51 protein-coding genes and 1 tRNA gene (2 of these 52 only partly in view) are annotated in these 57671 nt (G+C 68.5%); 22 read left to right on the forward strand and 30 right to left on the reverse strand.

The features are described from left to right. From trxB to E5A74_RS07455, 6 genes are all read right to left on the reverse strand, one after another. Positions 1–72, reverse strand: the start of a protein-coding gene (gene trxB / locus E5A74_RS07430; RefSeq protein WP_135983608.1) for a thioredoxin-disulfide reductase. 900 nt of this gene lie to the left of the window's left edge; the window shows 72 of its 972 coding nt (coding positions 1–72); the start codon lies at positions 70–72; its stop codon lies beyond the left edge, outside the window. Positions 73–189: 117 nt separating this feature from the next. Next, positions 190–822 (reverse strand): hypothetical protein, encoded by a 633-nt coding sequence (locus E5A74_RS07435; protein ID WP_135983609.1) that lies wholly within the window; start codon positions 820–822, stop codon positions 190–192. A 92-nt stretch (positions 823–914) separates the two neighbouring features. Beyond that, positions 915–991, reverse strand: a tRNA-Met gene (locus E5A74_RS07440). Positions 992–1095: 104 nt separating this feature from the next. Next, positions 1096–1605, reverse strand: coding sequence for a 2'-5' RNA ligase family protein (locus E5A74_RS07445; RefSeq protein ID WP_135983763.1), 510 nt, complete (start codon positions 1603–1605; stop codon positions 1096–1098). Continuing rightward, positions 1602–3533, reverse strand: coding sequence for a potassium transporter Kup (locus tag E5A74_RS07450; protein WP_420822490.1), 1932 nt, complete (start codon positions 3531–3533; stop codon positions 1602–1604). Before E5A74_RS07450 ends, E5A74_RS07445 begins: the two co-directional genes overlap by 4 nt. 167 nt (positions 3534–3700) lie before the next feature. Further along, positions 3701–4171, reverse strand: a complete 471-nt coding sequence (locus tag E5A74_RS07455) for an Lrp/AsnC family transcriptional regulator (RefSeq protein ID WP_135983611.1) — start codon at positions 4169–4171, stop codon at positions 3701–3703. Positions 4172–4308: 137 nt separating this feature from the next. On the opposite strand from E5A74_RS07455, the gene ald reads away from it, so the two are divergent. Next, positions 4309–5415, forward strand: coding sequence for an alanine dehydrogenase (gene ald / locus E5A74_RS07460; protein ID WP_135983612.1), 1107 nt, complete (start codon positions 4309–4311; stop codon positions 5413–5415). 154 nt (positions 5416–5569) lie between these two features. Here the strand turns inward: ald and E5A74_RS07465 are convergent, their stop codons facing one another. The 7 genes from E5A74_RS07465 to ccmC all read right to left on the reverse strand — a co-directional run bounded on the left by E5A74_RS07465 (position 5570) and on the right by ccmC (position 10491). After that, positions 5570–6226 carry a tetratricopeptide repeat protein gene (locus E5A74_RS07465; RefSeq protein WP_240699714.1) on the reverse strand — a complete coding sequence of 219 codons (657 nt, stop codon included), beginning with the start codon at positions 6224–6226 and terminating at the stop codon, positions 5570–5572. After that, positions 6223–6618 (reverse strand): cytochrome c-type biogenesis protein, encoded by a 396-nt coding sequence (locus tag E5A74_RS07470; RefSeq protein WP_135983765.1) that lies wholly within the window; start codon positions 6616–6618, stop codon positions 6223–6225. Before E5A74_RS07470 ends, E5A74_RS07465 begins: the two co-directional genes overlap by 4 nt. A 128-nt stretch (positions 6619–6746) precedes the next feature. Then, a complete protein-coding gene (locus E5A74_RS07475; RefSeq protein ID WP_135983613.1) occupies positions 6747–7271 on the reverse strand; it encodes a redoxin family protein in 525 nt (174 codons plus the stop codon). Next, positions 7268–9202, reverse strand: a complete 1935-nt coding sequence (locus tag E5A74_RS07480) for a heme lyase CcmF/NrfE family subunit (protein WP_135983614.1) — start codon at positions 9200–9202, stop codon at positions 7268–7270. Before E5A74_RS07480 ends, E5A74_RS07475 begins: the two co-directional genes overlap by 4 nt. 10 nt (positions 9203–9212) lie before the next feature. After that, complete coding sequence (ccmE, locus tag E5A74_RS07485; RefSeq protein WP_135983615.1) at positions 9213–9647, reverse strand: cytochrome c maturation protein CcmE; 435 nt, start codon at positions 9645–9647, stop codon at positions 9213–9215. Beyond that, complete coding sequence (gene ccmD, locus E5A74_RS07490; RefSeq protein ID WP_135983616.1) at positions 9644–9775, reverse strand: heme exporter protein CcmD; 132 nt, start codon at positions 9773–9775, stop codon at positions 9644–9646. The genes ccmE and ccmD overlap by 4 nt, the downstream gene beginning before the upstream one ends. Beyond that, positions 9772–10491 (reverse strand): heme ABC transporter permease CcmC, encoded by a 720-nt coding sequence (ccmC, locus tag E5A74_RS07495; RefSeq protein ID WP_206365793.1) that lies wholly within the window; start codon positions 10489–10491, stop codon positions 9772–9774. The genes ccmD and ccmC overlap by 4 nt, the downstream gene beginning before the upstream one ends. A 225-nt stretch (positions 10492–10716) precedes the next feature. Between ccmC and E5A74_RS07500 the strand changes: the two genes are divergently transcribed. Beyond that, positions 10717–11547, forward strand: coding sequence for an alpha/beta fold hydrolase (locus E5A74_RS07500; RefSeq protein ID WP_135983617.1), 831 nt, complete (start codon positions 10717–10719; stop codon positions 11545–11547). A 162-nt stretch (positions 11548–11709) separates the two neighbouring features. Here E5A74_RS07500 and E5A74_RS07505 read toward each other — a convergent pair whose 3' ends face one another. Next, positions 11710–13638, reverse strand: coding sequence for a TonB-dependent siderophore receptor (locus E5A74_RS07505; RefSeq protein ID WP_135983618.1), 1929 nt, complete (start codon positions 13636–13638; stop codon positions 11710–11712). 140 nt (positions 13639–13778) lie between these two features. On the opposite strand from E5A74_RS07505, the gene E5A74_RS07510 reads away from it, so the two are divergent. Next, positions 13779–14606 (forward strand): LytTR family DNA-binding domain-containing protein, encoded by an 828-nt coding sequence (locus tag E5A74_RS07510; RefSeq protein ID WP_135983619.1) that lies wholly within the window; start codon positions 13779–13781, stop codon positions 14604–14606. A 10-nt stretch (positions 14607–14616) separates the two neighbouring features. Here the strand turns inward: E5A74_RS07510 and E5A74_RS07515 are convergent, their stop codons facing one another. The 10 genes from E5A74_RS07515 to E5A74_RS07560 form a co-directional block, all read right to left on the reverse strand. Further along, entirely contained in the window at positions 14617–15141 is a 525-nt protein-coding gene (locus E5A74_RS07515; protein ID WP_206365794.1) for a molybdenum cofactor guanylyltransferase, read from the reverse strand. Next, positions 15141–15920, reverse strand: a complete 780-nt coding sequence (gene cobA, locus E5A74_RS07520) for a uroporphyrinogen-III C-methyltransferase (RefSeq protein ID WP_135983621.1) — start codon at positions 15918–15920, stop codon at positions 15141–15143. The genes E5A74_RS07515 and cobA overlap by 1 nt, the downstream gene beginning before the upstream one ends. Next, positions 15913–18501, reverse strand: a complete 2589-nt coding sequence (locus tag E5A74_RS07525) for a nitrate reductase (RefSeq protein ID WP_135983622.1) — start codon at positions 18499–18501, stop codon at positions 15913–15915. Before E5A74_RS07525 ends, cobA begins: the two co-directional genes overlap by 8 nt. A 122-nt stretch (positions 18502–18623) precedes the next feature. Then, the gene (gene nirD, locus E5A74_RS07530; RefSeq protein ID WP_206365795.1) at positions 18624–18962 is read right to left on the reverse strand and encodes a nitrite reductase small subunit NirD; all 339 of its coding nucleotides are present in this window, start codon (positions 18960–18962) and stop codon (positions 18624–18626) included. Next, positions 18959–21484, reverse strand: a complete 2526-nt coding sequence (nirB, locus tag E5A74_RS07535) for a nitrite reductase large subunit NirB (protein ID WP_135983623.1) — start codon at positions 21482–21484, stop codon at positions 18959–18961. The genes nirD and nirB overlap by 4 nt, the downstream gene beginning before the upstream one ends. A 353-nt stretch (positions 21485–21837) precedes the next feature. Continuing rightward, positions 21838–23037, reverse strand: a complete 1200-nt coding sequence (locus tag E5A74_RS07540) for an alginate export family protein (RefSeq protein WP_135983624.1) — start codon at positions 23035–23037, stop codon at positions 21838–21840. Positions 23038–23085: 48 nt separating this feature from the next. After that, positions 23086–24339, reverse strand: coding sequence for a nitrate/nitrite transporter (locus tag E5A74_RS07545; RefSeq protein ID WP_135983768.1), 1254 nt, complete (start codon positions 24337–24339; stop codon positions 23086–23088). 226 nt (positions 24340–24565) lie between these two features. Further along, entirely contained in the window at positions 24566–25771 is a 1206-nt protein-coding gene (locus E5A74_RS07550; RefSeq protein ID WP_135983625.1) for a CmpA/NrtA family ABC transporter substrate-binding protein, read from the reverse strand. Continuing rightward, positions 25771–26349, reverse strand: coding sequence for an ANTAR domain-containing response regulator (locus E5A74_RS07555; protein WP_135983626.1), 579 nt, complete (start codon positions 26347–26349; stop codon positions 25771–25773). The genes E5A74_RS07550 and E5A74_RS07555 overlap by 1 nt, the downstream gene beginning before the upstream one ends. A 56-nt stretch (positions 26350–26405) precedes the next feature. Continuing rightward, entirely contained in the window at positions 26406–28079 is a 1674-nt protein-coding gene (locus tag E5A74_RS07560; protein WP_135983627.1) for an MFS transporter, read from the reverse strand. A gap of 105 nt (positions 28080–28184) precedes the next feature. Here E5A74_RS07560 and E5A74_RS07565 point away from each other — a divergent pair, with 105 nt between their 5' ends. From E5A74_RS07565 to E5A74_RS07590, 6 genes are all read left to right on the forward strand, one after another. After that, entirely contained in the window at positions 28185–28451 is a 267-nt protein-coding gene (locus E5A74_RS07565; RefSeq protein WP_135983628.1) for a DUF6356 family protein, read from the forward strand. 162 nt (positions 28452–28613) lie between these two features. Then, the gene (locus E5A74_RS07570; RefSeq protein WP_135983629.1) at positions 28614–29960 is read left to right on the forward strand and encodes an FAD/NAD(P)-binding protein; all 1347 of its coding nucleotides are present in this window, start codon (positions 28614–28616) and stop codon (positions 29958–29960) included. Positions 29961–30023: 63 nt separating this feature from the next. Next, the gene (hppD, locus tag E5A74_RS07575) at positions 30024–31076 is read left to right on the forward strand and encodes a 4-hydroxyphenylpyruvate dioxygenase (RefSeq protein WP_135983630.1); all 1053 of its coding nucleotides are present in this window, start codon (positions 30024–30026) and stop codon (positions 31074–31076) included. Positions 31077–31288: 212 nt separating this feature from the next. Then, positions 31289–32581 carry a homogentisate 1,2-dioxygenase gene (gene hmgA / locus E5A74_RS07580; RefSeq protein ID WP_135983631.1) on the forward strand — a complete coding sequence of 431 codons (1293 nt, stop codon included), beginning with the start codon at positions 31289–31291 and terminating at the stop codon, positions 32579–32581. A gap of 88 nt (positions 32582–32669) precedes the next feature. Next, positions 32670–33035 carry a Rieske (2Fe-2S) protein gene (locus E5A74_RS07585; protein WP_135983632.1) on the forward strand — a complete coding sequence of 122 codons (366 nt, stop codon included), beginning with the start codon at positions 32670–32672 and terminating at the stop codon, positions 33033–33035. 82 nt (positions 33036–33117) lie between these two features. Next, positions 33118–34266: an isovaleryl-CoA dehydrogenase gene (locus E5A74_RS07590; RefSeq protein ID WP_135983633.1), complete on the forward strand. Its 1149-nt coding sequence runs from the start codon at positions 33118–33120 to the stop codon at positions 34264–34266. 128 nt (positions 34267–34394) lie between these two features. On the opposite strand, the gene E5A74_RS07595 is transcribed toward E5A74_RS07590, so the two are convergent. Beyond that, positions 34395–35570 carry an SGNH/GDSL hydrolase family protein gene (locus E5A74_RS07595; RefSeq protein ID WP_135983634.1) on the reverse strand — a complete coding sequence of 392 codons (1176 nt, stop codon included), beginning with the start codon at positions 35568–35570 and terminating at the stop codon, positions 34395–34397. Positions 35571–35599: 29 nt separating this feature from the next. Beyond that, the gene (locus E5A74_RS07600) at positions 35600–37675 is read right to left on the reverse strand and encodes a M13 family metallopeptidase (protein ID WP_135983635.1); all 2076 of its coding nucleotides are present in this window, start codon (positions 37673–37675) and stop codon (positions 35600–35602) included. A 125-nt stretch (positions 37676–37800) separates the two neighbouring features. Here E5A74_RS07600 and E5A74_RS07605 point away from each other — a divergent pair, with 125 nt between their 5' ends. Both E5A74_RS07605 and E5A74_RS07610 read left to right on the forward strand, forming a co-directional pair. Next, positions 37801–39402, forward strand: coding sequence for a carboxyl transferase domain-containing protein (locus tag E5A74_RS07605; protein WP_135983636.1), 1602 nt, complete (start codon positions 37801–37803; stop codon positions 39400–39402). Positions 39403–39405: 3 nt separating this feature from the next. Continuing rightward, the gene (locus tag E5A74_RS07610) at positions 39406–39759 is read left to right on the forward strand and encodes a hypothetical protein (protein WP_135983637.1); all 354 of its coding nucleotides are present in this window, start codon (positions 39406–39408) and stop codon (positions 39757–39759) included. Positions 39760–39772: 13 nt separating this feature from the next. Here E5A74_RS07610 and E5A74_RS07615 read toward each other — a convergent pair whose 3' ends face one another. Then, positions 39773–40204 carry an endonuclease domain-containing protein gene (locus E5A74_RS07615; protein ID WP_135983638.1) on the reverse strand — a complete coding sequence of 144 codons (432 nt, stop codon included), beginning with the start codon at positions 40202–40204 and terminating at the stop codon, positions 39773–39775. A 76-nt stretch (positions 40205–40280) separates the two neighbouring features. Between E5A74_RS07615 and E5A74_RS07620 the strand changes: the two genes are divergently transcribed. Genes E5A74_RS07620 through E5A74_RS07645 form a run of 6 tightly spaced genes read left to right on the forward strand, consistent with a single transcriptional unit; the run spans position 40281 to position 45158 of the window. Then, positions 40281–40787: a nuclear transport factor 2 family protein gene (locus E5A74_RS07620; protein ID WP_135983639.1), complete on the forward strand. Its 507-nt coding sequence runs from the start codon at positions 40281–40283 to the stop codon at positions 40785–40787. After that, the gene (locus E5A74_RS07625) at positions 40784–41107 is read left to right on the forward strand and encodes a DUF3088 family protein (protein WP_135983640.1); all 324 of its coding nucleotides are present in this window, start codon (positions 40784–40786) and stop codon (positions 41105–41107) included. Before E5A74_RS07620 ends, E5A74_RS07625 begins: the two co-directional genes overlap by 4 nt. Next, positions 41104–43011 carry an acetyl/propionyl/methylcrotonyl-CoA carboxylase subunit alpha gene (locus tag E5A74_RS07630; RefSeq protein WP_135983641.1) on the forward strand — a complete coding sequence of 636 codons (1908 nt, stop codon included), beginning with the start codon at positions 41104–41106 and terminating at the stop codon, positions 43009–43011. The genes E5A74_RS07625 and E5A74_RS07630 overlap by 4 nt, the downstream gene beginning before the upstream one ends. After that, positions 43008–43469: a GNAT family N-acetyltransferase gene (locus E5A74_RS07635; protein WP_135983642.1), complete on the forward strand. Its 462-nt coding sequence runs from the start codon at positions 43008–43010 to the stop codon at positions 43467–43469. The genes E5A74_RS07630 and E5A74_RS07635 overlap by 4 nt, the downstream gene beginning before the upstream one ends. Positions 43470–43474: 5 nt before the next feature. Continuing rightward, a complete protein-coding gene (locus tag E5A74_RS07640) occupies positions 43475–43927 on the forward strand; it encodes a MaoC family dehydratase (protein ID WP_135983643.1) in 453 nt (150 codons plus the stop codon). A gap of 16 nt (positions 43928–43943) precedes the next feature. Then, on the forward strand, positions 43944–45158 hold the full coding sequence (locus tag E5A74_RS07645; protein WP_135983644.1) for a flavin monoamine oxidase family protein: 1215 nt from the start codon (positions 43944–43946) through the stop codon (positions 45156–45158). Here E5A74_RS07645 and E5A74_RS07650 read toward each other — a convergent pair. From E5A74_RS07650 to E5A74_RS07660, 3 genes are all read right to left on the reverse strand, one after another. After that, complete coding sequence (locus E5A74_RS07650; protein WP_135983645.1) at positions 45155–46618, reverse strand: flavin-containing monooxygenase; 1464 nt, start codon at positions 46616–46618, stop codon at positions 45155–45157. The genes E5A74_RS07645 and E5A74_RS07650 overlap by 4 nt on opposite strands. 78 nt (positions 46619–46696) lie before the next feature. After that, positions 46697–50938, reverse strand: a complete 4242-nt coding sequence (locus tag E5A74_RS07655; protein ID WP_135983646.1) for a translocation/assembly module TamB domain-containing protein — start codon at positions 50936–50938, stop codon at positions 46697–46699. Next, positions 50938–53106 (reverse strand): autotransporter assembly complex protein TamA, encoded by a 2169-nt coding sequence (locus E5A74_RS07660; RefSeq protein WP_240699716.1) that lies wholly within the window; start codon positions 53104–53106, stop codon positions 50938–50940. Before E5A74_RS07660 ends, E5A74_RS07655 begins: the two co-directional genes overlap by 1 nt. Before the next feature lie 230 nt (positions 53107–53336). On the opposite strand from E5A74_RS07660, the gene E5A74_RS07665 reads away from it, so the two are divergent. From E5A74_RS07665 to E5A74_RS07685, 5 genes are all read left to right on the forward strand, one after another. Further along, positions 53337–55118: a DEAD/DEAH box helicase gene (locus E5A74_RS07665; RefSeq protein ID WP_135983648.1), complete on the forward strand. Its 1782-nt coding sequence runs from the start codon at positions 53337–53339 to the stop codon at positions 55116–55118. Further along, a complete protein-coding gene (locus E5A74_RS07670; RefSeq protein WP_240699717.1) occupies positions 55115–55582 on the forward strand; it encodes a YaiI/YqxD family protein in 468 nt (155 codons plus the stop codon). Before E5A74_RS07665 ends, E5A74_RS07670 begins: the two co-directional genes overlap by 4 nt. A 153-nt stretch (positions 55583–55735) precedes the next feature. Further along, the gene (locus tag E5A74_RS07675; protein ID WP_166745684.1) at positions 55736–56272 is read left to right on the forward strand and encodes a hypothetical protein; all 537 of its coding nucleotides are present in this window, start codon (positions 55736–55738) and stop codon (positions 56270–56272) included. A 49-nt stretch (positions 56273–56321) separates the two neighbouring features. After that, positions 56322–56504, forward strand: a complete 183-nt coding sequence (locus E5A74_RS07680) for a tautomerase family protein (RefSeq protein WP_206365798.1) — start codon at positions 56322–56324, stop codon at positions 56502–56504. Positions 56505–56743: 239 nt separating this feature from the next. Beyond that, positions 56744–57671, forward strand: the 5' portion of a protein-coding gene (locus E5A74_RS07685; protein WP_135983651.1) for a M28 family metallopeptidase. The gene runs 431 nt beyond the window's last position; only the first 928 of its 1359 coding nucleotides appear in the window; it begins with the start codon at positions 56744–56746; its stop codon lies beyond the right edge, outside the window.

Below are 57671 nucleotides of genomic sequence, written 5' to 3' on the forward strand. Positions count from 1 at the left end.
ATAGATGGCGGCGGAGAGGCCGGCCGGGCCCGAGCCGAGGATGAGCATGCGAGTCGAATGGGTGGCGGTCATGGGTCGTCCGATATCTCTGGGATACCGCATCTAGGGGTTCGGCATCGCCGAGCGCAACATGGGTTGCCGCTCCGGCGACGCCGACAAAGCAAATTTATGTGGGCAGATAGGCGCGGATCAGCGCGCCGCCGGCAAATACGCCTTGGGGATCGGATATTTCTCCGATTCCTGCATCCAGAAGACGTTGACGATCCACCAGCGCTTGCCGTCGTTGAACAGCTGGATGCTGTTGATCCCGCGGATCGGCGGCGCCTCGCCGCTCTGCGAGTGGCCGTCATAGGTCGAGAAGACGTGCGCGACATAGCCATAGTGATCGGTCTTGCGGGCGATCTCGACCTCGTGGAAGCCGATCCGCTCGACGAACGGGCCGCTATGGCTGACATAATCCTCGGGCGTCAGCACCCGCGCCCGCGCCACCGGGCTGTCCTTGGGCATGCCGGTGGGGATGAGTTTCGCGCCGGGATAGAAGAGCGAGCGGAAGCGATCCCAGTCGCGCTTCTGCCCGACATCGCCCGAGATCGTCCCGTAAAGCGCGGCGAGGATCGCATCGATCGATGCGACGTCCTCCGCCTTGGCCGCCGGAATGCCGGCAAAGGGGTCGCCGGGTGCCGCAGGCGCCTGGGGCTGCGGCTGCGGCTGCGGCTGCGGCTGCTGTTGTTGTTGTTGTTGCTGCTGCGCGGCTGCGGGAAGCGCCGAAAGCGCCAGAAACGCCGCGCCGGCGAGCGCGCGAAGGACGAGGGTATCGGGCATGCAGGACCTTCCTGTTCGTGCGTGATGCCCGAAGCTTAGAAAGTCGACCGGCGCAGGGATAGCGCCGCGCTTGCGCGAAATGAGGGGGAAGGTGGTAGCGGAGGAGGGACTTGAACCCCCGACACGCGGATTATGATTCCGCTGCTCTAACCAACTGAGCTACTCCGCCCCAATCAGGCGCACGCAGCTTTGCGAAGCACCCATCAAAGGCTCGCCCCTTCCGGGCGAGGGCGCGACATAGGTCCCGCTTTTCGCCCGGTCAAGCCGGCATCTTCACGCGAACATGTGCCGCGAATGCGGTTCCCACGGCCCGCCGCGATACCACCAGCTCGCCAACCCCGCGATCTCGACCTCGCGCGGCACGAAATCGCGCGAGAGGGCCGCCAGCACAACCTTGGCGAGCGACGGCCGCACCTTGTTCTGCACCGTGACATGGGGGCGCCAGCGCCCGGCATCCTGCGGCATCAGCAGCCCCGCGAACGCAGCGCTCAACCTCTCGCGAATCGCCATCAGTTCGGGCGCCTCGATCCGGTACGCCACCCCGCCGCCGAGCGACATCAGCCCGGTCACCTTCGCCCGCGGCGCGCGGACGCCGCGCGTCTCGGCCGACAGCCGCTGCTTCAGCTCCTCGCTCACGCCGGGCGGCAGATGGTGGAACAGGGTCAGATGCGCGGGCAGCACGTTGCGCTCGGGCGGATAATGGTCGCGGCGCAGCGTATCGAACCACGCCTGGTCCTGCCGCCCGAACAGGACGGTGACGATCAGGGGCGCGCTGGCGCTCAGATCTCGACCTGGCTCCCCAGCTCGACCACCCGGTTGGTCGGCAGGCGGAAGAACTCCATCGCGCTTTCGGCGTTGCGCAGCATCCACGCGAACAGCTTCTCGCGCCAGATCATCATCCCCGGCCGCGACGAGGGGAGCAGCGTCTGCCGCGCGAGGAAGAAGCTCGTGTCCATCATCTTGAACTCGGCGCCGCACGCGCTGACCTGTTTGAGCGCCGCGGGCACATCGGCCTCCTGCATGAAGCCGTAGAACAGGATCATGCGGTGGAAGCCCTTGCCGAGATCGTCGACCTTCATCCGTTTCTCGTCGGGCACATAGGGCACGTCGGCGATCTTCACGGTGAGCAGGATCACGCGTTCGTGGAGCACCTTGTTGTGCTTCAGATTGTGGAGCAGCGCGTGCGGCACGCCGTCGGGAGTCGAGGTCATGAACACCGCGGTGCCCGGCACCCGCGCAGCGGCGATCGCGGCCGATTCGATGAAAATCTTGATCGGCATCGCGCTCTCGCGCAGCCGCTCGATCATCAGCTTGCGCCCCTTGGCCCAGGTCGTGAGCAAGGTGAAGACGATGAAGCCCACCAGCAGCGGGAACCAGCCGCCGTCGGGCACCTTGGTCAGGTTCGCGGCGAAATAGGCGAGATCGACCGCGAAGAACAGCGCGAGCAGCGGGATCGCGTAGCGCTTCTTCCACTGCCACAGCGCGAACAGCACCACCGCGAGCAGGCAATTGTCGATCAGCATCGCGCCGGTGACCGCGATGCCATAGGCCGCGGTGAGGTTCGACGAGGTGCGGAACGACAGCACCAGCAGGATCACCATCGTCATCAGCGCCCAGTTGATCACCGGGATGTAGATCTGCCCCGCGGTCGAGGCGCTGGTATGCTCGATCTTGAGCCGCGGCACGAAGCCGAGCTGGATCGCCTGCTGGGTGACCGAGAAGGCGCCCGAGATCACTGCCTGCGAGGCGATGATCGCCGCCATCGTCGCGAGGATCACCAGCGGCAGCTGCAGCCCTTCGGGCGCGAGCATGTAGAAGGGGCTGGTCAATGCGCTGGCGCCGTCGCGCATCAGCAACGCGCCCTGCCCCATATAGTTGAGGATCAACGCCGGCAGCACGAACCACAGCCACGAGACGCGGATCGGCTTGCGCCCGAAATGCCCCATATCGGCGTAGAGCGCCTCGGCACCGGTTACCGCCAGGACCACCGAGCCGAGCGCGAGGAAGGCCCTGACCGGATCGAGCAGGAAGAAATCCACCGCGTGAGTCGGCGACAACGCCCAGAGGATCTCCGGCGTCCGGATGAAGCTCAGCACCCCCAGCGTCGCGATGACGAGGAAATAGAGCATCATGATCGGGCCGAACAGCGCGCCGACGCGCGCGGTGCCGGTCCGCTGGATCGAGAACAGCATCACGAGGATCACGACCGCGATCGGGATCACCAGATTGGCGAAGCTCGGCGCCGCGATCGCCACGCCCTCGACTGCCGACAGCACCGACACCGCCGGGGTGATCATCGAATCGCCGTAGAACAGCGCGGTGGCGAACACGCCGAGGAGCACGATCCCCTGCGTCCAGCGCTTCTGGTTGGCGCTGCGCGAGATCAATGCGAGCAGCGCGAGGCTGCCGCCCTCGCCCTTGTTGTCGGCGCGCATGATGATCGTGACGTATTTGAGCGTCACCACGACCATCATCGACCAGAACATCAGGCTGATCACGCCCATGATGTGGACGGTGTCGAGGTCGAGCTTGTGGTGTCCGGCAAAGGTCTCGCGAAAGGCGTAGAGCGGGCTGGTGCCGATGTCGCCGAAGACGATGCCGATCGCGCCGAGCGCGAGCTTCCACGTCGCGTCTGCGGCGTGGCCGTGCGCTCCATGCGACTCGTCGGGCGTCGGGCGCGTCTCCGCTTGCCCGCTTGCGTTGATGTTCACTGTCGCGGCTGTCGCGCGAGGGAGGGAACCGGCCTGGTCATACGACCTGTGTTCTCGTCTGCGATAAAGTGCGCGGGCCGTTAGCACGTGCAACATGCGCTAGCAACGGGGCCCGATCGACGCAGATGGTCATCCCAGCGGAGACGCGCAAGGGCCCGTCTTGTTCCTCAACGATCGGGCGCGAACAGCGCATCGGCCTCGCCGCGGGTGGGCACCGCGCGCAGCACGAAGCTCGAGTTGATCGTCACCACACCGGGCAGACGCCCGAGATGCTCGCGGTGAAGTCGTTCATAATCATCGAGATCCTGCGCGAGCACCTTGAGCCGATAATCCTGCCCGCCGGAGACCAGCGCGCACTCGACCACACCGTCGATCTCTGCCACGGCGCGCTCGAACCGTGCGAGATCCTCCTCGACCTGCGTGCCGAGCGTGATGTCGACCAGCGCGGTGATCCGGAAACCCAGCAATCTATGTCCCAGTCTGGCACCATAGCCGGTGATATGGCCCGAAGCCTCGAGCGCCTGGATCCGCCGCGTGCACGCCGATTGCGAAAGCCCCACCGCCGACGCGACATGGCTCACCGGCGCGCGCGCATCGGCCGCCAGCAGCTTCAGGATTGCCGTGTCGATCCGATCCACCGCGCAAATATCTCCGATTTTGGCCGTCATTACCGCAAATTCATGCGCGAAAGCCAGCGCGAATTGATGAACTTTGCAGAGATTCGCGGCGGTATCTTGCGATACTATTCGCGCCACACGGACTCTGGAGAGATGCCATGCGCGTTGGTGTGCCCAAGGAAATCAAAAATCACGAATATCGCGTCGGCCTGACCCCGGCCTCGGTCGCCGAGCTGATCCACGCCGGCCATGAGGTGCTGGTCGAGACCCGCGCCGGCATGGGGATCGACTTCGCCGACGAAGCCTATACCAGGGTCGGCGCGAAGATCGCCCCCGATGCCGCAGCGGTGTTCGCCGGGTCGGACATGATCGTGAAGGTCAAGGAGCCGCAGCCGCAGGAAATCGCGCTGCTCGAGCCGCGCCACACGCTGTTCACCTATCTCCATCTCGCCGCCGACAAGCCGCAGGCCGAGGGGCTGATGCGGTCCGGCGCGACCTGCATCGCCTATGAGACGGTCACTTCGAACTCGGGCGCCCTGCCCTTGCTCAAGCCGATGAGCGAAGTCGCCGGCCGCATGTCGGTCCAGGTCGCCTCGCACTATCTCGAGAAGGAGCAGGGCGGCCGCGGCGAGCTGCTCGGCGGCGTTCCGGGCGTCGCGCCGTGCAAGGTCGCGATCCTCGGCGGCGGTGTCTCGGGGATCAACGCCGCGCAGATGGCCACCGGCCAGCGCGCCGACGTGACGATCTACGACATCAACAACGAGCGTCTCGCCGAGCTCGACATGCATTTCGGCAGCCAGATCAAGACTGCCTATGCCTCCAAGGCCGCGATCGCCGAGGCCGTGAAGACGTCGCAGGTGGTGATCGGCGCGGTGCTGGTGCCCGGCGCAGCGGCACCCAAGCTGGTCACCCGCGACATGCTCAAGACGATGATGCGCGGCTCGGTGCTGGTCGACATCGCGATCGATCAGGGCGGCTGCTTCGAGACCTCGAAACCGACCACGCACGACGATCCCGTCTACGAGATCGACGGCGTGATCCATTATTGCGTCGCCAACATGCCCGGCGCGGTCGCGCGCACCTCGGCCTTCGCGCTCAACAACGCGACGCTGCCCTTCGTGCTGCGCCTCGCCAATCTCGGTGCCGAGGCCGCGATGAAGGCCGACAAGCACCTCGCCAACGGCCTCAACGTCTACAAGGGCAAGATCGCCTTCAAGGCCGTCGCCGACGATCTCGACCTGCCCTACGAGGCGTGGGCGGGCTGACCCCTCATCCCCCTCCCTCTTAGGGAGGGGTCAGGGGTGGGTAGAAAAGGTCGGGGCTCGACGCCCCGGCCTTTTCTATTTGTTGAGACGCCAGGATATGGCTCGCTACGCTCGCACCCACCCCCTGCCCCTCCGTTGCAGGGAGGGGAGCGAGTCAGGGCCTCGGCGTCGCCGCCTTCTCCTCCGCCGCCTTCGCCGCGAGAAACTGGTCGAGCAGGAACAGCCGCACCACCAGCTGCGGCCGATAGCTCGCCTTCTCCGGCGTCAGCGCGACTGCCTTCGCCCAGAGCGGCCGCGCTTCGGCGAACCTGCCCTCGCGGATCAGCGCCAGCCCGTAGAAGAAGGGCGGCCCGGGGTGCTGCGGCCCCAGCTGGAGCGCGCGCTCGAACGCGAACTTCGCTGCCGGCGAGACCTGATTGCCGTCATTCTCGGCGAGCTTGACGCCGAGCCACATCCACGCGCCCGGATCGCCGCCGGCTTGCCGCGTCGTCAGGATCATCGCGCGCACCGCGGTGTCCGGCGCGCCCGCCCGCGTCATCGCGTCGGCGCGCATGAAGGAACCCCAGGTGAAGTTGAACCGCCCGAACATCGCGTCGCGGATCGCGATCACTTCGGGATCGATCTCGCTCGTCTTCTTGACCGACGTCACCGGATGCCCTGCGAGCCCCGGGCTGCCTTGCCACGCATAGCCCGCCGCGCCGAGCGTCAGCGCGGTGGCCGCAACGGTCCACAGCTTGCGCGGGAAACCGGTCAGCCACAGCAGCAGCCCGGCACCGAGCGCGATCGCCAGCAGCATCGCCCAGCCCATCATGCCCGCCGCCTCCGGAACACCCGGCGCGCGAGCAGCAGCCCGATGGCGAGCAACACCAGCGGCGCGAGCCAGAGCGGCGCGGTGACCCAGCTCAACGGCGGATCATAAGTGACGTAGTCGCCATAGCGCTCGACCAGCCATTTGCGCACCTGCCCCGGCGATTCCCCCGCGGCGATCTTCTGGCGCACCAGCGCGCGCATGTCGCCCGCCATCTCGGCATCGCTGTCGGCGATCGACTGGCCCTGGCAGACGAGGCAGCGCAGCGTGTCCATCAGCGCCTTGGCCTTCGCCTCCTGCGCGGGGTCGGCCAGCTGGGTATAGGCGAGCGCGGCGGGAGGAAGATTGGAATCGGCCAGCACAGGCGTGCCAAGCGACAACGCCAGCCCCAACATCACCGTCACCCCGGCCTTGTGCCGGGGTCCACTACGCGGCCTGGTGGGGGCGAGGAGCCGGGAAGCCATCGCGCGCCGCACGGTGGATCCCGGAACCAGTCCGGGATGACGGAAGGAGAAAGACTCCCTCACTTCGCCTTCTCCAGCTCGCCGAGCAGCTTCAGCACGTCCTCCTCGCGGATCTCGCCGATATGCTGGTACGCGATCCGCCCCGCGGCATCGATCACGAAGGTCTCGGGCACGCCCGCCGAACCCAGCGCCAGCTGCGCGCGGCTCGCTTTGTCGTCGCCGATCCGCGCATAGGGATCCCCGTGGCGCGCAAGGAAGGCCTGTACCGCCTCGGGCGTGTCGCGCACCGCGATCGCGTCGATCTCGACGCCCGCCTGTTTGAGCTTCGTCAGCTGCGGCGCCTCGGCGATGCAGGGGATGCACCAGCTCGCGAAGACGTTGAGCAGCCGCGGCTTGCCCTTCAGCTCGCCCGTCGCGATTCCCGGCCTGTCCGGCAGCAAAGGCGGCAGCGCGAGCTCGGGGAGCGACTTGCCGACCATCGCCGAATGCACCGTCCGGTCGCCCGGCTTGAGCAGCCCGCTCGCGACCAGCGCGAACACCAGGGCGAACAGCACCAGCGGCGCCCAGATCAGCAGGCGCCTCATGCCCAGGCCTCCGCCTCGTCGGCGCGGCGCTCGCGGCGGACTCGCCCGATCAACGCCAGCGCGCCACCCAACGCGATCAGCCCGCCGCCGAGCCAGATTAGCGTCACGAACGGCTTCCACCACAGCCGGATCTGCCAGCGCCCCTGTTCGTCGCCCTGCCCGAGCACCGTGTAGAGCTGGCCGTCGAGCATCGTCGAGATTGCCGCCTCGTTGGTGTTGGTCGGCGGGGTGCTGAAGAAGCGCTGTTGCGGGAACAGCTCGAACATCTTGCCTTCGCCGCGCCGCACTTGCAGCCGTGCCTCGAGCGCCGACCAGTTCGGGCCGATCGCCGGATGCACATCGGCCAAAGTCACGCGGAACGGCCCGACGGTGACGTTCTGCCCGACCGCGATCGCCGCGAGCCGCTCGGTCTTGAACGCGCTGTCCGCCGCCATCCCGGCGATGCTCACCGCCACGCCGAGATGCGCGATCACCATCCCCCAGACATGCAGCGGCGTCCTGCGCAGGTTGCGCCGCGCCACCGGCACCACGCTCGCCACGGCGAGCCCGACCGCAAGCGCGATGCCCAGCACCGGCACGAAATGCGCGCCGCCCGAAAGCGCGAAGACCAGCGCGAAGGCCGCGCCCGCCGCCGCGGTCGGCACCAGCGCGCGCTTCGCCAGCGCGTTCCAGTTGTCGCGCCGCCAGCGCAGCAGCGGGCCCGCCGCCGTCGCGACCATCAGCACCAGCGCCACCGGCACCAGCGCCTTGTTGAAGAAAGGCGCGCCGATCGACAGCTGCACCCCCGCCGCCTGCGCCGCGAGCGGATAGAGCGTGCCGATGAAGACGACGCCGAGGATCACCGAGAGCAGCAGATTGTTGAGCACCAGCGCGCCCTCGCGGCTGACGAGCTGGAAGGTCGCCCCCTGGGTGACGGTGCCCACCCGCGCGCCGAACAGCGCCAGCGCTCCGCCGATATAGATGCCGAGGAGCGCGAGGATGAAGGTGCCGCGCGTCGGATCGACCGCGAAGGCATGGACGCTGACGAGGATCCCCGAACGCACGAGGAAGGTGCCGATCATCGACATCGCGAAGGCGACGAGCGCGAGCATCAGCGTCCATGCGCGCAGTCCGTCGCGGGTCGCGAGCACGGTCACCGAATGGAGCAGCGCGGTCGCTGCCAGCCACGGCATCAGCGATGCGTTCTCAACAGGATCCCAGAACCACCAGCCGCCCCAGCCGAGCTCGTAATAGGCCCAGTAGCTGCCTGCGGTGATCCCGATCGTCAGGAAGATCCACGCCGCCAGAACCCAGGGCCGCATCGCCCTGGCAAAGGCTGGACCGACGTCACGCATCAGCAGCGCGCCCACCGCGAAGCTGAACGCCACCGAAAGCCCGACATAGCCGAGATAGAGCGTCGGCGGATGGAAGGCGAGGCCGGGGTCCTGCAGCAGCGGATTGAGCCCCTGCCCGTCCGGCGCCGGCGGATTGAGCCGCACGAAAGGGTTCGAGGCGAAGGCGAGGAACGCGTAGAAGCCCAACCCGATCGCCGCCTGCGCGCCCAAAGTCGCCGCGAGCGTGCCCCCGGCCAGCCGCCGCTCGAACATCGCGACTCCCGCGCCCGCGGTCGCCAGCACGGTGACCCAGAGCAGCATCGAGCCCTCATGGTTCCCCCACGCGCCCGCGACCTTGTAGAGCATCGGCTTCAGCGAATGGCTGTTCTCGGCGACCAGCAGCACCGACATGTCGCTGCGCACGAACAGCGCGATCAGCAGGCCGAACGCGAGCAGCGCCAGCAGCCCCTGCACCAGCGCCGTCCGCCTGAGCGCGGTCATCAGCGGTGCCACGTTCGGGTTCTCGCGATGCCGCGCCGCGCCCCATGCCAGCAATAGCTGGACCAGCGCGAACGCCGCCGCCAGCCACAAGGCGGCAAGCCCTGCCTCGGCGATCATTTGGCGCCCATCATTTGTCGAGCGTCTCGCTCTTGTGCATGTTCCCCGCGACCTGCGGCGGCATGTAGCGCTCGTCATGCTTGGCGAGCAGATTGTCGGCGGTGAAGCTGCCGTCGGGGTTGAACTTGCCTTCGGCGACCACGCCCGAACCTTCCTTGAACAGATCGGGCGCGACGCCGCGGAACGCCACCGGCACCCGCGCCTTGCCGTCGGTCACCACAAAGGCGATCGAGAGCCCGTCGGGCTGGCGCGCGATCGAGCCCTGCTCGACCATCCCGCCCAGCCGCACCGCCTTGCCGAGCGGCAGCGGCTTCCCGGCGACGTCGCCCGGCGCGTAGAAGAACGCCGCTTCGTCCCGCAGCGCCGACAGCGCGAGGCCCGATGCACCGAGCACGGCGCCGAGCGCGAGCAATCCCAATACCAGCCGCTGATGCTTGGGCTTCATGCGTCGCGCCTCAGCGAGTCCGCCGCCACCTCGGCCCGGCGCATCGAGCGCCACGCCCACAGCGCCAGCCCGCCGGTGCCCGCCAGCGTCACGGCATAGGCCGCCCCCACGAACGCCCAATGGTTCATCGCGCCGCCATCCGCCGCAACCGCGCCTCGACCTTCTGCGTCGCGAGCATCGCCCGCATCCGCATCAGCACCACCCCGGCGAACAGCAAGGTGAACCCGCCGATCGTGAAGAAGAGCGGCCACAGCATCGAACCATCGATGCTCGAGCTGGTCAGCCCGATGCTCTGCCCCTGGTGGAGCGTGTTCCACCACACCACCGAATAGCGCACGATCGGCAGCAGCACCGATCCCGCCACGCCGAACAGCGCCGGCACGCGCCCGTCGCCGCCGCGATCGCTATCGGCGCGGGCGAGCGCGATGTACGCGATGTATACGAAGAACAGCAGCAGCATGCTGGTCAGCCGCCCGTCCCATTCCCACCAGGTCCCCCAGGTCGGGCGCCCCCAGATCGAGCCGGTAATCAGGCAGAGCGCGGCAAATACCGCCCCCGCCGGCGCGATCGATCGCGCGGCGATGTGCGCGAGCGGATGCCGCCAGATCAGATAGCCGAGGCTCGCCCCCGCCACGCCGGTCCATCCCCCCATCCCCAGCCATGCCGCAGGGACATGGATGTAAAGAATGCGCACGCTCTCCTTCTGGAGATAGTCGGCCGGCGTCTGGGTCAGCCCCGCCCAGGCGCCGAACAGCGCCAGCGCCACCCCGGCCCAGAACAGGACCGGCGTCAGCGGGCGCGCGAGCTTCAGGAAGCGCGTGGGGTTGGCGAGTGCGTGGATCACGATGCTTGTTCGAGCCAATAGCGGGGTTCGGGCGCGGAATCTACGCCGGGTTGAGCCTTGGCAACGCTCGGTTGCCGGTTTTGCGCTTGTGCGCCGTCATCGCTGTCATCATGGTTTCGTCACGGGACCGTAAGGACATGGCGCGACCGCATTCCCGGGAGAGAATGCGTACGCGGACAGACGCCGGCCTTCCCCCGGTGCATCACTTTCACAAGGACCAGGGCCATGCCTTTCATCACCACCAGCGACGGCACCGAGATCTTCTACAAGGATTGGGGTCCCAAGACCGCCCAAGCGATCGTCTTCCATCATGGCTGGCCGCTCTCGGCGGACGATTGGGACACGCAGATGTTCTTCTTCCTCGAGCATGGCTACCGCGTCATCGCGCACGACCGTCGCGGGCATGGCCGCTCGACCCAGACCGACACCGGCAACGAGATGGACACCTATGCCGCCGATGTGATCGCGCTCGCCGCGGCGCTCGACCTCAAGGACGCGATCCATGTCGGCCATTCGACCGGCGGTGGCGAGGTCGCCCATTATGTCGCCCGCGCCGAGGCTGGCCGCGTTTCCAAGGCCGTACTGATCGGCGCGGTCCCGCCGGTCATGCTCAAGTCCGAAGCGAATCCCGGCGGCCTGCCGATCGAGGTGTTCGACGGCATCCGCGCCGGCGTCGCCAACAATCGTTCGCAATTCTACATCGATCTGCCGACCGGCCCCTTCTACGGCTACAACCGCGAGGGCGCCGAGGTGAAGCAGGGCATCATCGACAATTGGTGGCGCCAGGGCATGATGGGCGGGATCAAGGCGCATTATGATTGCGTCAAAGCCTTTTCGGAGACCGACTTCACCGAAGATCTCAAGAAGATCGACGTGCCCGTGCTGCTCCTCCACGGCGAGGACGACCAGATCGTTCCGATCGCGGACGCGGCGCTGATCGGGATCAAGCTGCTCAAGCACGGCTCGATCAAGACCTATCCGGGCCTGCCCCACGGCATGGCGACCACCCATGCCGATATCATCAACGCCGATCTGCTCGCGTTCATCCGCAGCTGAGCGCTTTCCTGAAATCCTCCCTCGCGCAAGCGGGGGAGGTGGCGCCGAAGGCGACGGAGGGGGCATCTCCACAGGCGAGACGGCCCGCGGAGATGCCCCCTCCACCAGCCTGCGGCCGATCCCCCTCCCCCGCTACGCGAGGGAGGAATTGCAGCGCTTCCCCTAAATCTCCCCCGTCACCGTCAGCGTGACCACGCGCTTGCCATTGGGCGTGAACAGCCCGGCATTGCTGGCATTCCACACGAACTTGTCGAGCAGATTGGTCACGCGCGCGCGCACGGTCAGCGGCTGGCCCTCGACTTCGAAGCGCTGGCGCAGCCCGGCGTGGAAGATCGCGTAGCTGGGCAGCGTCGCGCTATTCTCGCGATTGGCATAGCGTTGCCCACGGAAATTGACGCCGCCGTCGATCGCCAGTCCCTCGACGCCGGGAACGCGCCAGGTGAGATTGGCGAGCGCGATCGCTTCGGGCCGGCCGATCGGATGCGATCCGATCACGCCGGCATCGACCAGTTCGCCGCCGATCTGCGCATCGAGCAACGTCGCCCCCAGCACCGCGCTCAGCCGCCCGGTGATCGGCCCCGCCAGCGACAGCTCGACGCCGCGATGCCGCACCTCGCCGACGAACCCGTAAACCCCATTGGCGTCGAGCCCCGGCAGCGGCTTGGACAGATCGAACAGCCCCGCGATCAAGGTCGGCCCGCCCGGGATGCGGTATTTGAGTCCCAGCTCGGCCTGGCGCGACAGCGCCGCGGGCAGCACCGCGCCACGATTGGCCGCATTGCCGGGCGCCACACCCGCCTCCTCGAGCCCGCGCGCATAGCTGGCGAACACGGTGAGATCGGGCGTGATCGCGCCGGTGATCGCCGCGCTGTAGAGCCAGGGCCGCGTCGTCTCGCGAGTCTCGCTGCCGTCGAGCGCACGCACCGTCTTGGTATAGTGTGCGCGCTGGACATCGGCGCGCAGCTCGGCCGCGCTGCCGATCGACAGCCGATAGCCGACTCCGCCCGCCCATTGCCCGACCGTGTCGCGCTTGCGGCGCGGATCGATCTCGAATCCGGGCTTGGGGATCGCCACCGGCGCGTCGACATCGGCGAACCGCACCAGCGGCAACGCGGTCCCCGGCCCCATCGACGCGAGGCTGTCGCGCCGCCGCACCATCGCGATCACGCCGGTGGCGAAGCTCTTCGCCGCGGTCACTTCGCCCGAAAGCGAGCGGAACCGCTCGTTGCCGAATGCCTGCGCGCTTTCCTCGACCGGGCCGCCGCCCGCGGGAAAGCGGATCAGGTTGAAATAGGTCCGTTGGTCATGGACGCGTGACAGGAACGCCGAGGCGCCGAACGCCCATCCGCGCCCCGCGTCGACATCGGCGATCAGCCCGGCCTGCGTCGTCTCGGTGCGCTGCTCCATCCATGGCTGCGAGCGCTCGGGTCCACGCACCACCTCGGGCGGCGGCGTTCCGTCGGTCGTGGCGAACACGGTGTCGCCGCCGCGCTCGAACCAGGTCCGCCCGTACATGCCGGTGAGCTTGACGCCGGGCAGCGGCGACCAGCGCGGCACGATGCCGGCCGCGAAGAAATCGCCCCCGGTGCCGTCGGTATAGTCCTGCAGCGGGTTGGCCTGAATGCTGCCCACCAGCCCGAGATCGCCATCCGCCGAAGCGGTGGTGACGCGCGCGGAAAGCACCGGGCCGCTGCCGCCCCACCACCCCGTCTCGACGCGCGCGCGGGTTCCCGGTGCGACATCGGGCAGATCATATTGCACCACGCCGGAGGGTGCGGCGAAATCGGTGCGCAAGCCATTGGCCCCGACGCGGATCGCGGTGCCATCGATCAAGGTCAGCGGCAAGCCGATGGCGCGGACGAAATAATGGTCCTCGATCCGGTAATTGCCCGCGCTCTGCAGGTCGAAACCGCGCACCTCGCTCTCGCTGTAGAGCCCGACATCTTCGATCCCCACGCGCCGGCCGAACGCATCGTCGGCGGCGCGGACGACGTCGCGGCCCTGCGGCACGGGCGCCGGGACGGGTTGCGCCTGCTGGGCCCAGGCCTCGGGAGTGGCGAGCAGCGACAGACAACATAGGGAAATACGCATCGACTATGGTCCTTTCGTTCGCCCCTCGGGTTGCTCGAATCCCGCAGCCGCGCATGCTTCGGGAGCGGATTGGGACGAACGTCACGTCCGCGTGACGAACGGCCGTTCGCGCGCGCGTACGGGTGCGCTATCCTGCGGGCATGGCGACGAGGCCCCGCGAGTCGATTTCGGACCTGAGCATCTCCGGCAGCGGTGCCGCGGTGCTGGCCGCGCTCGCCTTTCTGCTCGGCTATGGCCTGCGCGGCGGCGACACCGTTCCCGCGCCCCGACCGGCCGCGGCGAACCCCGAGAATGATTTCACCGTCGCGCTGGTCTGGGGCGCGCTGATCACGCTCGGCTGGGTGTTCCGCGATCGGCTGCGCGAAGCGATGCTGGCGCCGCAGCGCTCGCGGTTGCTTCTCGTCGCGCTCGCCTTCGTGCCGGTGGCGATCGCCGACGCGCTGTCGACCCAGATCCTCGCCGCGCCGATCGACCCGGGCTGCGCGCTGCCGCCGGTGTCGCCCTTTGCCGGTTTCCTGCCGCGAGTCGCGATCCTCGGCACCACGATGTTGCTGGTCCTGCTCGCCTGGGAGCAGCATCTCGCGACGAAACCGCGGCCCGCGCTGCACTTCGACGTGCCGGCGCCGCTGCCAACGCCCGCGGCGCCCGGCGATTGGCTCGATTTCCCCGAAGCGCCCCTGCTCCGTGTCCGCGCCGACGATGTCGTGCTGATCCGCTCGGCGGGCAATTACAGCGAGATCGTCGCGCATGGTCGCGCGCATCTGGTCCGTGCCACGCTCAGCGAGCTTGCCGATCGCCTCGCCCCGATGGGGTTCGTCCGCGTCCACCGCCAGACCGTGATCAACGCGCGGGGCGTCCGTCAGGTCTGCCGCGACGGCGCCGGCCGGGCGCTGATCCACCTCGCCTGCGGCGCCGCCATCCCGGTCGGCCGCCGCTACCTCACCGCGATCGACACGCTGACGCGATAGCGCCGCCGGATCAGGCCGCCAGCGCGCCCAAATCGGCGCGCGTGTTGATGTTGACGAGCCCGAGATGTGCATCCGCCATGCGAACCGCTCCCGCGCGCGCGATCCAGCTTCCGATCGCGCGATGCCCCGCAGCCAGCTGCGCCTCGAGCGCCGGGGCGAGCAAGGTCGGCCAGAAACCGATCGCATGCTGCGAGGCCAGCACCCGCGGCCCCGCGCCTTCAAGCATCGCGCGCAAATCGCCGGGCAGCGGATGCACGTCGAGCGGAATGCACAGCACCGCGTCGAACCCCGCCGCGGCGCCATGGTGGAGCGCCGCGTTGAGACCACCGAGCGGCCCCGCATCGGCCACCGGCCGGTCGGGCAGCGCCGCCAGGCCGCGCCATTCACGCCCGCAGATCACCAGCCCCTCGGTCTGCGCGCGCAAGGCGTCGACGGCGCGATCGATCAGGCAGCGCGGTCCATAATGCGCCAGCGCCTTGTCGCTGCCGAAGCGCCGCGACTTGCCGCCCGCGAGCACCGCACCGAGCACGCGCATCACCGGTCCGCCTTCGCCGCCGCGCGTGCGACGAGCGCCATCTCCTCCTGCCGCACGGCCTCGCCGATGAGGATCAGCGTCGGCTTGCCCTCGGTCACCGCCTGCACCGCGAGCGGCAGCAGGTCGAGCCGCGTGCGCAGGCAGCGCTCGCTCGCAAGGCTCACGTCGCAGGCGACCAGCACCGGCGTCTTCGGATCGAGACCGTGCGCGATCAGGTTGCGGCTGATGTCGGCGGCCGCCGATCGGCCCATATAGAAAGCGGTGGTGCACGCCGGATCGGCCAGCGCCGCCCAGTCGAGGTCGAGCGCCTCGCCGGCGCGCGCGTGCGCGGTGACGAACTGCACCCGCCGCGCCAGCCCGCGCAGCGAGAGCGAGATCCCGGCCGAGGCCGCCGCCGCGCTCGCGGCGGTGACCCCCGGGCAGATCCGCGCGCGCACGCCGATCTCGGCCAGTGCCGTGACTTCCTCCATCGAACGCCCGAACATCGACGGATCGCCGCCCTTAAGCCGCACCACGCGCTCGCCGGCCAGCGCCGCCTCGACGAGCAGCGCATCGATCGTGCCCTGATCTTTCGAATGCCGCCCCGAACGCTTGCCCACCGGTACTTGCCGGACATGGTCGGGGATTAGCGCCAGCACCCCCTCGCCGACCAGCGCGTCGTAGAATACCACGCTGGCCGCGCGCAGCAGCCGTTCGGCCTTGCGGGTCAGCAGATCGGGGTCGCCGGGGCCGGCGCCGACCAGCCAGACTTCGCCCGGGAGAATCGCTTCGTCAGCCATTGACCGCACTCCTGCTCTCTTCGATCAGCCGGCGGATCGCCGGGCGGCACGAGCCGCAATTGGTGCCGGCCGACAGCGCCGCGCCGACTGCCTCGACGCTGGTCAGCTGCTGCGATGCCACCGCCTGGACGATCGTCTTGAGCCCGACATCGAAGCACAGGCAGACGATCGGCCCGCGATCCTCGCGCGCGCCCGGCGGCGCGCCGGCGAGCACCGCCGGCCCCGCCGCCTCGCCGATCTGGGCGATCAGCCAGTCGCGCGACGGCAGCAGCCCTTCGCGGGTGACGAACAGCGCCGCCGCGAGCTTGCCGTCCTGCAGCACCGCGACGCGCCGCGATCCGCGCGCGCGGTCGAACGCCTCGACGCGCTCGCCCTTGGGCAGCAGTGCATCGAGCTGGCCGGGCTCGCCTTCGCCGGCGAGCTCGTAGAGCACGCCGCCCGGCACGCGCACCCGCGTCGCCCACAGGCAGTCGGGCCGCTTCGCCTCGCCGGTGGCGAGCAGGAAGCCGCGCCAGCCCAGCGCGACCGGGGCGATCGCCGCCGGCGTCGCCTTGAACCCCGGCTGGCCCGAATGCGGATCGACCAGCGGCCGCGGCAGCAGTCCGGTGCGTCCGCCGGTCGCTTGCTGGTCGGTCCAGTGGATCGGCGTGAACAGCTCGCCGCGGCGCTGGCCGGTGCTGAAGGTGACACGGAACACGCTTTCGCCCTGCGGCGTCGATACGCGTGCCAGTCCGCGGTCAGTCAGCCCCAGTTCGGCGGCGTCGTCGGGATGCACCTCGACCAGCGGCTCGTCGCGATGCCGGGCGAGTTTGGGGCTCAGCCCGGTGCGCGTCATCGTGTGCCAATGGTCGCGATACCGCCCGGTATTCAACGTCATCGGCCATTTGGGCAGCGGCTCGTGCAGCGGCCCCTGCTGGACGGGCACCAGCCGCGCCTTGCCGTCGGGCGTCGGAAAGCGCCCCTCGGCAAAGGGCTCGCCGCCCCAGCGGAACGGCGCCAACTTGTCGTACGCTTCGTTGCCGATCGCCGCCTGGCCGGGGAGCGCGAACAGCCGCGCGCCGTCGTTCTGATAGGTCGAGAGCCGGGCATGTTCGCGGAAGATCTCGGCCGGCCGGTCATAGGCGAACGCCGTCCGCCACCCCATCCGCCGCGCAACGTTCGCAACGATCCACCAGTCGGGCATCGCCTCGCCCGGCAAGTCGAGCAGCGCGCGCTGCCGGCTGACCCGCCGCTCCGAATTGGTGACCGTCCCGTCCTTCTCTCCCCACGCGGCGGCGGGAAGCCGGACATGCGCGAACTTGCTGGTATCGGTCTCGGCGATCACGTCCGAGACGACGACGAACGGGCACGCCGCCAGCGCCTCGCGCACCCGCCCGGCATCGGGCATCGACACCGCGGGGTTGGTCGCCATCACCCACAATGCCTTGATCCGCCCCTCGCCGACCGCGCGGAACAGGTCGACGGCCTTGAGCCCCGGCTTGCACGCCATGTTCGGCGCCGCCCAGAAGCGCTCGACCCGCGCGACATTGTCGGCCGCGAAGTCCATATGCGCCGCCAGCGTCGAGGCGAGCCCGCCCACCTCGCGGCCGCCCATCGCATTGGGCTGGCCGGTGATCGAGAAGGGCGCCGCGCCCTTCTTGCCGATCCGTCCGGTGGCGAGGTGGACATTGACGATCGCATTGACCTGATCGGTGCCGCGCAGCGCCTGGTTCACGCCCTGGCTGAACAGAGTGACGGTGCGCGGGTGCGCGGCGAACAATTCGAAGAAGCGCCTGAGGTCGGCGGGCGGCAAATCGCATGCCTTCGCCACCGACCACAGGTCGCTTCCCTCTCCAACCTTGTCCCAGAAATCCTCGGGCACGCTGACGCTGCGGGCGAGGAAGCTTTCGTCGATCAGCCCGTTGGTGCGGCAATGCGCGAGCAGGCCGTTCATCAGCGCGACGTCGCTGCCCGGACGGATCGGCAGATGCAGATCGGCCTCGTCGGCGGTCTCGGTGCGGCGCGGGTCGATCACCACCAGCTTGGCGCCCGCGTCGCAGCGCGCACGGATGCGCTGATAGACCACCGGATGACACCAGGCGGTGTTCGAGCCGACCAGCACGAACAGGTCCGCCGAATCGAGATCCTCGTAGCTCGCCGGCACCACGTCCTCGCCGAACGCGCGATTGTGCCCGGCCACCGCGCTCGACATGCACAGCCGCGAATTGGTGTCGATGTTCGCCGATCCGATGAACCCCTTCATCAGCTTGTTGGCGACATAGTAATCCTCGGTGAGCAGCTGGCCCGAGACATAGAAGGCGACGCTGTCGGGCCCATGCTCGGCGATGGTCTGGCGAAAGCGCTTCGCCACCAGATCGAGCGCCTTGTCCCAGCTCGCCCGCTTCTTGCCGATCATCGGATGGAGCAGCCGCCCCTCGAGCCCGACCGTCTCGCCGAGATGCGTGCCCTTCGAGCACAGCCGGCCGTGATTGGCGGGATGCTCGGGATCGCCCTTGATCGCGACCGATCGCTCGCCGGTGCGCGTCGCGAGGATGCCGCAGCCGACACCGCAATAGGCGCAGGTGGTGCGGACGGCGTCCATCTAGCCCCTCCCCTTCAGGGGAACGGTCGGGGTGGGGCAGTCACCGCAAGTGGGGATCCCGGTGAGACCTCCCCCACCCCCGTCTCCTCCCCTGAAGGGGAAGGGCCTATGCCGTCCTATCTTCACGCCGCCGCCTTCAGCGCGCCCGCGCGGCAGATCAGCACGCGGCCGCCATTGACCTTGACCGGGATCACCGGCGTGCAGCCCTTGTCGTTGCCCTGCGCCTCGCCGGTCTTGAGCGCGATGTTCCAATTGTGCAGCGGGCAGGCGACGCTGTGGCCGTGGACGATGCCCTGGCTCAGCGGGCCGCCCTTGTGCGGGCATTTGTTGACCAGCGCGAACACCTGATTGTCGCCGGTGCGGAACACCGCGATCTCCTCGCCGCCGTCGACGGGAACGGTGCGGCTGCCGCGTACCGGGATCTCGTGCAGCCAGCCGATATCGAGCCATTCGCCGATCATGCGATCACCTCCAGACGGGGTTTGAATGCAGCCATGTGCGCGTGCTGCTCGCGCTCCTGCCCGGCCGCGCGTTCGGCCCAGGGATCGTCCTGGCTGAAGCTCTGCGAATACCAGAAGCGCGCGGCGAGCGTGTCGCGGCCCGCTTCGTCCTCGACGATGCGATCCTTGACATATTGGAGGCCGATCCGCTCGATCCACGGCGCGGTGCGCTCGAGATAGCGCGCTTCCTCGCGGTAGAGCTGAACGAAGGCGGCGGCATAGTGCATCGCCTCTTCCTCGCTGCTCACCTTCACCAGCAGATCGGTCGCGCGGACATGGATGCCGCCATTGCCGCCGATATGGAGCTCGTAGCCCGAGTCGACGCAGACCACGCCGAAATCCTTGATCGTCGCCTCGGCGCAGTTCCTCGGGCAACCCGAGACCGCCATCTTGAACTTGTGCGGCATCCAGCTGCCCCAGAAGCCGCGCTCGAGCTTGACGCCCAGCCCGGTCGAGTCCTGCGTGCCGAAGCGGCACCATTCGGAGCCCACGCACGTCTTCACCGTGCGCAGCGCCTTGCCATAGGCATGCCCCGAAACCATCCCTGCGGCGTTGAGATCGGCCCAGACCGCGGGCAGGTCCTCCTTCCTGATCCCGAAGATGTCGAGCCGCTGGCCGCCGGTCACCTTGACCATCGGCGCGTCGTACTTCTCGACGACGTCGGCGATCGCGCGCAGCTCCTGCGGGGTGGTGATCCCGCCCCACATCCGCGGGACCACCGAATAGGTGCCGTCCTTCTGGATGTTGGCATGCATGCGCTCGTTGACGAAGCGGCTCTGCTGGTCGTCCTGATAGTCGCCGGGCAGCGCGCAGAGCAGATAGTAGTTGAGCGCGGGGCGGCAGCTCGAACAGCCGTCGGGCGTCGACCAGTGCAGCTTCTGCATCACTTCGGGGATCGACTTCATCCCCTGCGCGACGATCTCGCGGCGGACATCGTCATGGCCGAAGCTCGTGCATTTGCACATCGTCTTCGGGCCCGCCTGGACCTCGTCGCCGAGGGTCAGCGCGAGCAGGTTCTCGACCAGCCCGGTGCACGAGCCGCAGCTTGCCGAGGCCTTGCAGCCCCCGCGCACCGCGTCGAGGCTGCACGCGCCCTTCTCGATGCAGGCGACCACCTGTCCCTTGGTCACGCCGTTGCAGCCGCAGATCTCGGCATCGTCCGAGAGCGCCGCAACGGCCGCCTTAGGGTCCGCGGCGCCTCCTCCCGAGGCGAAGGCCTGGCCGAAGATCAGCACGTCGCGCAGTTGCGAGACGTCCTCCTGCTTCTTGAGCAGATCGAAATACCAGCTGCCGTCGCCGGTATCGCCATAGAGCACTGCGCCGACGATGCGGTCGTCCTTGACCACCACGCGCTTGTAGACCCCACGGCTGGCGTCGCGCAGGACGATGTCCTCGGCGCCGTCGCCGCCCGAGAAGTCGCCCGCCGAGAAGACGTCGATCCCCGAGACCTTGAGCTTGGTCGACGTGACAGAGCCCTTGTAGCCGGTGTGGCGCTCGACCAGCCCGTCGGCGAGCGCGCGGCACATCTCCCACAGCGGCGCGACGAGGCCATAGACCTGCCCGTCATGCTCGACGCATTCGCCGACCGCGAGGACATTGGCGTCGCTGGTCACCATGTGATCGTCGACCTGGATGCCGCGGCCGACGGCGAGCCCGGCCTCGCGGGCCAGCGCGGTGCTCGGGCGGATGCCCACTGCCATCACCACGAGGCTCGCCGGGATCACCCGGCCGTCCTTGAGCTTGACCCCCTCGACCGCGTCGGTGCCGAGGATCTCGGCGGTGTCGGCGCCGGTCAGGATCGTCTGCCCGCGCGCTTCGAGTGCCGATTTGAGCAGCCAGCCCGCCGCCTCGTCGAGCTGGCGCTCCATCAAGGTCGGCATCAGATGGAGCACGGTGACCTTCATGCCGCGCAGGCTGAGCCCGTGCGCCGCCTCGAGCCCGAGCAGACCGCCGCCGATCACCACCGCCTCGCCGCCGCCCTGGGCCTTCCCGGCTTCGGCCGCGGCGAGCATCGCGTCGACGTCGCTCATGTCGCGGAAGCTGATCACCCCGGGCAGGTCCTTGCCCGGCACCGGGATGATGAACGGATCCGAGCCGGTCGCGATCAGCAGCTTGTCATAGCCGAGGCTGCGGCCGCTCCGCGACGTCACCGTCCGGCCCGCGCGGTCGATCGCGGTCACCGGATCGCTGGCGATCAGCTCGATGCCATTGTCGCGATACCATTCGAGCCCGTTGATCACGATCTCGTCGAAGCTCTTCTCGCCGGCGAGCACCGGGGAGAGCATGATCCGGTTGTAGTTCACATGCGGCTCGGCGCCGAAGATCGTCACCCGGTAGCGATCGGGATCGCGCGCCAGCAATTCCTCTACCGCGCGGCACCCCGCCATGCCGTTGCCGACCACCACGAGGTGCTCGCGGCGCGCGGGCACATCGGGTGCCCCTTCCGCCGCCTCGCCGGTCCAGCCATCTCCAACAAGCTCCATGCGCAAGCTCCAAACGCGAAAAGGCCGCCATGCGGGCCGCTGGAGAAATCCAGCGCCTGCATGGCGGCCTTGCCAATTCACCCTGACCGGCGGTCTGCCGATCGATGCACCTCCGGTTCCCTACCCTGGGAGCGGCGGCTATGTCTCGTACGAACTACATTGCCCGTTCGTGTCCATGATGCTGATTCGGCGGGCGATGTTCAAGTGCGAATTTTGCATTGCAGCAAAATAGCTGCCGCTTCCCAAACGTCACCCCGGCCTTGCGCCGGGTTCCACCAGGCTCTTGGCTATGAGCTCTTGCTTCTCGATTGCCTCCCGGTGGATCCCGGCGCAAGGCCGGGATGACGGAGAGGCTATAGGTTCCAATCCAGCTGCAGCCAGAGCTTGCGCGTATCGGTGGCGAACCGGTCCGCGCTATAGTCCGCATAGCGCAGCGACACCGTCGTCTTGCCCAGCTTGCCGCTCGCCAGCAGATCGATCTCGTCGCCATAGTGCCGCACCAGCCGATCGCTCTCGAAGCGGTGATAGGCCGCCTGCAGGCTCACGCCGCTGAACGGGCCCAGCGCCTTCGTGCCCCAGCCGATGCTCCCGTAAAGGTCGCGCACGCCGTCGGGCGGCGTGGTCAGGAACTTGTCGGCCCACCCTTGGAACTTGAAGTTGGTGCCGAGCGGAAACTGGAACGATGTCAGCGCCGCCCCCGCGTCCGCGCCGAGCACCTCATAACCGCCGCCCAGCTTGAACCCCGAGACCTCGAGCCCCGCGTCGAGCAGATAATAGCCGGTGCGATAGTCGTTGGGATTGCCCCCATATTCCGACTGGCGGGCATAGCTGGCCTGGTACGAAAGCTTCGCCGCCGCCGAGAACTTCTGCGCGCCGGCAAGCCGCACGCCATAGCTCTGGCTCGATAGCCGATAGCCCTGCACCGACGCTTCGTCCTGATCGACCAGATAAGCGAAGCCGGTCAGCGTCCCCGCCGGCGACGCCCAGGACAGGTTGGCGAAGACATTGTCGCCGCCCACCGCCGCTTGCCGCGCGGCATTGCCCTCGACGCCCCAGATCGTCCGCGCGCTCCACGCATAGCTGACATCGGCCTTGAAGCCCTTCACCGGCGTCAGCTCGACCCGCACCGCGTCGAAGGTCTGGGCATTCTGCCGGAAGGCGACATTGCCGACGAAACGCTCGTCGTCGAGCGCGATCCGCTGGCGCCCCGCGGTCACCGCGACGCCCCTGGCCTTGTACTGAAGCTGCGCGCGGTACAGCGCGACATTCTCCGGATCCGCGACCAGCGGCCGCGTCGCGGCGCCGTGCAGCCCGTCATAATAATCGTCGACCACCGCCATCGTGCCCTGCGCCTCGATCAAGGCGGTCCACGGCCCGGTCGCGGCCTGCACCCCGGCGCGCACCCGCACCGTCAGCGCTTCGGCATCCTGCGCCAGTCCGTCCTGCTCGACATGCTCGTAGCGCAGACGCGCCTCGGCGAGCGGCTTGATCTCCTGGGCACAAGCGGGGCCCGCGACGGCCAGCCCGGCCGCCGTCAACAGCATCGATTTCATGAGGAATCCCCCGATGAAGGGGCGGACCCGCGGTCCGCCCCTGCCCGTTCAGATGCGCGCGCCGCTCGTCCAGCTTGCGCGCCAGCGGGTCTTGACGACGGTCAGCCCCGCCATCGCCACCAGCGCGAGCCCGGCGAAGATCAGGAACCCGGCCGAGAAGCTCCCCGTGAGTTGCTTGGCGAAGCCCAGCGACGAGGCGAGATAGAAGCCGCCGATTCCGCCGGCCATGCCGACCAGCCCGGTCATCACCCCGATCTCCACCTGGAAGCGCTGCGGCACGAGCTGGAACACCGAGCCGTTGCCGGTACCGAGCGCGAGCATCGCGACGACGAACAGCGCCAGCGCGCTGCCGACGCTCTGCGCCGCGCTCACCCCGGCCAGTGCCAGCGCCGCGACGACGAACACCACCGACAGCGCCTTCACCCCGCCGATCCGGTCGGCCAGCGCGCCGCCCAGCGGGCGCACCAGCGAGCCCGCGAACACGCAGGCCGCGGTGCAATAGCCGGCGGTGACGCTGGTCAGCCCGAAGCGATCGGTGAAGTAGATCGGCAACGACGCCGCCAGCCCGACGAAGCCGCCAAAGGTGACGGCGTAGAAGCCCATCAGCCACCACGCGTCCGCCACCTTGAGCGGCTGGAAATAGGCCGTCAGCTTCTTCGGCGCCGGCGCGTTGGGCGCGTCCTTCGCCATGATCATGTAGGCGACGAACACCAGCGCCAGCGGGATGCAGGCCAGCCCCAGCACCGCATTCCAGCCGAACAGCTTGGCGAGCGTCGGCGCGAACAAGGCCGCGAGCACGGTGCCCGAATTGCCCATCCCCGCGAGCCCCATCGCCTTGCCCTGATGCTCGGGCGGGTACCAGCGGCTGGCGAGCGGCAGCGCGATCGCGAAGCTCGCGCCGGCAAAGCCGAGGATCACCCCCAGCGCCAGCGTGCCGGCGAAGCTGTTCACGCCCATCACCCAAGCCGTGAACAACCCGGCGATCACGATCACCTGGCTGATCGCGCCGGCGCGCTTGGGGCCGATCCGGTCGACCAGCAACCCGTTGACGACACGCAGCAGCGCACCGGCCAGAGTGGGTGTCGCGACCATCAGCCCCTTCTGCGCGGCGGTGAGGTGCAGGGTCTTGGCGATCTCCGGGGCCAGCGGGCCGAGCAGCACCCAGACCATGAACGCCAGATCGAAATAGAGAAACGCCGCGATCAACGTCGGCGTATGGCCCGATTCCCAGAAGCTCGATTTCTGCCGTGGGATCGGATCCACATCCGCGCCGCCGCCGGCATAGTCGAAACCTTCGCGCATCAGTTCTGCAATCTTCATCGCTCGAACTCCCCGGTGCCCCGCAGGCACGAAAAAAGCCGCCTCCGGCCACCCGCGTATTGCGGGGACCGGACAGCGGCTTTGCTGAATGATCTTGTGGAGGGCCGGCCCGGCGCTGGGCGGTCTTCCATGGACGCGCATCGTCGCGCGTTATCTCAAGGCTTCATCATCCAGAAACATTTCGCAAGTGCAAAAAACTCATCCGCAATCACCGCGCAAGTGCAGCAAGATATCCGCTGATGTCGTCGGGATCGAACACCGCCCCATCGAAGAAACGGTCCGGACCGAGGGTCAGCGCCCCCTGATAGGCGCCGACGGGGAGCGGCGCGGTCAGCGCGCCTTCGAGCTTCATGCTGGCCCCCGGCATCGGCAGTCCCTCGCCGCCGAGCGCGCGGCGATAGATGTCGGGGCGGAAGACGTCGGCAGCCTGCCGTTCGGTTGCGGGATCGGGCTCGACCATCCCCCAGCGCACCAGCTGCGAGTAGATCCACAGCGCCTGGCTGCGCCACGGAAAGCCCGAGGCCTCGCGATGGAAGAGCAGGAAATCGGGAATGTCGGCCGGCGCATCGCCGCAGCGCAGCACGAGTCGGCCGCTCAGCGCCCCCATGATCCATTCGGCGGGCTGGCCGACATGCTCGGGCCGTTCGAGCAGCTGCGCCAGCTCCTCGCGATTGGCCGGATCGTCGCACCACGCAGCCGCCTGCGACACTGCGACGAGCAGCCGGTCGACCGTCTCCGCATTGTCCTCCATCCAGTCGGTGCGCATCGCCAGCACCTTCTCGACGCCGCGCTTCCAGATATCGACGCCCGCCGCGACGATCTCGCCCACTCCCTCGACGACGGCAACGCTGTTCCACGGCTCGCCGGCGATGAACCCGTCGATCTCGCCCAGCCGCATCGCCTCGACCATGAACGAAGGCGGCAGCACGCGCAGTTGCACGTCGCGATCGGGGTCCACGCCGGCATAGCCCAGCCAGTAGCGCAGCATCAGTGCATGGCTCGAGAAACGGTGCACCACGCCGATCACCGGCTTGCGCCTGTACAGCCCGATCGCATTGGCGAAGTCGTGCGCCACCGCCTCGGGATCATGGACGCGCTTGGCCGGATCGGGATCGAGCGCCTGCGCGAACTCGGGCGCCATCACCAGCGCATTGCCGTTGACGTTGAGCTTGAACGGCGCCGAGATCGCCGCGGGCTGCTGGCTCAGCCCCAGATTGACCGCGATCGCCAACGGCGCGAGCATGTGCGCGGCCTGCACCTGGCCATAGACCAGCCGGTCGCGCAGCGTTGCCCAGGAGGTCGTCCGGACAAGGCTGAGATCGATGCCCTGCGCCTCGGCAAAGCCCTTCGCCCGCGCGGCGATCAGCGGCGCGCTGTCGGTCAGCGGCAGGAAGGCAATCGATAGCGGCGTCATTACAGCCCCCCCAACAGGCTATGGGCGGTGATCAGCGCCTCGGCGACCTCGGCGATGCGCTTGCTCTGGCGCATCGCGGTCGAGCGCAGCAGCGCATAGGCATCGGGCTCGGACAGGCCGCGGGTCTGCATCAGGATCGCCTTGGCCTTATCGATCGTCTTGCGGTCGGCGAGCGCGGTGCGCGCTTCGTCGAGCTCGGTCTGCATCCGCGCGAACGCGTTGAACCGGCGGATCGCAAGATCGAGGATCGGCTTGACCCGGTCCTTGCGCAGCCCGTCGACGACATAGGCCGAGACGCCGGCGTCGATCGCCGCGCCGATCATCGCATCGTCGGACTGGTCGACGAACATCGCGATCGGCCGCGCCAGCGCGCGGCTCACCGCGAGCATCTCCTCCAGCGTGTCGCGGCTCGGGCTGCCGAGGTCCATCAGCACCACGTCGGGCGCCATTCGCTCGAGCTTGGCGACGAACGCGCCCTGCGGCGGCACGACATGGATGTCGTCATAGCCCGCGTCCCGCAGCCCCTCTTCGAGCACGGTCGCGCGCAATCCGCTGTCGTCGACGATCACGATCCGCAAGGACGGTGTTTCCCCATAGGAGTCGCGCGCCTAATGCAAGCGCGCGGCGCCGCCGGTCAATCGTCGATCGAGCGCTTGTAGGTTTCGGGCAGGAGGAACAGCCCGACGAGCAGCGTGATCACCGCCGCGATCACCGGATACCAGAGCCCATAATAGATATCGCCCGTCGCCGCGACCATCGCGAAGGCGGTCGCCGGCAGGAAGCCGCCGAACCAGCCATTGCCGACATGATAGGGCAGCGACATCGAGGTATAGCGGATCCGGCTCGGGAAGAGCTCGACCAGCATCGCCGCGATCGGGCCGTAGACCATCGTCACCAGCAGCACGAGCGCGGTCAGCACCGCCACCACCATCGGCTTGTTGATCGCCGCCGGATCGGCCTTTTCGGGATAGCCCGCCTCCGCGAGCGCCGCCTTGGCGGCGTCCTGGAAGTCGGCGATGCCGATCGCCGCCACCGCGCTCCCGCGCAATGTTTCCTTGCGCGGATCATAGACCGGAATGCGCTGTGCCCCGATCTGCACCGTTGCGGTGGTTCCCGCCGGCGCCGCGACGTTGCGATAGGCGATTCCCTGCCGCGCGAGGAACGCCTTGGCGATGTCGCAGCTCGAGCCGTCGAACTTGTTCTTGCCGATCGGATCGAACTGGAACGAGCATTCGGCAGAATCGGCGGTCACCGTCACGGGCGCGTTCTGCTGGGCATGCGCCAGCGCCGGGTTCGCCGCCTCGGTGAGCATGCCGAACAGCGGGAAATAGCTCGCCGCGGCGATCGCGCACCCGGCGAGGATGATCGGCTTGCGCCCGATCCGGTCGCTCAGCCAGCCGAAGAAGACGAAGAAGGGCGTGCCGATCGCCAGTGCGATCGCGATCAGGATGTTGGTCGTCCAGCCATCGACCTTGAGCGTCTTCTCGAGGAAGAACAGCGCATAGAATTGCCCGGTATACCAGACCACCGCCTGCCCCACGACCGCGCCGAACAGCGCGATCAGCACGAGCCGCAGGTTGCTCCAGCGCCCGAACGCCTCGGTCAGCGGCGCCTTGGAAGTGGTGCCCTCATCCTTCATCTTGCGGAACACCGGGCTCTCGTTGAGCTGGAGCCGGATCCACATCGAGACCGCGAGCAGAACGATCGAGATCAGGAAGGGCACGCGCCAGCCCCAATCGGCGAATGCCGTCTCGCCGATCGCGGTGCGCGTGCCGATCACCACCAGCAGCGCCGCGAACAGCCCCAGCGTCGCGGTGGTCTGGATCCAGCTGGTATAGAGCCCGCGCTTGTCGTCGGGGGCATGCTCGGCGACATAGGTCGCGGCGCCGCCATATTCGCCGCCCAGCGCAAGGCCCTGCGCCAGCCGCAGCACGATCAGCATCACCGGCGCGGCCACGCCGATGCTCGCATAGCTCGGCAGCAAGCCCACCACGAAGGTCGACAGGCCCATGATCGCCATGGTGACGAGGAAGGTGTTCTTGCGCCCGACGAGATCGCCGATCCGCCCGAACACGAGCGCGCCGAACGGCCGCACCGCGAAGCCCGCCGCGAACGCCGCCAGCGCGAAGATGAAGCCGGTGGTCTCGTTGACCCCGGAGAAGAACTTGGCCGAGATGATCGTCGCCAGCAGCCCGTAGAGGTAGAAATCATACCATTCGAAAACGGTACCGAGCGACGAGGCGGCGATGACCAGCTTCTCGTTTTGCGTCGCCTCGTGATGGTCGGGCTGCCGCGCGGCATCGGCCATGAAGAATCGCTCCCCTCGTTCTTGTTATCGCTACCTGACCACAGGAAGGCGCGGCTGCCTACCCCCGCGCTTCACAGCGCCGTCGCATCGGCCTAAACGGGCGCCATGATCGACCGCATCTTCCTCTCTCACCCGCGCAGCGTCGGCGAGAGCTATGGCGAGCACGCCGCCACCGCGTCGCGCTTCGGCTTCACCATGATCGTCGGAGGCGCGGCCTGCGTGGTGCATGCGGTCCTCCCCTTCCTGTTCGCCCGCACCGCGAGCGACGCGGTCAAGCGGCTCTACAGCCAGATGCTCGCCCGCCAGCCCGGCATGGCCGCGCGCAAGCCCGCCTATGAACAGCCCGAGTGGCAGATCGAATACGAAATCTGAGCGCGTGATCGACGCACTTGATCAATCCTCCCTCGCGCAGCGGGGGAGGTGGCACGCGCAGCGTGACGGAGGGGGCGTCTCCAAGAGTGACGCCGCCTGCGGAAGCGCCCCCTCCACCACTTCGTGGTCCCCCTCCCCCGCTGCGCGAGGGAGGACCTTTAGATGATCGAGCACGTCGCCATCATCGGCGCGGGCTTTTCGGGCACGCTGCAGGCGATCAACCTGCTCCGCCACGAAGGCCCGCGCGCCACGCTGATCGAGCGCGCGCCGGTCGCGGGCACCGGGCTCGCCTATGGCGCCGCGCATCCGAGTCACGTCCTCAACGTGCGCGCCGCGAACATGAGCGCCTTCCCCGACGATCCTTCGCATTTCGTCCGCTGGCTCGAGGCGCGCGGCGTGCAGAACGCCCCCGCCGCCTTCATCCCGCGCGTCACCTATGGCGAATATCTGCGTGAGCTGCTCGAAGCCGCGCTCAAGGACCCGAGCGGCCGGCTCACCCTCGTCCGCGACGAAGTGCAGGACGTCACGCTGAACGGCGGCGCGAAGGTCGCGCTGCGTGATCGCATCCTCCATGTCGATGCCGCGGTGCTCGCCGTCGGCAATCTGCCGCCGCACGATCCCCCCGGGCTCGACCCCGAAAAACTGTCGGCCACCCGCTACAAGGGCGACCCATGGGACGCGAGCGTTCCCGAAAATCTGTCGGACGGCGATACGGTGCTGATCATCGGCACCGGCCTGACGATGATCGACGTCGTGCTGCTGCTCGACGCGCGCGGGTTCAAAGGCAAGATCGTCGCGCTGTCGCGCCGCGGCCTGCTCCCCCGTGCGCATGGCCCCGGCAGCGACTGGCAGAAGATCGACGAGCGCCCGGCCACCACCGCCTCGCGCTTGCTCCAGACCGTCCGCACGCGCGGCGCGGCGATCGGCTGGCGCAATGCGGTCGACGAGCTCCGCCCCTTCACCCAGGCGATGTGGGGCAATGCAAGCGAGGCCGAGCGCGGCCGCTTCCTGCGCCATCTGCGCCCTTGGTGGGACGTTCACCGCCACCGCCTTGCGCCCGAGGTCTATGCGCGGCTGATGGCGGTGATCGATCGCGGCCAGCTCGAAGTCATCGCCGGCAAGACGCTGGGCTTCGACGAGCAGGCCGACGGCATCGAGGTCGGCTTCCGCCGCCGCGGTGCCGACGCGCCCGAGACCCTGCTCGCCCAGCGTATCGTCAACTGCACCGGTCCGCTCGGCGATCTCGCGCGCACCGAGGAGCCGCTGCTCCAGAAGCTCGCCGCGCGCGGGACGATCCGCCCCGATGCCGCGCATCTCGGCATCGATGTCGACAATCAGGGGCAAACGATCGACGCGCATGGCCACGCCAATCCCGATCTCTACGCGCTCGGCCCGATGACTCGCGGCGCCTTCTGGGAAATCGTCGCGGTGCCCGACATCCGCACCCAGACGTGGAACGTCGCCCGCCGGCTTTCCAACGCGCACTGGGTAGGCGGCGAAGGGCTCTAGAAGCGCGTTCGGCCGCATTTAGTATCAATTGACACTATATGGCCGGAAGCGTATTTCCGCGCCATGACCGATCCTGCAAATCCGCCGCACAACCCGCTGGGCCTCAACGGCTTCGAGTTCGTCGAATTCACTTCGCCCGATCCCGAGGCGATGGCCCGCCAATTCGAGCAGCTCGGCTTCGTGCCGTCGCATCGGCACCTCACCAAGAACATCACCCGCTACAAGCAGGGACGCATCAACCTGATGCTCAACCGCGATGCCGACGGCCGCGTCGCGCAGTTCCGCAACGAGCATGGCGCCTCGGCCAGCGCGATGGCGTTCCGCGTCGCCGATCCCGAAGCCGCGATGAAATGGGCGCTGGAAAACGGCGCGAAGCGGACGACCGAGGACGACACCGTCATCGAGGGCATCGGCGGCTCGTATCTCTATTTCATCAAGGACGGCACCGATCTCTATGCCGATTGGGCCGAGATCCCGGGCTGGCAGGAGGCCGAGGCGAAGAACAATGTCGGGCTCGACCTGCTCGACCACCTCACCCACAATGTCCGCCGCGGCCAGATGCGGGTGTGGTCCGAATTCTACAAGACGCTCTTCAACTTCGAGGAGCAGAAGTATTTCGACATCAAGGGCCAGGCCACCGGGCTGTTCAGCCAGGCGATGATCGCCCCCGACAAGGCGATCCGCATCCCGCTCAACGAGAGCCAGGACGATGCCAGCCAGATCGAGGAATTCATCCGCGAATATCATGGCGAAGGCATCCAGCACCTCGCGCTGACCACGCCGGACATCTACGACACGGTCGAGCGCCTCCGCGCCCGCGGCGTCAAGCTGCAGGACACGATCGAGACCTATTTCGAACTGATCGACAAGCGCGTGCCCGGGCATGGCGAGGATGTCGAGCGACTGCGCAAGAACCGCATCCTGATCGACGGCAGCGTCGAGAATGGCGAGGGCCTGCTGCTCCAGATCTTCACCGAGAACATGTTCGGCCCGATCTTTTTCGAGATCATCCAGCGCAAGGGCAATGAAGGCTTCGGCAACGGCAATTTCCAGGCGCTGTTCGAGAGCATCGAGCTCGACCAGATCCGCCGCGGCGTGATCAAGGTCGACGCCTGAAAGCCAAAGAAGATATAGGTTCGGGCGGAGGCGCGGAGGCGCGGAGAATTATCGCTTGCCGCGCCAGCGGCCCTCCTCCCTCTTGGAGAAAATGCTACCGCCACGGCGGCGGGATGCAGGGGCGACAGGACCGATCTCCGCGCCTCCGCGCCTCCGCGCGAACCAATTTCGTCTTCTTATTGCCCGCGCCGAACGCTATCCCGGAGGCCAGCATGACCGACTATTTCCCCGGCTTCGGCAATCATGTCTCGACCGAGGCGGTCCCCGGCGCCCTGCCCGTCGGCCGCAACAGCCCTCAGAAGCCCGCCTTCGGCCTCTATGCCGAGCAACTCTCGGGCACCGCCTTCACCGCGCCGCGCCACGAGAATCGCCGCTCGTGGCTCTATCGCCTGCGCCCCACCGCCGAACACCCGCCGTTTGTCCGCTACGAGGGTGCGGCCAACTTCGCCCCCGGCACGGTGCAGGAGCCCCTGCCCCCCAACCGGCTGCGCTGGGACCCCATCCGCGGCCCCACGGCACCGACCGACCTGATCGACGGCATGACCACGATGCTGGCCAACCGCGATCCCGCCGATCTCGAAGGCGTCGCGGTGCACCTCTATGCCGCGAACAAGGACATGACCGATCGCGTCTTCGTCGACGCCGATGGCGAGCTGCTGTTCATCCCGCAGGCAGGCCGGCTCCGGCTGCTCACCGAGCTCGGCCGCATCGACATCGCCCCAGGCCAGATCGCGCTGATCCCGCGCGGCGTGAAGTTCCGTGCATTGCTACCCGACGGCGAAGCCCGCGGTTATGTCGCCGAGAATCACGGCGCGCTGTTCCGTCTGCCCGATCTCGGCCCGATCGGCGCCAACGGCCTCGCCAATCCGCGCGATTTCGAGACCCCCGCAGCCTGGTTCGAGGACCGCGACGAGCCCACCGAAATTGTGCAAAAGTCGTTGGGAAGTCTGTGGACAACCACGCTCGACCATAGCCCGCTCGACGTCGTCGCGTGGCACGGCAACCTCGCGCCGTGGCGCTACGATTTGAGCCGGTTCAACACGATCAACACGGTGAGCTTCGACCATCCCGATCCGTCGATCTTCACCGTGCTGACCTCGCCCAGCGACGTGCCGGGCCGTGCCAATGCCGATTTCGTGATCTTCCCGCCGCGCTGGATGGTCGCGGAGGACAGCTTCCGCCCGCCCTGGTTCCACCGCAACGTGATGAGCGAGGCGATGGGGCTGATCACCGGCGCCTATGACGCCAAGGCCGAAGGCTTCGCGCCGGGCGGGCTCTCGTTGCACAATCTCATGGCCGGCCACGGCCCCGATCTGGCGAGCTGGGAAGGCGCGAGCAACGCCGAATTGAAGCCGCACAAGATCGCGGGCACGATGGCGTTCATGGTCGAGACCTGTTGGCCCTATCGCCCCACCCCATACGCCCTCGCCCGCGCCCAGCCCGACTATGATGCGGCATGGGAGGGCTTCCCCAAGGCGATGCTGCCATGCGCCGACCAAAAATAGGGACAGTCCCTATTTTCTGCGCGACGGCGCGATTCCGCGCTGCGGGCGGAGGAGAAAATAAGGGAGAAAATAGGGACTGTCCCTATTTTTGGCGTCGGTGACCGACCGCCTCACCACGACCCCGCCGGGGGTCCAGCTCGGCCCGCTCGCGATCATCCCCGACAACACCGCCCGCAACTTCGTCCTCGAACTCCGCGCCGGCCGCTTCCACGGCTTCGTCGTGCGCAAGGGCGACGCGGTCCATGGCTATGTCGACATCTGCGCGCACATGGCGCTGCCCCTCGCGCAGCAGCTCGATCAATATCTCACCCCCGATGCCGGCCATATCCAGTGCTGCTGGCATGGCGCGCTCTATCGGATCGAGGACGGCGCCTGTGTCGGCGGCCCGTGCGTCGGCGCGCGGCTCCAGCCCTGGCCCGTGACCGTTGCCGACGGGATGATCGTTACGGCGTGACCGCTTGTGATCGGCCGCGATATCGGCGAAAAGCGGACCAAATAGGACAGCATTGCTGACAAATCAGCACGGGAGAGGCAGGATGGAACCCACGCTCGATTTCGGTCTCGGCGACACCGCCGATATGATCCGCGAAACCACCGCGCGCTTCGCGAAGGAGCAAATCGAGCCGCTCGCCGCGAAGATCGACGCCGAGGACTGGTTCCCGCGCGATCTCTGGCCCGCGATGGGCGAGCTCGGGCTGCACGGCATCACCGTCGAGGAAGAATGGGGCGGCCTCGGCCTCGGCTATCTCGAGCATGTCGTGGCGCAGGAGGAAGTCGCGCGCGCGTCGGCGTCGATCGGCCTTAGCTATGGCGCGCACTCGAACCTCTGCGTCAACCAGATCCGCCGCTGGGCGAGCCCCGAGCAAAAGGCGAGATACCTGCCCAAGCTGATCTCTGGCGAGCATGTCGGGTCGCTCGCCATGTCCGAGGCGGGCGCGGGCTCCGACGTCGTGTCGATGAAGCTGCGCGCCGAGAAGACCGCCAACGGCTATGTCCTCAACGGCACCAAATTCTGGATCACCAACGCCGCCTATGCCGACACGCTCGTCGTCTACGCCAAGACCGGCGAAGGATCGCGCGGGATCACCACCTTCCTGATCGAGAAGGACATGCCGGGTTTCTCGATCGGCCAGAAGATCGACAAGATGGGGATGCGTGGCTCGCCCACCGCCGAGCTGGTGTTCAACGACTGCGAAGTTCCCGAAGAGAATGTCATGGGCCCGCTCAATGGCGGCGTCGGCGTGCTGATGTCGGGGCTCGACTACGAGCGCACCGTGCTCGCCGGCATCCAGCTCGGCATCATGCAGGCCTGCCTCGACGTCGTCCTGCCCTATCTGCGCGAGCGCAAGCAGTTCGGCCAGCCGATCGGGCAATTCCAGCTGATGCAGGCCAAGGTGGCGGACATGTATGTCGCGCTCAACAGCGCGCGCGCCTATGTCTATGCCGTGGCGAGGAATTGCGACGCCGGGCGGACCACGCGGTTCGACGCGGCGGGAGCGATCCTCCTGGCGTCGGAGAACGCCGTGAAGGTGTCGCTCGAGGCGATCCAGGCGCTGGGCGGCGCGGGCTATACCAAGGACTGGCCGGTCGAGCGCTTCGCCCGCGACGCCAAGCTGCTCGACATCGGCGCGGGCACCAACGAGATCCGGCGGATGCTGATCGGGCGGGAACTGGTGGGCGGCTGAATTCCCTCTCCCATCGGGAGAGGGAGGGAGCCGACGAGGTCGGCGGAAGGGTGAGGATGATAGCCTGCCCTCACCCTCCCACCGCCTTCGGCGGCGGGCCCCTTCCCGCTCCCGACGGGAGCGGGAGTTTACTTGAACAACCCCAGATCGATCGCCTCGCCCATCCTGGTCTCGCCGCGGCCATCCGGATGGAGATTGTCCCCGCCCTGCAGGTTCGCCGCCAGCCGCGTCGGATCCGCGGGATCGGCGACAACCTTCTCCATATCGATCACCGCGTCGAAATCCTTCGAGCCGCGGATCCAGTTGTTGACCTGCACCCGCATCGCCTCGCCCGCCGGGGTCTGATAGCCGGCGCCGACATATGGCAGGATCGTCATCGCATAGATCTTGATCCCGCGCTCGTGCGCGCGCACCGCGAGCTGCCGGTAGCCCGCGATGAGCTGATCGGTGGTGATCGCCGGGCGCTTCACGCCGTTCGCCTCGCGGCCCGAATTGCCGATGTCGTTGATCCCTTCGAGCAGCACGACATGGCTGACCCCCGGCATCGCGAGCACGTCGCGATCGAAGCGCGACAGCGCGCTCGGCCCGGTGCCGTGCGCGAGGATGCGGTTGCCCGAGATCGCCTGCGTCACCACGACGTGCGGCATCCCCGCCGCCGTCAGCCGCCGGCCGAGCACGTCGCCCCAGCGGCAGCGCGGCATCGCATCGTTCGCGCAGCCGACATTGTCGGTGATCGAATCGCCGAATGCGACGACCACGGGGCGCTGCTTCGCGCCCGACACGTCGATCCCCGCGATCAGCGGCCGCAGCCGCCACTTTTCGGCCGGCGCGAAATCCTCGCCGGTGTGATCCCCCGGGGCCGAGATCAGCGTCTGCTGGCCGCCCACATCATGGACGGTGTTGAACGGGGTCGCCTCGGGGAAGAACAGCGACACTTCGACCACATCGAATGCCTTGACCGGCAGCGCGATCGGATCGCTGACCAACGGCGCGCCCTCGGGCACGCGCACCGAAGCCTGTCCGCCAAAGGTCACCTTGACCCTCTGCCCGCCGGCGAGCCGCACCGTCGCGGCGCCGATCGTCAACGCGGGGCCATAGTCGTTCGCGAGCCGCAGGCGGAGCTGCGCACCGCCGGCTCCGACTCGCATTGCCGAGCGGATCGTGACATTCTCCAGCGTCTTCGCCTGCTCGGCGGGGACCTGCCACATGCTCGCCGTCCATGCCCGCGTCCAGACGGGTCCGCCGGGCGCCGCCGCGACCAGCATCAGCGCGGCCGCGGCCGCGGCGATCTTCATCCCCCGCATATCCTCTCCCTTTGGTCGACCAGACTCGCTTACCAGACCTTGACGCGCTGCTCGGGCGTCAGGAACAGCTTCTGCCCGGACTGGACGTTGAACGCCGGATACCAGGCGTCGAGGTTGCGCACCGTCTGGGCGCGCCAGCGCGCCGGGGCGTGGGCGTCGGTGGCGATGCGCGCGCGCAGGGTCTGCTCGCGCGATTTCTCCCGCCACGCCTGGGCATAAGCGAGGAAGAAGCGCTGATCGCCGGTCAGTCCGCCGATCACCGGCGCTTCCTTGCCGCCGAGCGCGGCATGATAGGCCTCGTAGGCCGCGGTGAGCCCGGCGACGTCGGCGATGTTCTCGCTCAGCGTCTGCTGGCCGTTGATGAACAGCCCCGGCAGCACTTCATAGGCGTTGAACTGCTTGACCAGCGCCTGGCCGCTCGCCTTGAAGCGGGCAAGATCGGCCGGGGTCCACCAGTTGCGCAACCGTCCGGTCGCATCGAAATTGGCGCCGAGGTCGTCGAAACCGTGGCTGATCTCGTGGCCGATCACCGCGCCGATCGCGCCATAATTGGCCGCGATGTCGGCGCCCGGGTCGTAGAAGGGCGCCTGCAGGATCGCGGCGGGGAAGTTGAGCGCGTTCTGCAGCGGCAGATTGACCGCGTTGACCGTCTGCGGTGTCATCCACCACTCGCCGCGATCGACCGGCTGGCCGATCTTGGCGAGCTGGTGGCGATATTCGGCGATCTCGGCGCGGCGCAGATTGCCGACGGGGTCGTCGGCCTTGACGTCGAGGTTCGCATAGCTGCGCCACGTCTCGGGATAGCCGATGCCGACCTTCATGCCGGCGATCTTCCTGCGTGCCTCGGCCTTGGTGGTCTCGGCCATCCACGGCAATGCCGCGACGCGCTTGTCGAACGCGGCGAGGATGCCCTTCACCATGTTCTGGATGTCGGCCTTGGACGAAGCCGGGAAGAAGTCCTTCACATAGAGCTGGCCGACGGCATCGCCGAGCCAGGCGTTGACGCTGCCGATCGCGCGCTTGTCGCGCGGACGCGCCTTTTGCTGACCGCTCAGCGTGTGGCCGAAGAACTCGAAATGCGCCTGATCGAACGCCGCCGGCAGCACCGCGCTGACGCCGTCGATGCGGTGGAAGGTCAGCCAGTCCTGCCACGCCTGCAGCGGCTCGCTGCCGACCAGCTTCGCCATCGCGATCACGGTCTGCGGATGCCAGACGATGAAGTCCTGCTGGCTGCCCAGCCCCGCGGCGTTCCAGAACGCGTCCCAGTCGATCCCGGGCGCCTTTTTCGCGAAATCGGCCTTCTTCCACGGGTTGTTGGCTTTGTGGATGTCCTGGCTGGTGACGATGTCGATATGGGCCCGCGCGATCCGCGTCTCGAGATCGAACACGCGCTGCGCCCGGGCATCGGGCTCGGTGATGTTGGCGAGGCTCAGCAGCTTGCCGATATAGGCGCGATACTGGCCGCGAATCGCCGCCATCTCGGGCTTGTCGGAGAGATAATAGTCGCGGTCGGGCAGTCCCAGCCCGCCCTGCAGGACATAGGGCACGTTGGTGTCGGGTCGATCGAGCGCCTGGCTGATGAACAGCCCGAAGAGATTGTCGGTCGAGAAATCGGTGGCGTTGAGCGGATCGACGTCGGCGCGGATATTGGCGCCGAGCATCGTCGACAGCGCCTTCTTGTCGGTCAGCGCGGCGATCGCGTCCATCTCCGCCCCGAGCGGCGAGAGACCGCGCTTCTCGATCGCGGCGGTGTCGGTGAAGGCATTGTACCAATCGGCGATACGGCGCTGATCACTGCCCGGCGCCGCATTGGCCTTGAGCGCGGCCTGGACGATCGCGACGTTGTTCGCTTCGGCCTTGTTGTACACTTCGAGGAACGCGCCGATGCTCGAACGGTCGGCGGGGATCTCGGCACGCGCGCGCCAGCCGCCATTGGCATGTTCCTCGAAATCGTCGCCCGGCGTCACGCTTTTGTTCAGCCCCGCAAGGTCGACGCCGATGCCGGCGCCCGGGGTGGTGGCGGTGACGCCATTGTCGGTCGGCGCCCCGGGGGTGCAGGCCGCGGTTGCGAGAAGCAGTGCAAACAACGCCGCGCGAGTCGTCACGATCGGGCTCTCCACTCGTTCCAGTCGTGCAGCGTGCTACTCTCGCGCGACGCCGCGCGCCAGTCCTTCCCAAGCAGCCGGCCGCAGTGTAGGCAGGGCAAAACTAGGACAGGAAGGATGCCCTAATGAGCGCTCCGGTGCTCGACTCGAAGGTGTCGCCCGACGGAGAGGAATATCGCGCCCGCGCCGCGCACAATCGCGGTCTGGCCGAGCGATTGCGCGCCGATGTCGCCAAGGCCGCGCGCGGCGGCTCCGATGCGGCGCGCGAGCGCCACACCAGCCGCGGCAAGCTGCTCCCGCGCGAACGCGTCGAACGGTTGCTCGATCCGGGCAGTCCGTTCCTCGAGATCGGCCAGCTCGCCGCCTGCGACATGTACGAAGGCGAGGTCCCCGGCGCCGGGATGATCGCGGGCATCGGCCGGGTCTCGGGCCGCACCTGCATGATCGTCTGTAACGACGCGACGGTGAAGGGCGGCACTTACTATCCGATGACAGTCAAGAAGCATCTTCGCGCGCAGGAGATCGCCGAGGCCAATCGCCTGCCCTGCATCTACCTCGTCGATTCGGGCGGCGCGAACCTGCCGCATCAGGCCGAGGTCTTCCCCGACCGCGATCATTTCGGCCGGATCTTCTTCAACCAGGCGAACATGTCCGCGCTCGGCATCCCGCAGATCGCCTGTGTGATGGGCAGCTGCACCGCGGGCGGCGCCTATGTGCCGGCGATGAGCGACGAGAGCGTGATCGTCCGCAATCAGGGCACGATCTTCCTCGCCGGCCCGCCGCTGGTGAAGGCGGCGACCGGCGAAGTGATCAGCGCCGAGGATTTGGGCGGCGGCGACCTGCACGGGCGCAAATCGGGCGTGGTCGATCATGTCGCCGAGAATGACGAGCACGCGCTGATCGTCGTCCGCGACATCGTCAGCCACCTCCCCGCCGATCGCACGCCCGACATCGGGCTGCTCGATCCGCGGCCGCCCAAATACGCGCCCGAAGATCTATACGGCATCGTCCCCGAGGACGTCCGCGCACCTTATGACGTGCACGAGGTCATCGCCCGCATCGTCGACGGCAGCGAGTTCCACGAGTTCAAGGCGCTCTACGGCACCAGCCTCGTCTGCGGCTTCGCGCATATCTGGGGCATGCCGGTCGGGATCATCGCCAATAACGGCATCCTGTTCTCGGAGAGCGCGCAAAAGGGCGCGCATTTCATCGAGCTCGCCTGCCAGCGCCGCATTCCTCTGCTGTTCCTCCAGAACATCTCGGGCTTCATGGTCGGCGGCAAGTACGAAGCCGAAGGCATCGCCAAGCACGGCGCGAAGCTGGTCACGGCAGTCGCCACCGCGACGGTGCCCAAGATCACATTGCTGATCGGCGGCAGCTTCGGCGCCGGCAATTACGGCATGTGCGGCCGCGCCTACAGCCCGCGCTTCCTGTTCTCCTGGCCGAACAGCCGCATCTCGGTGATGGGTGGCGAACAGGCGGCGAGCGTGCTCGCCACGGTCCACCGCGATGCCGAGAAATGGTCGCCCGAGGAAACCGAAGCCTTCAAGGCCCCGATCCGCCAGCGCTACGAAGACGAAGGCAACCCCTGGCACGCCACCGCGCGCCTCTGGGACGACGGCATCATCGATCCCGCGCAGACGCGCGACGTGCTCGGCCTCGCCTTCGCCGCGACCATCAATGCCCCGATCCCCGAGCGCCCGGCGTTCGGGGTGTTCCGGATGTGAGCCTTGGCGGTCCTGCGCGCAATCGGCTGGACGTTGGGCGGCTTGGTCGCCCTTTGCGCAGGTGCAATCGCCCTGATCATCGGCGTTGCATGGGCTTCGACGGGTATCGCGACCGAGCGGAAGATCCAGGCCGCGCTGGAGGGACATTACCCGGGCAAGCGACTCCTTGTGCAACACCGCGCCGACTGGTCCGGCGCCAACGAGATTTGCTTCGACCTCATCGCCGTCGATCCAGTCTCGGCCGCAAAATTCCGGCGCATCGCAATGGTGGTCGGCGACCTCGACGGCGGCACATGGCGATTTGGGCGCGAATATGCTTCGCTCGACGCCTGCAAGACGGACTTTTCCCGTGGCTAGCGCCAGACCCTTCTTATTCCTCCCCGAGCTTGTCTCGGGGAGGGGGACCGCCCGGCGCAGCCGGGTGGTGGGGGGGCAGGCGCGAACGCGCCTCGGCCACTATTCCGCGAACGACCATGTCGAGATCGCGCAGAACCTCGACGGCCGGCACCCGGTAGGTCACGATCCCGCATACCGCGAGCCAGCTATCCCGACGCGCGTCACGCGCCGGTCGCGCGCCGAAACCATGCGCGTCGCCGTCGACTTCGATCGCCAGCCGGGCGTCACCGCAATAGAAATCGAGACTGAATTCTCCGGTGGGATGCTCGTGCCGGAATTTGAGGCCGTCGGGTCTCTTTCGCAGGACTTGCCAGAGCAGTACTTCCGGCAGACTCATTTCGCGACGCCGCGCCCGGCTTTGCCGCACTGCGCGCCTGCTCCCCCTCGGCGATCGATCCCTGAACATCGCGCCTGCCCCTCCACCATGCTTCGCATGGTCCCCCTCCCCGAGACAAGCTCGGGGAGGAATTGAAAGGTCCGCAATGAAGCTTGTTGTCGCAGCTGCCCTCGCCGTCCTGGCTCCCCTTCCGGGGCTGGCGCAAACCACCCCCGTCGCCCCGATCGTCAAGGGCACCGCCCTGCCCCCGCCCGCCTCGGAGGAAGCAGCAGTGATGGCCCCGATCACCGGCCTGTTCGCCGCGATCGCGAAGCGCGATGGCCAGGCGGCGCTTCCCTTCGTCCGTGCCGAGGGCCGCGCCACCGCTGCGGGCACCAGGCCCGACGGTACCGCGGTCGTGAACGGCCGTAGCTGGGCCGATTTCGCCGCCACGCTCAAGCCGGGCGCGGAGCGGTTCGAGGAGCGGATGCCGAGCCCCGCGATCGAAGTCGACGGCGACATCGCCATGGCCTGGGGCGACTATGTCTTCCTGATCGATGGCAAGGTCGCGCATTGCGGCGTCAACCATTTCGATCTCGTCCGCGAGAACGGGACGTGGAAGATCCTCAACGTCACCTGGTCGCGCCGCACCACGGGGTGCCCGGGCCAATGAGCCGCGACACGCTGTTCCTGCTCGAGCACGAATTCGCCGATCCCGAATATGGCGGCGAACGCGTCTTCTATTGCAAGGATTGCATCACGATCGAAGGCCTGCTCGCCACCTTCCCCGAGCGCGCGGCGAACCTCGACGTGATCCGCGTGCCATGGCCGCGCCCGCGCACCGCGGTGGTCGCGGCGATCGGCGAAGCGAACCAGAACCTCCCCGCGCTGGTTTGGGCCAAAGAAGATGGCAGCCACGGCTTCGCCAACGAGATCGAAGCGCTCCTCGCCGCGCTCGCCGAGCGCCACGGCTTTCCGGAACGACATCCATGATCACTTCGCTCCTCATCGCCAATCGCGGCGAGATCGCCTGCCGGATCATCCGCACCGCGCGCGACATGGGCATCCGCACCGTCGCGGTCTATTCGGACGCCGACGCCCGCGCCCTGCACGTGCGGCAGGCTGACGAAGCGGTGCATATCGGCCCCTCGCCGGCGCGCGAAAGCTATCTGGTCGGCGACAAGATCCTCGCCGCCGCGCGCGCGACCGGTGCCGAGGCGATCCATCCCGGCTATGGCTTTCTCTCCGAGAATGCCGATTTCGCGCAGGCCGTGCTCGACGCCGGGCTGGTCTGGGTCGGCCCCAATCCCGACAGCATCCGCGCGATGGGATTGAAGGACGCCGCCAAGGCGCGGATGATCGCCGCCGGCGTGCCGGTGACTCCGGGCTATCTCGGCGAGGACCAGTCGCCCGAACGGCTCAAGGCCGAGGCCGACGCGATCGGCTATCCGGTGCTGATCAAGGCAGTGGCCGGTGGCGGCGGCAAGGGCATGCGCCGCGTCGATGCGCCCGAAGACTTCGCCGACGCCCTCGCCAGCTGCCAGCGCGAGGCCGCCTCGTCGTTCGGCGACGATCGCGTCCTGCTCGAGAAATACGTCCTCTCGCCGCGCCATATCGAAGTGCAGATATTCGGCGACCGCCACGGCAATGTCGTCCATCTGTTCGAGCGCGACTGCTCGCTCCAGCGCCGCCATCAGAAGGTGATCGAGGAAGCCCCCGCCCCCGGCATGGATCCCGAGACCCGCGAGGCGATCTGCGCCGCCGCGGTGCGCGCTGCGCAGGCGGTCGACTATGTCGGCGCGGGCACGATCGAGTTCATCGCCGACGCCAGCGCGGGCCTGCGCGCCGATCGCATCTGGTTCATGGAGATGAACACGCGGCTGCAGGTCGAGCATCCGGTGACCGAGGAGATCACCCGGCAGGATCTGGTGGAGTGGCAGTTGCGCGTGGCCTCCGGCGAGCCGCTGCCGCTGCGGCAGGACGAACTGGCGATCCACGGCTGGGCGATGGAAGCGCGGCTCTATGCCGAGGATCCGGACAACGGCTTCCTGCCGCAGACCGGCATCGTCGGCGAGTTCCGGCCCGCCGGCTATCCGCGGGTCGACGCCGGCGTCGTCGCCGGCGACGTCGTCACCCCCTTCTACGATCCGATGATCGCCAAGGTGATCGGGCATGGCAGCGATCGCGACGGCGCGCGCGCCGACCTCCTTTCGGGGCTCGACCGGCTGACCACCTGGCCGCTGCGCAACAACGCGGCGTTCCTCTACCGCCTCGTCGACCATCCGGCGTTCGCGGACGGCGCGGTGCATACCGGCTTCATCGGCCAGCATCTCGACGCGCTGACTGCACCGCCCACGCCTTCGCAGCAGCTTCTCGATGCGGCGGCCAACAGCCTCGCGGAGCAGGCCGGCATGCTGCCCGATCTGCGCTATGTCGCCCGGCCGGACGCGCGCGTCGACGCGTGGACGGTCTGCGTCGGCTTCCGGCTCAACGCGCCCGATCGCCGCGAGATACGCTTGTGGGACGGCGCGCATGGCTATAGCGGCCGGATCGGCAGCGCCGACGGCACCGTGGCGCATTGGACGCGCGGCGCCGGCGTGCTCGCGATCGAGCGCGGCAGGACCTATTATTTCTCGCTCAATGCGCCGCGGCACGCCGGCGCCGGGGCCGTGGCGGACGGCGCGATCCTCGCGCCGATGCCGGGCCGGGTCACCGCGGTGGAGATCGCCGCGGGCGCCTCGGTCAGCAAGGGTCAGCGCCTCGTCACGCTCGAGGCGATGAAGATGGAGCATGGCCTCGTCGCGCCGTTCGACGGCGTGGTCGCCGAACTCAACGCGGACGCTGGCGCGCAGGTCAGCGAGGGCGCTTTGCTCGTCCGGATCGAGAAGGCCGAATGACCCTGACGATGCGCCCGGCGACGCGCGCGGAACTGCCGGCGATCGTCGCGCTGCTCTGGGACGACGAGACCGCACGCCATCGCGAAGACCCGCGCGAACCGCTCGACCCGCGCTATCTCGCCGCGTTCGACGCGATCGCGGCCGATCCCAACCAGATCCTCGTCGCCGCCGAACGTGACGGCCGCCTGGTCGGGACGATGCAGTTGAGCTTCCTTCCCGGCCTCTCCTTCCGCGGCGCATGGCGCATGCAGATCGAGGCGGTGCGGATCGCGCGCGACGTGCGCGGCCAGCGGCTCGGCGAGCAAATGATCCGCTGGGCCGTCGATCAGGCGCGCGCCCGCGACTGCAAGCTGATCCAGCTCACCTCCACCGCGACGCGCACCGCCGCGCATCGCTTCTACGCTCGGCTCGGCTTCGTTCAGAGCCATGTCGGCATGAAACTGCATCTGAGGGACTGAGACCAATGGCCGGACGCTTCTACGACGAATGGCAGGTCGGCGACCGCATCGAGCACGATCTCCGCCGCACGGTCACGGAGACCGACAATCTGCTGTTCTCCACCCTCACCCACAACACCCAGCCGCTCCACATCGACGCCGAGGCGGCGCGGGCGAGCGAATTCGGCCAGATCCTCGTCAACGGCACCTTCACCTTCAGCCTGATGGTCGGGATCACGGTGGGAGACACCACCGCGGGGACGCTGGTCGCCAATCTCGGCTACGACAAGCTGGTGATGCCGAAGCCGGTGTTCCTCGGCGACACGCTCCACGCCTCTTCCGAAGTGATCGAGCTGCGCCCGAGCAAGTCGCGCCCGGGCCAGGGCATCGTCACGTGGCGGCATCAGATGCACAACCAGCGCGACGAGCTCGTGTGCGAATGCCTGCGATCGGCATTGTTGCGGAGCCGTTCCGCCTGAGCCACGTTGATCGGCGATGCACGAGACAGAATTTGCAGTGATCGGCGGCGGCGCGGCGGGAGTCGCCGCGGCGCGCACGCTCGCCGACGCCGGACGCGAGGTGCTGATCGTCGAGGCGAGCAATCGTCTCGGCGGGCGGGCGCATACCGTCCATGTCGCCGGGCTGCCGATCGATCTCGGCGCCGGCTGGCTCCATTCGGCGCCGAAGAATCCATGGGTCGCAATCGCCGAGGCGCAGGGCTTCAGCATCTGCCGCACGCGCCCGCGCTGGGGCGAGCAATGGCGCGGGCTCGGTTTCACACAGGCCGAACAGGAAGCGATGTGGGCCGCGTTCGAGGCCTTTCAGCACGCGATGGAAACACCTCCGCCGAGCGACCGCGCCTCCGATCTGCTTCCCGCCGACGGAAAATGGAACGCGGCGCTCGACGCGCTCTCGGGCTATATCAACGGCGCGCCGACGCGCGAGATGTCGGTCACTGACTGGCGCGCCTATGACGACGCCGCGCTCAATATCGACTGGCGCGTGAGCGAGGGCTATGGCGCGCTCGTCGCCTCGCACGCCGCGGGCCTGCGCGTCGCGCTGGCCACCCCCGTGACCGCGATCGATGCGTCGGGCACGAAGGTCCGCATCGAGACCCCGCGCGGCGCGATCACCGCGGGCGCCGCGATCGTCACGGTCTCGACCAATGTCCTCGCCAGCGGCGCGCTCCGCCTCCCCGGCCACGACGCGATCCTCCACGCCGCCGCGGAGCTGCCGCTCGGCCTCGCCGACAAATTATTCTTCGCGCTCGACGGTGGGGAAGACATCGACGCCAATGCCCATCTGCTCGGCGATCCGCGCAACGCGTGCACCGGCACCTACACGCTGCGTCCGTTCGGCCGACCAATCGTCGAATGCATGCTCGGCGGCGAAGGCGCACGCGCGATGGAAAAGGAAGGCCTCGACGGCGCCGCCGCCTTCGCGATCGGCGAGCTCATAGGCCTGCTCGGCAGCGACTGGCGCCAGCGGCTCCGCTTCGTCGCCGGCTCGGCCTGGGGTCGTGAGGATCACATCCTCGGCGGCTACAGCCACGCGCTGCCAGGCCGCGCGGAAGCGCGCCGCATCCTCGCCACGCCGATCGACCCGCGCATCCGCTTCGCCGGCGAAGCCTGCTCGCCGGGCGAATTCTCGACCGTCCATGGCGCGTATAATAGCGGCGTCGCGGCCGCGAAGGCGCTGCTCGCGGTCTAGGCCGCAGCCTGTTTGGCCGGCTCGGGATTGGAGAATTCCATCTCCTGATCGATCCCGCCGAACTTGAGCGCCATCACGTCGCGCGTGTAGTTCTGGTGGAGTCGCCACGGCTTGCGCGTCCCCTGCCGCGGCAGCTGCCCCGCGGCCCGCTGGACATAGCCCGACGTGAAATCGAGGAACGGCGCCGCCTCGAGCGGCCCCTCCACCCGCGGCGTCACTTGCCGCATCCCGCGCCGCTTCATCGCATTGAGCAGCCGCGTCACATAATTGGCGGTGAGGTCCGATTTCAGCGTCCAACTGGCGTTGGTATAACCGAACGAGATCGCGAAATTGGGCACGTCGGAGAACATCATGCCCTTGTAGGTCATGTGCTTCGCCGGCTCGAACGCCACGCCGTCGACGCTGATCACCGCGCCGCCGAGCAGCTGGATCTCGAGCCCCGTCGCGGTGACGACCAGATCGGCCTCGAGCGTCTCGCCCGACGCCAGCCTTATCCCGTTCGCCACGAAGCGGTCGATCGTGTCGGTGACCACCTGCGCCTTGCCCTCGCGGATCGACGCGAACAGATCGGCGTCGGGCACGAGGCAGAGCCGCTGATCCCACGGATTGTAGCGCGGGGTGAAATGGGTATCGACGTCGTGGTCGGGCAGCTCCTTGCGCACCATGTCGACGATCGCCTGCTTCGCCTTTTCGGGGCGCTTGCGCATCGCGCGGAAGAAATATTGCTGGAGCAGCACGTTCTTCCACCGCGTCAGTCCATAAGCGGTCTTCGCCGGCAGCTTGCCGCGCAGCCAGTTGGCGATCCCGTCCTCCGAGGGCCGCGCGACGATATAGGTCGGCGAGCGCTGGAGCATCGTCACCGCCGCCGCCTGCTTCGCCAGCTCGGGGACGAGCGTCACCGCGGTCGCGCCGCTGCCGATCACCACGACCCGCTTGCCGGCATAGTCGATCGCGTCGGTCCAGAATTGCGGATGGACGATCTCGCCCCTGAAGTCCTCGATCCCGGCGAATGCGGGCGCATGCCCCCGCGCATAATTGTAATAGCCGCTCGCCATGAACAGGAAACTGCAGGTGAAGCGCCGCTCCGCGCCGTCCTGCTCCGCCACCACCGTCCAGCGCGCGTCCGCGCTCGACCAGTCGGCGCGCTTGACCCGGTGCCCATAGCGGATGTGCCGGTCGATGCCATATTCGCGCGCGGTCTCGTCGAGATAGCGCAGGATCGACGGCCCGTCGGCGATCGCCTTGGCGTCGGTCCAGGGTTTGAACGAGAAGCCGAGCGTGTACATGTCCGAGTCAGAGCGGATGCCGGGATAGCGGAACAGATCCCAGGTCCCGCCGAGCCGGTCGCGGCCCTCGAGGATCACATAGCTGCGTGCCGGGCTATTGGCCTGGAGATGCCAGCCCGCGCCGATGCCGGAGATCCCGGCCCCCACCACCACGACGTCGAAATGCTCGGTCATTCGCCTCTCCGCGCCCGGCTATTTACATCGTTGTAAACAGCCGGGCGTCCGGCAATCAAGCCGCCATCGCGACCCGCGTCAATAATCTCGCGAGTACCGCAAGCTCACGCTCGATCCCCCGAACGACGCGGTCTGCGAGAGCAGGCTCAGCGAGCGGGTCAGCGCGATCTCGAGTTGGGTGGCGGTGAAGCCCCGCGCGTCGGTGATGATCTCGATATAGATGTCGCTGGTGATGTACTTGCCCGCAGCGAGCGACGTGCCGCGCCCGCTGGTATCGTCGGCGCCGAGGATGCGGAGCCGGTCGATCCCGGTCGCCGAGCGCAGCTGGCCGAGCGGATTGAGCCCGCCGCCCGAGCCGCTCAGCGAATTGACCGCCGCGGCGAGCTGGATCGCCTCGGTCGCCGAGAGATTGGTCACATTGGTCCCGAAGAACAGCCGCGCCAATACTTCCTCCTGCGGCAGGCTGGGCGAGGAGGTGAAGGCGATATTGGGCCGTTGCGCGGTACCCGAGATGTCGATGATCGCAGTGATGCCCTCGGCGGTCGTGCTCGCCTCGACATCGATGCTCGGGTTCGACAGTTGCGATCCCTCGAAGCGGATGTTGCCGCGCGTGACTTCGAAGCGGCGGCTGGCGAAGCTGTAGGTGCCGCGGACGATCTCGAGCGAGCCGCGCACCTCGGGCGCCGCGGTGGTGCCGCGCACGAAGACCCGCGCGCTCCATTCGGATTCGAGCCCCATGCCCGATACGAACAGCCGGTTGGCGGCGACGAGGCGCAGATCGAGATCGAACACGCTGCTCATTTGCGGCCGTGGCGCCGGGCGTGCCGGGCCGTCCGCCGCGATCTCGCTGCGACGCCGGATTCCGGTGAGCTCGGGCACTTCGGCGGCGCCCTGCCGGATGATCTCATAGCGTGCCTCGGGGATGGTCAGCCGGCCTTCGATCTTGGCTTCCTGCAGGTTGCGCACCACCGTGATCCGCCCGGTCGCGGTCGCGCCGAGCGCATCGCTCTGCGCGAGCTGGGCGTTGTTGAGCTCGGCAACGAGGTTGATCGGATAGCCGTTCGCGGCGGAGAGGCCGATCCGCCCCTGCGCGGTGATCGTCCCGCTGCCGGCGCGGCCGCTCGCCTGATCGAGGATCAGCTCGTCGTCCGAGAAGCGGCCGGCGATCTTCAGATTGGTGATCTTGGTCCCGTAGGTCTCGTTGCCGTAGCTCAGATTGTCGGCGCGCACGACGCCGGTGAGATCGGGCTCGCGCACCCGGCCGGTGAAGTCCGCCGCGATGCCGATCGCCCCGGTGAGGTGCTGGTTGGTCAGCCCCGCCAGCGAGAAGGGCACTGCGGCAGGCCCGTTGTAGCGGATGCCGCCCGAGAGCGGCGCGCCCATCAGCCGCTCCGTCCATGGCCCCGCGCCCGGCCCGAGCGGGCGCAGCGTCATCACCACCCGGCCGATCGTCGTGGTGCCGCGCTTGATCAGCGCACGCGCGTCGCCGCCGTCCGGGAGCAGCTTGCCGACGAAGCTGACATCCACCGGCGAGGACACGGTGGCGAGGCTCGATCGCGTGAAATTGTCGATCTCCAGCCGCGCGTCGGCGCTCGGGAACGCGTCGGGATCTGGCTGCGCGAAGTCGAGGCTGCCGCTCGCCGTCCCGTCGACGCCCAGCCCGGGCATGAAGCCGTTGATCACCGCGAGATCGAGCTTGTCGAGCCGCGCCTGCAGCGCGATTCCGGCGCCGTAGCTCCCCGCCAGCCGCATGCTGCCCCGATCGAAATCGATCTGGGTCGGCAGCAGCCTGTAGGTATCGCCGGCGATCTGGACGCGCGCCGGGTTGACCGTGTGGAAGCGGATGCCGCTGCCCTGGCCCTGCAGCGCCACCAGCCATTGCTCGGGCGAGAGCCGCGCATTGGCGGCGATCTGGAAGGGCACACCCGACGATCCGGTCGCCACCGCCTGCGCGGTGCCGTTGCCGCCCTGATAGTCGATCTTCGCGCGCGCCGTCTTGAGCACGAACTGGCCGCTGCGCAGATTGGCGATCTGCACGTCCGCGACGATCTGCGGCGTTTCGGTGAGCACGACGTTCGCCGAGACCAGCGCGCGTCCGATCGTCAATTCGGCGTCGCCGGGGATCCTCGCGTTGAGCGCGCGCGCATCGATCTTCGCCGCCTGGTAGCGGCCCTGCGCGGCGAGCTCGGCGCTGCCGACCACGCCCGATCCTTCGAAGGTCAGCCGGCCGGCAAAGGGCCCCGCCTCGGTCTGCTGGAGATTGCCGGCGATATCCATGCCGGCGAAGCGCGCGCTCTCGATGTCGATCGCCAGCGTGCGGCCGGTCCGCACGAGGACATTGGCATTGAACGGCCCGTATTTCGTGCCGCCGCTGGCCTCGACCGCCCAGGCATTGCCACGACCGTGGATCTTCGCCTCGAGATCGACCAGCCCCACCCCGAGGCCGGGCTTGGGTGCGCGCAGCAGCACCACCGGCGCGTTCATCGTGCCCGAAACCCGCGCCGTCAGCGGGCCATATTGCGTCGAGACGGCATCGGCGTTGATCAGGATCGGCCCTGCCGGGTCATAGCGCCCCGAGCCGCGCAGGACGCGGAATTGCGGGGCGCGCAGCCGGATATCCTCCACCGCGATCACCCCGCTGGGGCCCAGCGTGACGCGTGCCGAGGCAACCGCGTTGCCCCCGAGGAAATTGCGCACGCCCTGATTGGTCAGCTTGCGGGTCTCCGCGGCGACATGCCCGCGGATCCCCCAGCCGCCATCGCGTGCGGCGAACAGCTCGGCATCGGTCTTGAGGTCGACCACGCCGACCCCGTTGATCGCGTAATTGTTGATCCGCCCCTTGATCGCGCCGGTGTAGCGGCCGCGGCCCATATCGGCGGCGATGATCGCGGTGGCGTCGACCCGGTCCGAGCGTAGCCGCAGATTGTCCGACAGGATCTGGTCGCCGGAGATCGCAAGATCACCGGCGATCGAGAGGTTGGTGACCAGCCCGCCGACCGCGGCGTTGAGCCCGGAGACCCGCGCGGCGCGGGCGCGGATCGGCACGAGGATGCGATCGGCATCCACCCGCGCCCGGCCCTCGGCCTGGAGCCCTTCGACGATCGTCTCGCCAAAGCCGAGCGAGGCCGCGCTCAGCTTGTAGTCGACCACCGGCGTGTTGAACGGCCCGTCCAGCGCGAGCGCGGCACGCACCGATCGCCCGTTGAGATTGGGTGCGATCGCACCCGGCGTGAGCAGCATCGCGTCGATGTTGAGGTTGCGGAAGCGGTTATGCCCGAGATCGACGATGCCCTTGGCCTCGACCGAAAGCGCGCGCGAGCGGAGCTTGAGCACGCCGTCGGCGGCGCGATCGCGCCACACCGCGTCGAGCGCGACGTCGAGCTGCGGCGTTGCCAGCCGCTCGACCGGCCCCTGCATGTACACCCCCGGCCAGGTCGGCCCGCGCACCTGGAAGCGGCCATTCTGCGCGGCCACCGCCAGGTCGGCGATCGGCTTGCCGCCCAGCGTCGCGCGGGCCTTGCCCTGCCAGCTGCGCCAATTGCCGTTGCCGTCGACGTCGAACGCCACTGGCTGGGCGAGCCCCATCAGCCCGGTGACCAGCCCGTTCGCCGGCGCGCTCAGCTTCATCTCGATGTCGAGCTTGTTCTGCTCGGGCACGGCGTCGAGCCTGAGCGTCAGCGTATCGCCGCCGGGCACGCCGGGCGCCGCGATCGTCGCGCCATTGGCGGTGATCTGCGCGCGGCCGCCCGAGAGATGCGCGCTGCCCTGCAGCCGGCCGATATGCCGTTGCCCGCTCACCGCGGGCGCGATGTCGATCCGCGCGATGTCGAGCTTCCCGATATCGATGTCGATGTCGGGAAGCAGCGGCGCCTTGGGATCGGTCGAGGGCTTGAGCGCCGGCCGCCGCAGCAGGCGTATCTCGGGGCTGCTCAGGCTGCGGATGTCGACATGGTTGCGGAGATAGGCGAACGGGCGCCAGTCGACGTCGATCTCCCGCGCGGTGGCGAAGGTCCCCTGCGTGTCGCGCACTTGCACGTCGCGCAGCTTCATCGCGCCGAACAGCGATCCCTCGATCCTGCCCACCCGGAAGTTGAGCCCCGAGGCGAGGCTCAGCCGGTTGATCTGCTTCGTGACAAAATCGCGCCCCGGCTGGGTGTTGAGCCCGACGACAAGCAGCCCGAGCGCGACGACCACCGCGGTGAGCGCGATCGCGCCCCATTTGACCACGCGCTGCCAGACCGGACGGCGCTCGACGATCACGGTCTCGGCCGGCACGTCGGCGGCGTCGATCGCTTCTGGCGGCGGCGGCTCGGTCGCCATCAGAAGGCCTGCCCGATCGAGATGTAGAGCGAGATCCGCGATTCGCCCGGCTTGCGCGCGATCGGCGTCGCCACGTCGACCCGCAGCGGCCCGAAATTGGTGTAGAGCCGCCCGCCGATCCCCGCGCCGAAGCGCATGTTGCGCAGCGTCGGATAGATCCCCTCATAGACCTGCCCGGCGTCGACGAACGGCACGATGCCGTAATTGCCGAAGCGATAGCGCGCCTCGATCGCGAACTCGTTGAGCGCGCGCCCACCGACCGGCCGCCCGTCGGGCGAGCGCGGACCGAGCTCCTGATAGCCGAAGCCGCGCACCGATCCGCCGCCGCCGGCGTAATAGCGTCGCGAGGGCGGCAGGTCGTCGCGCGCCACGCCGGGGATCGATCCTGCCCGCGCGCGTCCGGCTAGCACGATGCTCGACGAGACGGGGTAATAGACGGTTCCCTCCACCATCAGCCGCGCATAGGGGCGCGCCGCGCCGCGCACCGAGGTCTCGGGGCTGACATTGGCCTTGAGCCGGAATCCCCGCGTCGGGTTGAGCAGATTGTCCGAGGCGTCATAGCCGATGAAGGTCGGCAGCGCCGCGATCAGCCACGTGCCGCGATCGCGCCCGCCGGCGCTGAAATTGTAGCGGTCCTCGTTCGAGCCGACGATCTCGGCGCCGTAGAAATAGGTCCAGCGCTTCTGCCAGATCGGCGTGGAATCGCGCGACCAGCGCACCGCCACCGAGCCGGTGTAGGATTCGAACGCCGCGAAATCGGAATGGTTGAGCGAGGCGCTCGCCTGGAAGGTGCGATCGCGCTGACCGGCGTTCGAGCGGCGGAAGGTGCCGGTCACGCCCTGCTCCTGCGTGCCGAGGATCGCGCTGGCGATCAGCGCCCCTTCGGGCGGGAACAGGTTACGGTGCGTCCAGCTGCCTTCGGCGCGGAAGCCCTGTCCGGTGCTGTAGCCGACCTCGGCCGCGAGCGTGCGCGCGCGGCCGCGATTCTGGCGGACCAGCAGATCGACCACCTCGGTCTCGTCCGGCCCGACCTCGCCGGTCCGCACCGGCTCGACCGAGACGGTGGAGAACAGGCTCGTCGCGATCAGCGCCTCGCGCAGATCGTCGACCTTGCGGCTGTCGTAGAGCTGGCCGGGCTTGTAGCGCCGCAGGATGTTGATGTGGTCGACGTCGAACACCTGCCGGCGGCCCTCGGTGACGATCGCACCGAACGAGGCGCGCGGCCCCAGCTCGACCGGCAGCGTGTAGTCGCCGGTGTGGGTCTCCTCGTCGAGCAATATGTCGCGGTCGCCGACTTTGGTGAACGGATAGCCCTGCTGCGGCAGTCTCAGGCTGACATTGGCTTCAGCCCCCTGCACCCGCTCGGCCTGGATCGGATCGCCCGGGTTGAGGTTGAGCTCGCGGTCGAGCAGCCCCGGCGGCACGGTGGGCGTGCTGACGACCTCGACCTTGGCGAGCCGGTAGAGCGCGCCCGGCGTCGCGGTGATCGTCGCGCGGACATTGCCCGAATTTTTCGGGTTCTGCTCGATCGTCGAGATCGCGGTGCCGTCATAATAGCCGAGCGAGTGCATCAGCCGCACCGCCAGCTTCTCGTCCTCGCGCGCCCGCGCCGCGACCATCGCCGCGTTGGCCGCCTTGCCGTCGCCGTCCTCGAGCGCGGAGAGATCGCGGAACTTGTCCTCGAGCCCGATCTTGTCGAGCCCCTCGACCGCCACGGTGTAGCGGATCGTGGTGACCTTCTCGTCGTCGACGCCTTCGATCTTGACCGGCTCGACCTTGAACTCGGCGAGCGGAATCAGCGGCTGGGCGAATTCGGGCGCTTCGGCGGCGGGCGGCGGGAAGCTCTCGATCTGGCTGGTCACGCTCCCCGGCGTCGCCGGCTGGGTCACCGGCGGTTTGCCCATGTCCGGGATCGGCTCGAGCGGCGCGTTGATGTCGTCGCTCAGCCTGGGCAGCGCTGCCTCGAACTCGGCATCGGGGACAATCGCCTCGTCCTGCGGCGCGCCCTGCTGGGCCTGTTGCGTCTCCTGCGGATCGCTGTCGGGCAGCTTTTTGACCGGCGCGCCCTGCCCCGGCCCGGGGTCCGAAACTTGCGCACACGCAACGCCCGGCAGGAACGCCGTCCCTGCCAGCGCGGCAAACCACACCGCTGTCACCCCTTTACGCACGCGCCTCCTCAGGAGCCGCGAACCCCGGCCCTCTCGCAAGCGTAACGACCCATTTGCGCTTTGGCTCCCCGCCCCGGGCAAATCGCCAGTCATTTCAGCGTCTAGGCAGATCGACTGCACGCAAACTCCTTGCGGCTTCGAAACGACCTTGCGGCCGGCGCCTTGCAATTGCAATCGCGGGCACGAATTTCCTTGCCCCGCGGCCACTTCGCGCCCATCTGCGGCTTTCCATGTCATTTGCAGATCTTCCCGCGCTTCTCGCCGAAGCGCTCGCCGCGCGTGGTTATGCCACGCCCACCGCCGTCCAGGCCGCGGTCATCGAGCCCGACGCAGCCGGCCGCGACCTCATCGTTTCCGCCCAGACCGGCTCGGGCAAGACCGTCGCCTTCGGCCTCGCCATGCATGGCGAGCTGCTCGGCGAGGACGGCCGCATCGCCCCCACCCGCGAGCCGCACGCGCTGATCATCGCGCCCACCCGCGAGCTCGCGCTGCAGGTCAGCCGCGAGCTGATCTGGCTCTACGGCCCCACCGGCGCGCGGATCGCCACCTGCGTCGGCGGGATGGACGCCTCGAAGGAGCGCCGCCAGCTCAACTTCGGCGCGCACATCGTCGTCGGCACGCCCGGGCGTCTCCGCGACCATCTCGAGCGCGGCGCGCTCGACCTCTCGGCCCTGCGCGCGGTCGTCCTCGACGAGGCCGACGAGATGCTCGACATGGGCTTCCGCGACGACCTCGAGGCGATCCTCGACGGCGCCCCCGAGACTCGCCGCACCCTGCTCTTCTCGGCGACGATGCCCAAGCCGATCGTCCAGCTGGCGAAGCGCTACCAGAAGGACGCGCTGCGCATCTCGACCGTCGGCGAGGAGCGCGGCCATGGCGACATCGCCTATCAGGCCGTCACCATCTCGCCCTCGGACACCGAGCATGCGGTGATCAACCTGCTCCGCTTCCACGAGGCCGAGACCGCGATCCTGTTCTGCGCCACGCGCGACAATGTCCGCCACCTTCACGCCACTTTGGTCGAGCGCGGCTTCTCCGCCGTCGCGCTCTCGGGCGAGCACAGCCAGTCCGAGCGCAACCACGCGCTCCAGGCGCTGCGCGATCGCCGCGCCCGCGTCTGCGTCGCCACCGACGTCGCCGCGCGCGGCATCGACTTGCCGACGCTCAGCCTCGTCATCCATGTCGAGCTGCCGCGCGACGCCGAGGCGCTCCAGCACCGCTCGGGCCGCACCGGCCGCGCCGGCAAGAAGGGCACCGCGGTCCTGCTCGTCCCCTATCCGCGCCGCCGCCGTGTCGAGATGATGCTCAAGGGCGCGCGGATCAACGCCGAGTGGATCGAGGCGCCCACCCCCGAGGCGATCCGCGCCAATGATCGCGAGCGCCTGCTCGCCGCGATGCTCGCCCCGGTCGAGACCGATGAGGAGGATCTGGCGCTGGCCGAGCGCCTGCTCGCCGAGAAGTCGCCGCAGGAGATCGCCGCCGCGCTGGTCCGCGCCCACCGCGCCGCGATGCCCGAGCCCGAGGAGCTGATCGAGCAGACGCCCGACGCGCGTCGTGCTGCGCAGCAGGAGCGCCACCGCCCCGGCTTCGACGACATCGCCTGGTTCCGCATGGACATCGGCCGCCGCCAGAACGCCGATCCCCGCTGGGTCCTTCCGCTGATCTGCCGCCGCGGCCACATCACCAAGAACGAGATCGGCGCAATCCGCATCGGCCCGAACGAGACCTATTTCCAGGTTCCGCGCGCCATCGCCGCCAAGTTCGCCTCGGCCGCGCAGCGCACCGCCGAGGGCGACGAAGACGTCCGCATCGAGCCGTCGCGCGAAGGCCCGCCCCAGCATGGCGGCGGCGGTGGTGGTGCCCCCCGTCAGGGCGGCGGCCGCCCCTCGCATCATAGCGGCCCCCGTCCGCCGCAGCAGGGCGAAGCCCGTGCGCCGCGCCGCCACGACCCGAGCCGTCCGCAGACCCCCTACAAGGCCAAGCCGCACCGCAAGGGTCCGCCGCGCGGGTGAGCACGGGGGTGCGCCCGCGCATCCTCGTCGATGCCGATGCCTGTCCGGTGAAGGAGGAGATCTACAAGGTCGCCTTCCGCCACGAGATCCCCGTGGTCGTGGTCAGCAACCAGCATCTGCGCGTGCCCGCGCACCCGCTGCTCAGCCGGCAGGTGGTCAGCGACGCGTTCGACGCCGCCGACGATTGGATCGCCGAACAATCGGCACCCGGCGCGATCGTGATCACTGCCGACATCCTCCTCGCCGATCGCGCGCTCAAGGCCGGCGCGCGCGTCCTCGCGCCCACCGGCAAGCCCTTCACCACCAGCTCGATCGGCGGCGCGATCGCGACCCGCGCGATCATGGCCGATCTGCGCGCCGGCGGCGATCAGCTCGGCGGCCCCGCGCCCTTCGCCAAAACCGACCGCTCGCGCTTCCTGCAGGCGCTCGACCAGGCCGTGGTCGCGGCCAAGCGCGGCCTCTGACGCACCCGGTGCTCCTGCGAAAGCAGGAGCCCAGAGTCACGAACGCCGCAGTCCCGAAAATCCCGCTTCGCAGAACCACGCGCCACCTTCGTCGCCCCGCGCTGGCAATCGCCCGACGAACGCGCACGCTCCCCCGAACCGGGAGACACCGCGATGCCACCAATCCATTCCGCATTCCGCTGGGCGCTGACCCTCTTGCCGCTCGCCCCGAGCGCAGCCGCTGCGCGCGGTCAGGACGCCTATGCCGCGGCAATGGACCACGCGACGGCGCAGCGCGCGATCGATCCGGCCAAACCGGGCGACAAGGATCTCGACTGCACCGCGATCCGCACCGAGCTGGCCGCGCTCGAGCAGAGCATCGGGGGCGGGCTCGACCGCCTCAACGGCACGGTCTCGGCGAGCAACGCCGCGGCCAAGGCCGATCGCGAGGCCCGCGAAGCGCTGCGCGCGGTCCGCAACGCCGCGAACACGGTGCTCCCGATAGGCGAGCTGATCGCCGCGCCGGCCGAAGCCGCGCTCGACGCCAAACGCGCCGCCCAACAAGGCCGCACCGTCGCCGCGGCATCGGCGCTGTCAGGGGACTTCCAGTACACCGCGGCGCGGATGGGGCATTTGCACGCACTGGCGGCGGAGCGGTGTGCGGCGGAGCAAGGTGGCACACGGGCCTCCGGCTCCGGCAGGCGCCGCTAGTCGGCTGCACCATCGCCATTTTTCCAACTGCGGAGACAATCGCATGCCCATGATCCGCATCGAGCTTTCCGCCGGACGCACCAAGGAGCAGAAAAAGAACGTCGCCGACGCGGTCACGCGCGCGATGATGGAATATTGTGGGTGCGCGGCCGAAAGCGTCCATGTCGTTTTCTGCGACGTCGACACTTCCGACTGGGCGGTAGCGGGAAGATTTCTGGACGAAACCGCCTGAGGGCGACCGCCGCCGGGAGAGACGGAAGGCAGCCGCCAAACCGGCAGTGTTCATTCCTTGCAATGCAGGATTTGCGCCGCCTGCCTCCGGTGGTCGGTTCCGCCGCCCGCTCTTCGACAGTGCGAAGCCGAGCCCCGCGCAGACCCTGCATCCGGCTCAGCCCGAAGTGCGCCCGGCCCGGTTGCCCTCGCCCGCACCCCATCCTAATCTCCGCCGCAAAACCAGAACCCCGGGGCACCATGTACAATCCGAAGACCCTCCTCCTCGCCACCACGCTGGCGGTCACCCTCGCGCTTCCCGCCCACGCCCAGCGCGCGCCCGCGCCGATCACGCCCGAGCATGTCCGCGCGCATGTCGACATCCTCGCCGGGCCGGCGCTGCGCGGCCGCGGCAGCGCGACGCCCGACGAGGCCGCGGCGGCCGCCTATGTCGCGTCGATGTTCCGCGGCTATGGCCTCGCCATGGCGCCCGGGATGACCAGCTATACCCAGCCGATCGACGTGGTCAGCCTGCGGCTCGATGGCGCGCCGGTGCTCACCGCCAACGGCGTGGCGGTAGACTCCCCCTTGCTGTTCTCGTCGAGCGGCCAGCCGGTGCGCGGCAAGCTCGCCGCCTTTGCCGGCACCGATCCGAAACAGGCCCCCGCCGCCGCCGCGGTGATCGTCACCAATCCCGCGGCCAATGGCCTCCAGCTCGCCGGCGGTGTCGATCCGTCGAAGGTCCAGCTCGTCATCATCCGCGCGACCGATCAGGTGCGCGGCTATTATGACCGGATCGGCGGCCGCCCGCGCCTGCCGCGCTATCTCAAGGGCGAGACGCCGCGCCCCCGCCCGAGCGTGATCGCACTGGGCGACGCCGCGTTCGACAGGCTCGCCGCGCAGGACGGCGCCGAGATCGCGCTCGAGCTGCCCGGCCTCGTCGAGCAGGCGCAGGTGACCACCAATGCGATCGGCTTCCTCCCCGGCACCGATCCCGCCGCGGGCGTGATCCTGATCTCGGCGCATCTCGACCATCTCGGCGTCCGCCCCGACGGCAAGATCATGTACGGCGCCAATGACGACGCCTCGGGTACCGCCGCGGTGCTCGAGCTGGCGCGCGTGCTGGCGGGCAAGAAGCATCGCCGCGGCATCATCTTCGCCGCCTATGGCAGCGAGGAAGCCGGCGGCT

The sequence above is a fragment of the Sphingomonas naasensis genome, from assembly GCF_004792695.1.
Classification (GTDB): domain Bacteria; phylum Pseudomonadota; class Alphaproteobacteria; order Sphingomonadales; family Sphingomonadaceae; genus Sphingomonas; species Sphingomonas naasensis.

Coding starts and splice junctions, on each gene's coding strand:
- E5A74_RS07435 (WP_135983609.1), bottom strand. CDS start 822: ATGCCCGATACCCTCGTCCTTCGCGCGCTCGCCGGCGCGGCGTTTCTG.
- ald (WP_135983612.1), top strand. CDS start 4,309: ATGCGCGTTGGTGTGCCCAAGGAAATCAAAAATCACGAATATCGCGTC.
- E5A74_RS07465 (WP_240699714.1), bottom strand. CDS start 6,226: ATGATGGGCTGGGCGATGCTGCTGGCGATCGCGCTCGGTGCCGGGCTG.
- E5A74_RS07470 (WP_135983765.1), bottom strand. CDS start 6,618: ATGTTGGGGCTGGCGTTGTCGCTTGGCACGCCTGTGCTGGCCGATTCC.
- E5A74_RS07475 (WP_135983613.1), bottom strand. CDS start 7,271: ATGAGGCGCCTGCTGATCTGGGCGCCGCTGGTGCTGTTCGCCCTGGTG.
- E5A74_RS07480 (WP_135983614.1), bottom strand. CDS start 9,202: ATGATCGCCGAGGCAGGGCTTGCCGCCTTGTGGCTGGCGGCGGCGTTC.
- ccmE (WP_135983615.1), bottom strand. CDS start 9,647: ATGAAGCCCAAGCATCAGCGGCTGGTATTGGGATTGCTCGCGCTCGGC.
- ccmD (WP_135983616.1), bottom strand. CDS start 9,775: ATGAACCATTGGGCGTTCGTGGGGGCGGCCTATGCCGTGACGCTGGCG.
- E5A74_RS07500 (WP_135983617.1), top strand. CDS start 10,717: ATGCCTTTCATCACCACCAGCGACGGCACCGAGATCTTCTACAAGGAT.
- E5A74_RS07505 (WP_135983618.1), bottom strand. CDS start 13,638: ATGCGTATTTCCCTATGTTGTCTGTCGCTGCTCGCCACTCCCGAGGCC.
- E5A74_RS07510 (WP_135983619.1), top strand. CDS start 13,779: ATGGCGACGAGGCCCCGCGAGTCGATTTCGGACCTGAGCATCTCCGGC.
- E5A74_RS07515 (WP_206365794.1), bottom strand. CDS start 15,141: ATGCGCGTGCTCGGTGCGGTGCTCGCGGGCGGCAAGTCGCGGCGCTTC.
- cobA (WP_135983621.1), bottom strand. CDS start 15,920: ATGGCTGACGAAGCGATTCTCCCGGGCGAAGTCTGGCTGGTCGGCGCC.
- E5A74_RS07525 (WP_135983622.1), bottom strand. CDS start 18,501: ATGGACGCCGTCCGCACCACCTGCGCCTATTGCGGTGTCGGCTGCGGC.
- nirD (WP_206365795.1), bottom strand. CDS start 18,962: ATGATCGGCGAATGGCTCGATATCGGCTGGCTGCACGAGATCCCGGTA.
- nirB (WP_135983623.1), bottom strand. CDS start 21,484: ATGGAGCTTGTTGGAGATGGCTGGACCGGCGAGGCGGCGGAAGGGGCA.
- E5A74_RS07540 (WP_135983624.1), bottom strand. CDS start 23,037: ATGAAATCGATGCTGTTGACGGCGGCCGGGCTGGCCGTCGCGGGCCCC.
- E5A74_RS07545 (WP_135983768.1), bottom strand. CDS start 24,339: ATGCGCGAAGGTTTCGACTATGCCGGCGGCGGCGCGGATGTGGATCCG.
- E5A74_RS07550 (WP_135983625.1), bottom strand. CDS start 25,771: ATGACGCCGCTATCGATTGCCTTCCTGCCGCTGACCGACAGCGCGCCG.
- E5A74_RS07560 (WP_135983627.1), bottom strand. CDS start 28,079: ATGGCCGATGCCGCGCGGCAGCCCGACCATCACGAGGCGACGCAAAAC.
- E5A74_RS07565 (WP_135983628.1), top strand. CDS start 28,185: ATGATCGACCGCATCTTCCTCTCTCACCCGCGCAGCGTCGGCGAGAGC.
- E5A74_RS07570 (WP_135983629.1), top strand. CDS start 28,614: ATGATCGAGCACGTCGCCATCATCGGCGCGGGCTTTTCGGGCACGCTG.
- hppD (WP_135983630.1), top strand. CDS start 30,024: ATGACCGATCCTGCAAATCCGCCGCACAACCCGCTGGGCCTCAACGGC.
- hmgA (WP_135983631.1), top strand. CDS start 31,289: ATGACCGACTATTTCCCCGGCTTCGGCAATCATGTCTCGACCGAGGCG.
- E5A74_RS07590 (WP_135983633.1), top strand. CDS start 33,118: ATGGAACCCACGCTCGATTTCGGTCTCGGCGACACCGCCGATATGATC.
- E5A74_RS07595 (WP_135983634.1), bottom strand. CDS start 35,570: ATGCGGGGGATGAAGATCGCCGCGGCCGCGGCCGCGCTGATGCTGGTC.
- E5A74_RS07605 (WP_135983636.1), top strand. CDS start 37,801: ATGAGCGCTCCGGTGCTCGACTCGAAGGTGTCGCCCGACGGAGAGGAA.
- E5A74_RS07615 (WP_135983638.1), bottom strand. CDS start 40,204: ATGTTCAGGGATCGATCGCCGAGGGGGAGCAGGCGCGCAGTGCGGCAA.
- E5A74_RS07620 (WP_135983639.1), top strand. CDS start 40,281: ATGAAGCTTGTTGTCGCAGCTGCCCTCGCCGTCCTGGCTCCCCTTCCG.
- E5A74_RS07625 (WP_135983640.1), top strand. CDS start 40,784: ATGAGCCGCGACACGCTGTTCCTGCTCGAGCACGAATTCGCCGATCCC.
- E5A74_RS07630 (WP_135983641.1), top strand. CDS start 41,104: ATGATCACTTCGCTCCTCATCGCCAATCGCGGCGAGATCGCCTGCCGG.
- E5A74_RS07635 (WP_135983642.1), top strand. CDS start 43,008: ATGACCCTGACGATGCGCCCGGCGACGCGCGCGGAACTGCCGGCGATC.
- E5A74_RS07640 (WP_135983643.1), top strand. CDS start 43,475: ATGGCCGGACGCTTCTACGACGAATGGCAGGTCGGCGACCGCATCGAG.
- E5A74_RS07645 (WP_135983644.1), top strand. CDS start 43,944: ATGCACGAGACAGAATTTGCAGTGATCGGCGGCGGCGCGGCGGGAGTC.
- E5A74_RS07650 (WP_135983645.1), bottom strand. CDS start 46,618: ATGACCGAGCATTTCGACGTCGTGGTGGTGGGGGCCGGGATCTCCGGC.
- E5A74_RS07655 (WP_135983646.1), bottom strand. CDS start 50,938: ATGGCGACCGAGCCGCCGCCGCCAGAAGCGATCGACGCCGCCGACGTG.
- E5A74_RS07665 (WP_135983648.1), top strand. CDS start 53,337: ATGTCATTTGCAGATCTTCCCGCGCTTCTCGCCGAAGCGCTCGCCGCG.
- E5A74_RS07675 (WP_166745684.1), top strand. CDS start 55,736: ATGCCACCAATCCATTCCGCATTCCGCTGGGCGCTGACCCTCTTGCCG.
- E5A74_RS07680 (WP_206365798.1), top strand. CDS start 56,322: ATGATCCGCATCGAGCTTTCCGCCGGACGCACCAAGGAGCAGAAAAAG.